50 protein-coding genes (1 of these 50 only partly in view) are annotated in these 56,499 nt (G+C 69.9%); 26 read left to right on the forward strand and 24 right to left on the reverse strand.

All coding sequences use genetic code 11. The features are described from left to right. Positions 1 to 270 precede the first annotated feature (270 nt). Together ACTIGN_RS20210 and ACTIGN_RS20215 are read left to right on the forward strand one after the other, a co-directional pair. The gene (locus tag ACTIGN_RS20210; RefSeq protein ID WP_439627144.1) at positions 271 to 1,203 is read left to right on the forward strand and encodes a hypothetical protein; all 933 of its coding nucleotides are present in this window, start codon (positions 271 to 273) and stop codon (positions 1,201 to 1,203) included. Positions 1,204 to 1,365: 162 nt separating this feature from the next. Continuing rightward, positions 1,366 to 2,043, forward strand: coding sequence for a Uma2 family endonuclease (locus ACTIGN_RS20215; protein WP_439627146.1), 678 nt, complete (start codon positions 1,366 to 1,368; stop codon positions 2,041 to 2,043). Positions 2,044 to 2,124: 81 nt separating this feature from the next. Here ACTIGN_RS20215 and ACTIGN_RS20220 read toward each other — a convergent pair whose 3' ends face one another. Next, positions 2,125 to 2,973 (reverse strand): DUF1559 family PulG-like putative transporter, encoded by an 849-nt coding sequence (locus ACTIGN_RS20220; RefSeq protein ID WP_439627148.1) that lies wholly within the window; start codon positions 2,971 to 2,973, stop codon positions 2,125 to 2,127. Between the two features lie 502 nt (positions 2,974 to 3,475). Here ACTIGN_RS20220 and ACTIGN_RS20225 point away from each other — a divergent pair. Beyond that, on the forward strand, positions 3,476 to 6,151 hold the full coding sequence (locus ACTIGN_RS20225; protein WP_439627150.1) for a c-type cytochrome domain-containing protein: 2,676 nt from the start codon (positions 3,476 to 3,478) through the stop codon (positions 6,149 to 6,151). Positions 6,152 to 6,285: 134 nt separating this feature from the next. Here ACTIGN_RS20225 and ACTIGN_RS20230 read toward each other — a convergent pair whose 3' ends face one another. The 6 genes from ACTIGN_RS20230 to ACTIGN_RS20255 all read right to left on the reverse strand — a co-directional run bounded on the left by ACTIGN_RS20230 (position 6,286) and on the right by ACTIGN_RS20255 (position 12,711). Beyond that, a complete protein-coding gene (locus ACTIGN_RS20230) occupies positions 6,286 to 7,374 on the reverse strand; it encodes a potassium channel family protein (protein ID WP_439627152.1) in 1,089 nt (362 codons plus the stop codon). Then, entirely contained in the window at positions 7,371 to 8,777 is a 1,407-nt protein-coding gene (locus ACTIGN_RS20235; protein WP_439627154.1) for a hypothetical protein, read from the reverse strand. Before ACTIGN_RS20235 ends, ACTIGN_RS20230 begins: the two co-directional genes overlap by 4 nt. A 12-nt stretch (positions 8,778 to 8,789) precedes the next feature. Continuing rightward, positions 8,790 to 9,503 (reverse strand): arginyltransferase, encoded by a 714-nt coding sequence (locus tag ACTIGN_RS20240; RefSeq protein WP_439627156.1) that lies wholly within the window; start codon positions 9,501 to 9,503, stop codon positions 8,790 to 8,792. Positions 9,504 to 9,585: 82 nt separating this feature from the next. Beyond that, the gene (locus tag ACTIGN_RS20245) at positions 9,586 to 10,452 is read right to left on the reverse strand and encodes a menaquinone biosynthesis family protein (protein WP_439627158.1); all 867 of its coding nucleotides are present in this window, start codon (positions 10,450 to 10,452) and stop codon (positions 9,586 to 9,588) included. 4 nt (positions 10,453 to 10,456) lie between these two features. Continuing rightward, positions 10,457 to 11,185, reverse strand: a complete 729-nt coding sequence (locus ACTIGN_RS20250; RefSeq protein ID WP_439627160.1) for an amino acid ABC transporter ATP-binding protein — start codon at positions 11,183 to 11,185, stop codon at positions 10,457 to 10,459. Then, positions 11,182 to 12,711: an ABC transporter substrate-binding protein/permease gene (locus tag ACTIGN_RS20255; RefSeq protein ID WP_439627162.1), complete on the reverse strand. Its 1,530-nt coding sequence runs from the start codon at positions 12,709 to 12,711 to the stop codon at positions 11,182 to 11,184. Before ACTIGN_RS20255 ends, ACTIGN_RS20250 begins: the two co-directional genes overlap by 4 nt. Positions 12,712 to 12,788: 77 nt before the next feature. Between ACTIGN_RS20255 and ACTIGN_RS20260 the strand changes: the two genes are divergently transcribed. Continuing rightward, positions 12,789 to 15,359 carry an ATP-dependent RNA helicase gene (locus tag ACTIGN_RS20260; protein ID WP_439627164.1) on the forward strand — a complete coding sequence of 857 codons (2,571 nt, stop codon included), beginning with the start codon at positions 12,789 to 12,791 and terminating at the stop codon, positions 15,357 to 15,359. A 96-nt stretch (positions 15,360 to 15,455) separates the two neighbouring features. On the opposite strand, the gene ACTIGN_RS20265 is transcribed toward ACTIGN_RS20260, so the two are convergent. Beyond that, entirely contained in the window at positions 15,456 to 16,265 is an 810-nt protein-coding gene (locus tag ACTIGN_RS20265; RefSeq protein WP_439627166.1) for a type VI secretion system accessory protein TagJ, read from the reverse strand. A 75-nt stretch (positions 16,266 to 16,340) separates the two neighbouring features. Between ACTIGN_RS20265 and ACTIGN_RS20270 the strand changes: the two genes are divergently transcribed. Together ACTIGN_RS20270 and ACTIGN_RS20275 are read left to right on the forward strand one after the other, a co-directional pair. Continuing rightward, positions 16,341 to 17,402, forward strand: a complete 1,062-nt coding sequence (locus ACTIGN_RS20270) for a Gfo/Idh/MocA family protein (RefSeq protein ID WP_439627168.1) — start codon at positions 16,341 to 16,343, stop codon at positions 17,400 to 17,402. Next, entirely contained in the window at positions 17,399 to 17,914 is a 516-nt protein-coding gene (locus tag ACTIGN_RS20275) for a dual specificity protein phosphatase family protein (RefSeq protein WP_439627170.1), read from the forward strand. The genes ACTIGN_RS20270 and ACTIGN_RS20275 overlap by 4 nt, the downstream gene beginning before the upstream one ends. Before the next feature lie 79 nt (positions 17,915 to 17,993). On the opposite strand, the gene ACTIGN_RS20280 is transcribed toward ACTIGN_RS20275, so the two are convergent. Then, positions 17,994 to 18,257 carry a hypothetical protein gene (locus ACTIGN_RS20280; RefSeq protein ID WP_439627172.1) on the reverse strand — a complete coding sequence of 88 codons (264 nt, stop codon included), beginning with the start codon at positions 18,255 to 18,257 and terminating at the stop codon, positions 17,994 to 17,996. Continuing rightward, positions 18,254 to 18,517, reverse strand: a complete 264-nt coding sequence (locus ACTIGN_RS20285) for a hypothetical protein (RefSeq protein ID WP_439627173.1) — start codon at positions 18,515 to 18,517, stop codon at positions 18,254 to 18,256. The genes ACTIGN_RS20280 and ACTIGN_RS20285 overlap by 4 nt, the downstream gene beginning before the upstream one ends. 138 nt (positions 18,518 to 18,655) lie before the next feature. On the opposite strand from ACTIGN_RS20285, the gene ACTIGN_RS20290 reads away from it, so the two are divergent. From ACTIGN_RS20290 to ACTIGN_RS20310, 5 genes are all read left to right on the forward strand, one after another. After that, positions 18,656 to 19,645 carry a lysophospholipid acyltransferase family protein gene (locus ACTIGN_RS20290; RefSeq protein WP_439627175.1) on the forward strand — a complete coding sequence of 330 codons (990 nt, stop codon included), beginning with the start codon at positions 18,656 to 18,658 and terminating at the stop codon, positions 19,643 to 19,645. A 202-nt stretch (positions 19,646 to 19,847) separates the two neighbouring features. After that, positions 19,848 to 20,819, forward strand: coding sequence for a lysophospholipid acyltransferase family protein (locus tag ACTIGN_RS20295; RefSeq protein ID WP_439627177.1), 972 nt, complete (start codon positions 19,848 to 19,850; stop codon positions 20,817 to 20,819). A gap of 171 nt (positions 20,820 to 20,990) precedes the next feature. After that, entirely contained in the window at positions 20,991 to 21,860 is an 870-nt protein-coding gene (locus ACTIGN_RS20300) for an alpha/beta hydrolase (protein ID WP_439627179.1), read from the forward strand. A gap of 121 nt (positions 21,861 to 21,981) precedes the next feature. Then, the gene (locus ACTIGN_RS20305) at positions 21,982 to 22,530 is read left to right on the forward strand and encodes a hypothetical protein (protein WP_439627181.1); all 549 of its coding nucleotides are present in this window, start codon (positions 21,982 to 21,984) and stop codon (positions 22,528 to 22,530) included. An 89-nt stretch (positions 22,531 to 22,619) separates the two neighbouring features. Next, a complete protein-coding gene (locus ACTIGN_RS20310) occupies positions 22,620 to 23,411 on the forward strand; it encodes an NIPSNAP family protein (RefSeq protein ID WP_439627183.1) in 792 nt (263 codons plus the stop codon). 165 nt (positions 23,412 to 23,576) lie between these two features. Here ACTIGN_RS20310 and ACTIGN_RS20315 read toward each other — a convergent pair whose 3' ends face one another. The 4 genes from ACTIGN_RS20315 to ACTIGN_RS20330 form a co-directional block, all read right to left on the reverse strand. After that, a complete protein-coding gene (locus ACTIGN_RS20315; protein WP_439627185.1) occupies positions 23,577 to 25,181 on the reverse strand; it encodes a xylulokinase in 1,605 nt (534 codons plus the stop codon). Positions 25,182 to 25,239: 58 nt separating this feature from the next. Next, positions 25,240 to 27,342, reverse strand: coding sequence for a LamG-like jellyroll fold domain-containing protein (locus ACTIGN_RS20320; protein ID WP_439627187.1), 2,103 nt, complete (start codon positions 27,340 to 27,342; stop codon positions 25,240 to 25,242). Between the two features lie 180 nt (positions 27,343 to 27,522). Beyond that, a complete protein-coding gene (locus tag ACTIGN_RS20325) occupies positions 27,523 to 28,281 on the reverse strand; it encodes a hypothetical protein (protein WP_439627189.1) in 759 nt (252 codons plus the stop codon). Then, positions 28,281 to 28,874, reverse strand: coding sequence for an RNA polymerase sigma factor (locus tag ACTIGN_RS20330; protein ID WP_439627191.1), 594 nt, complete (start codon positions 28,872 to 28,874; stop codon positions 28,281 to 28,283). Before ACTIGN_RS20330 ends, ACTIGN_RS20325 begins: the two co-directional genes overlap by 1 nt. Before the next feature lie 668 nt (positions 28,875 to 29,542). Between ACTIGN_RS20330 and ACTIGN_RS20335 the strand changes: the two genes are divergently transcribed. Next, entirely contained in the window at positions 29,543 to 29,701 is a 159-nt protein-coding gene (locus ACTIGN_RS20335; protein ID WP_439627193.1) for a hypothetical protein, read from the forward strand. A gap of 29 nt (positions 29,702 to 29,730) precedes the next feature. On the opposite strand, the gene ACTIGN_RS20340 is transcribed toward ACTIGN_RS20335, so the two are convergent. The 6 genes from ACTIGN_RS20340 to ACTIGN_RS20365 all read right to left on the reverse strand — a co-directional run bounded on the left by ACTIGN_RS20340 (position 29,731) and on the right by ACTIGN_RS20365 (position 38,476). Then, a complete protein-coding gene (locus ACTIGN_RS20340; RefSeq protein ID WP_439627194.1) occupies positions 29,731 to 31,473 on the reverse strand; it encodes a serine/threonine protein kinase in 1,743 nt (580 codons plus the stop codon). A gap of 160 nt (positions 31,474 to 31,633) precedes the next feature. Further along, positions 31,634 to 35,224, reverse strand: a complete 3,591-nt coding sequence (locus ACTIGN_RS20345) for a hypothetical protein (protein WP_439627196.1) — start codon at positions 35,222 to 35,224, stop codon at positions 31,634 to 31,636. Between the two features lie 16 nt (positions 35,225 to 35,240). Beyond that, on the reverse strand, positions 35,241 to 35,765 hold the full coding sequence (locus tag ACTIGN_RS20350; protein ID WP_439627198.1) for a KdsC family phosphatase: 525 nt from the start codon (positions 35,763 to 35,765) through the stop codon (positions 35,241 to 35,243). Positions 35,766 to 35,868: 103 nt separating this feature from the next. Next, positions 35,869 to 36,912: a KpsF/GutQ family sugar-phosphate isomerase gene (locus ACTIGN_RS20355; RefSeq protein WP_439627200.1), complete on the reverse strand. Its 1,044-nt coding sequence runs from the start codon at positions 36,910 to 36,912 to the stop codon at positions 35,869 to 35,871. 170 nt (positions 36,913 to 37,082) lie between these two features. After that, positions 37,083 to 38,156 (reverse strand): NADH:flavin oxidoreductase/NADH oxidase, encoded by a 1,074-nt coding sequence (locus ACTIGN_RS20360; protein WP_439627202.1) that lies wholly within the window; start codon positions 38,154 to 38,156, stop codon positions 37,083 to 37,085. 83 nt (positions 38,157 to 38,239) lie between these two features. Continuing rightward, the gene (locus ACTIGN_RS20365) at positions 38,240 to 38,476 is read right to left on the reverse strand and encodes a hypothetical protein (protein ID WP_439627204.1); all 237 of its coding nucleotides are present in this window, start codon (positions 38,474 to 38,476) and stop codon (positions 38,240 to 38,242) included. Positions 38,477 to 38,871: 395 nt separating this feature from the next. Here ACTIGN_RS20365 and ACTIGN_RS20370 point away from each other — a divergent pair, with 395 nt between their 5' ends. The 7 genes from ACTIGN_RS20370 (at position 38,872) to ACTIGN_RS20400 (ending at position 45,646) form a co-directional block, all read left to right on the forward strand. Further along, complete coding sequence (locus ACTIGN_RS20370) at positions 38,872 to 39,561, forward strand: BON domain-containing protein (RefSeq protein ID WP_439627206.1); 690 nt, start codon at positions 38,872 to 38,874, stop codon at positions 39,559 to 39,561. Positions 39,562 to 39,781: 220 nt separating this feature from the next. Continuing rightward, positions 39,782 to 40,255, forward strand: coding sequence for a hypothetical protein (locus tag ACTIGN_RS20375; protein WP_439627208.1), 474 nt, complete (start codon positions 39,782 to 39,784; stop codon positions 40,253 to 40,255). A gap of 281 nt (positions 40,256 to 40,536) precedes the next feature. Continuing rightward, positions 40,537 to 40,740 (forward strand): hypothetical protein, encoded by a 204-nt coding sequence (locus tag ACTIGN_RS20380; RefSeq protein ID WP_439627210.1) that lies wholly within the window; start codon positions 40,537 to 40,539, stop codon positions 40,738 to 40,740. Between the two features lie 109 nt (positions 40,741 to 40,849). After that, the gene (locus tag ACTIGN_RS20385; RefSeq protein ID WP_439627212.1) at positions 40,850 to 42,862 is read left to right on the forward strand and encodes an ATP-dependent DNA helicase; all 2,013 of its coding nucleotides are present in this window, start codon (positions 40,850 to 40,852) and stop codon (positions 42,860 to 42,862) included. Positions 42,863 to 43,118: 256 nt separating this feature from the next. After that, positions 43,119 to 43,373 carry a hypothetical protein gene (locus tag ACTIGN_RS20390; RefSeq protein WP_439627214.1) on the forward strand — a complete coding sequence of 85 codons (255 nt, stop codon included), beginning with the start codon at positions 43,119 to 43,121 and terminating at the stop codon, positions 43,371 to 43,373. A 228-nt stretch (positions 43,374 to 43,601) separates the two neighbouring features. After that, complete coding sequence (locus ACTIGN_RS20395) at positions 43,602 to 44,654, forward strand: tyrosine-protein phosphatase (protein ID WP_439627216.1); 1,053 nt, start codon at positions 43,602 to 43,604, stop codon at positions 44,652 to 44,654. 17 nt (positions 44,655 to 44,671) lie between these two features. Next, a complete protein-coding gene (locus ACTIGN_RS20400; protein WP_439627218.1) occupies positions 44,672 to 45,646 on the forward strand; it encodes a glycosyltransferase family 2 protein in 975 nt (324 codons plus the stop codon). A 26-nt stretch (positions 45,647 to 45,672) separates the two neighbouring features. Here the strand turns inward: ACTIGN_RS20400 and ACTIGN_RS20405 are convergent, their stop codons facing one another. Beyond that, a complete protein-coding gene (locus ACTIGN_RS20405; protein WP_439627220.1) occupies positions 45,673 to 46,089 on the reverse strand; it encodes a hypothetical protein in 417 nt (138 codons plus the stop codon). Positions 46,090 to 46,362: 273 nt separating this feature from the next. Here ACTIGN_RS20405 and ACTIGN_RS20410 point away from each other — a divergent pair, with 273 nt between their 5' ends. Continuing rightward, on the forward strand, positions 46,363 to 46,884 hold the full coding sequence (locus ACTIGN_RS20410; RefSeq protein ID WP_439627222.1) for a hypothetical protein: 522 nt from the start codon (positions 46,363 to 46,365) through the stop codon (positions 46,882 to 46,884). Here ACTIGN_RS20410 and ACTIGN_RS20415 read toward each other — a convergent pair. Continuing rightward, on the reverse strand, positions 46,865 to 47,707 hold the full coding sequence (locus ACTIGN_RS20415) for a glycosyltransferase family 2 protein (RefSeq protein WP_439627224.1): 843 nt from the start codon (positions 47,705 to 47,707) through the stop codon (positions 46,865 to 46,867). The genes ACTIGN_RS20410 and ACTIGN_RS20415 overlap by 20 nt on opposite strands. A gap of 149 nt (positions 47,708 to 47,856) precedes the next feature. Here ACTIGN_RS20415 and ACTIGN_RS20420 point away from each other — a divergent pair, with 149 nt between their 5' ends. After that, positions 47,857 to 48,732, forward strand: coding sequence for a hypothetical protein (locus tag ACTIGN_RS20420; RefSeq protein WP_439627226.1), 876 nt, complete (start codon positions 47,857 to 47,859; stop codon positions 48,730 to 48,732). A gap of 17 nt (positions 48,733 to 48,749) precedes the next feature. Here ACTIGN_RS20420 and ACTIGN_RS20425 read toward each other — a convergent pair whose 3' ends face one another. Together ACTIGN_RS20425 and cbiQ are read right to left on the reverse strand one after the other, a co-directional pair. Next, entirely contained in the window at positions 48,750 to 49,487 is a 738-nt protein-coding gene (locus ACTIGN_RS20425; RefSeq protein WP_439627228.1) for an energy-coupling factor ABC transporter ATP-binding protein, read from the reverse strand. Next, the gene (cbiQ, locus tag ACTIGN_RS20430) at positions 49,484 to 50,209 is read right to left on the reverse strand and encodes a cobalt ECF transporter T component CbiQ (RefSeq protein ID WP_439627230.1); all 726 of its coding nucleotides are present in this window, start codon (positions 50,207 to 50,209) and stop codon (positions 49,484 to 49,486) included. Before cbiQ ends, ACTIGN_RS20425 begins: the two co-directional genes overlap by 4 nt. A gap of 210 nt (positions 50,210 to 50,419) precedes the next feature. Between cbiQ and ACTIGN_RS20435 the strand changes: the two genes are divergently transcribed. The 5 genes from ACTIGN_RS20435 to ACTIGN_RS20455 form a co-directional block, all read left to right on the forward strand. Beyond that, the gene (locus tag ACTIGN_RS20435) at positions 50,420 to 51,298 is read left to right on the forward strand and encodes a phosphoribosylaminoimidazolesuccinocarboxamide synthase (protein WP_439627232.1); all 879 of its coding nucleotides are present in this window, start codon (positions 50,420 to 50,422) and stop codon (positions 51,296 to 51,298) included. Between the two features lie 49 nt (positions 51,299 to 51,347). Further along, positions 51,348 to 52,070, forward strand: a complete 723-nt coding sequence (locus tag ACTIGN_RS20440) for a TIGR02996 domain-containing protein (RefSeq protein WP_439627234.1) — start codon at positions 51,348 to 51,350, stop codon at positions 52,068 to 52,070. A gap of 9 nt (positions 52,071 to 52,079) precedes the next feature. Next, a complete protein-coding gene (locus ACTIGN_RS20445; RefSeq protein WP_439627236.1) occupies positions 52,080 to 53,252 on the forward strand; it encodes a DegT/DnrJ/EryC1/StrS family aminotransferase in 1,173 nt (390 codons plus the stop codon). Between the two features lie 11 nt (positions 53,253 to 53,263). Beyond that, positions 53,264 to 54,889: a hypothetical protein gene (locus tag ACTIGN_RS20450; protein ID WP_439627238.1), complete on the forward strand. Its 1,626-nt coding sequence runs from the start codon at positions 53,264 to 53,266 to the stop codon at positions 54,887 to 54,889. A 130-nt stretch (positions 54,890 to 55,019) separates the two neighbouring features. Next, positions 55,020 to 56,499, forward strand: the 5' portion of a protein-coding gene (locus tag ACTIGN_RS20455) for a prolyl oligopeptidase family serine peptidase (RefSeq protein ID WP_439627240.1). Its footprint extends 665 nt past the window's final position; 1,480 of the gene's 2,145 nt are visible here — the first part of the coding sequence; its start codon is at positions 55,020 to 55,022; its stop codon lies off the right edge, out of view.

Below are 56,499 nucleotides of genomic sequence, written 5' to 3' on the forward strand. Positions count from 1 at the left end.
TTTGGTTTGTAGGGGCCGCCCTCCGTGGCGGCCCGCGTGAGGCGAACGATTCAACCGAGCAGCCCCTGGCCTGTGAGACCCAACACAGGCCAGAGGCCTGTGCCACCGAACCGACCTCGTTCTGCTGCCTTTCGCGCGACGCACCTCGAAATCCCGGCCTCGTGTCGGCGAATCACAAAGTAGGGACGGCCCGCGAACCCGCGGCCTCCCGGGTGCCTCTCTCTTGCGGGGCGCACCCCTCACATCGGCACCACATCTCAGGAGCCTCGAATGGGCGGCACATGCTGGTCGGACGACGAGTACCACGAGCGCGCGGTGAGCCGGAAGAAGAGCGGCCGCGACGCCTTCGAGCACCACGAGGACATCCGCACCGGCCGCGTGCAGAGCGGCGTCCACCAGAAGATGAACCCCCGGGGCGTCATCGCCCGCGAGTCGCGGGACAGCGAGGCGCACCCCGAGAGCCACGCGGTCGCCGTGCTGTTCGACGTGACCGGGAGCATGCAGTCGGTGCCCCGCGTCCTGCAGCAGAACCTCCCGCGGCTCATGAACCTGCTGATCCGCAAGGGGTACCTCGCGCACCCGCAGATCATGGTCGGCGCGATCGGCGACGCGACGTGCGACCAGGCCCCGCTCCAGATCGGCCAGTTCGAGTCGGGCCTGGAGATCGAGGACGACCTCGCCAAGCTGTACCTCGAAGGGGGCGGCGGCGGGCACATCACCGAGTCGTACGAACTCGCGATGTACTTCATGGCGTGGCACACGGCCATCGACTGCTTCGAGAAGCGCGGCAAGAAGGGGTACCTGTTCGTGATCGGCGACGAGGCCCCGTACCCGAAGGTGAAGCACAAGGAGATCCGGGCCGTCATCGGCGACGGCATCCAGGCCGACCTGCCGCTCGAAGAGGTGATCGAGAAGCTCCAGCAGCGGTACGAGGTGTACTACATCATCCCGCGGATGACGAACCACTACGGGAACGCGGAGATCCGCAAGCGGTGGACGCACTACCTCGGGCAGAACGTGCTGAAGCTCGAGGACCCGGCCGGCATCTGCGAGCTGATCGCGTCGGTGATCGGCCTCACGGAAGAAAAGGTCGACCTGACCGAGGTGGAGTCGGACCTGCAGGAAGCCGGCGCGACGCCGACGGTGGTGCAGGCGGTGAGCGCGTCGGTCGCCCCCGTCGCGAGCAGCCGCGGCCGCAAGTAGGCGAGCGGGGTGCCCCACGATTTGGGGCGAACCCTGAGCGCCAGCGAGGGGGTAAGCGTCACCCCCTCGCTGGCGCTCAGGGTTCGCCCGTTTCCGCCGACCGCCCGGCGTTGTCCCCGTCCCGCGAACCGGGTACGCTGCACGCACTCGGGAGGGACCGCGATGCGTGCGAAGCGTGCGACCGCTGATTACGAAGCAATCGACGAACTCCTCACCCGCCTCGGGGGCGTCTCCCCGGAGCGGGTGCTCCTCGTTCCCACCCCCGGCACCGCCACGCCACGCGACGTCCTCCGACTCTACGAAAAGCACAAGCGGCTGTTCGAGTTGGTCGATGGCACCCTCGTGGAGAAGGGCATGGGACTCGGCGAATCGACGGTCGCTGCGGACCTCATCCAACTCCTCAAGAACTACTCGGACGCTCACGGCCGGGTCGGGATCGTGACCGGCGAGGCTGGCACGGTCAAGCTCCTTAAAAAGCTCGTGCGCATCCCCGACGTGTCCTTCATCCGCCGGGACCGGCTGCCGGGCGGCAAGGTGCCGAGCGAGCCGATCCCGGACCTCGCCCCGGACCTGTGCGTCGAGGTGCTGAGCAAGAAGAACACCCGCCTCGAAATGGAGCGGAAGCTCAAGGAGTACTTCCTCGCCGGCGTGCTGCTCGTGTGGTTCGTGGACCCGAAGCGCCGCACCGTCCGCGTGTTCACGTCGCCCGACGAGGTGACCGAACTCACCGCCGCCGACACCCTCGGCGGCGGCACCGTCCTCCCGGGGTTCGCGGTCCCCGTCAAGCGCCTGTTCGCCGACCTCGAAGACGCCCCGAAGCCGAAGCGCAGGAAGCGGTGAAGTGGGATCGCGAGCCGCACGAAACGAACGCGCCCGACGGGTCGGGTGGACCCGTCGGGCGGCGGTTCGGATCGTTTGCACTCACCAGTCGGCGCTGAAGGTCTCGCCGCCCCTGGGCGACAGTGCCGCCAGCCAGTTCGACGCTCCGTTGCTCGCGACGCCCGCACCGGTCGCGTAGGTCAGCACGCGGACGCTCCCGTCGGCCATGCTAATCAGGATGATCCCGCTCTGGGCGCTGCTCGGAACCGTCCCGACGCAACTCGCTTGCGGGGCCCCGAGGTTGCTGCTGACCAGGTCCGACGTGGGAATCGCGCCCGAGGGTGGGGGGGCTGTAACGGATTCGTACGCCGAAGTATCGACCAACACCCCGTACCAGGGGTTGAACGTTCCGCCGCAGTTCATCACCTTCTCGGCGAACATGACGGTGTTCGTGGTCCCGTCGCCGATCCCGTTCAGCTTCACCCTCGGGGTGAACACGTTCGGGTTCCACCCGTAGCTCGACATCGCCGCGTTCGTGACCGTCAGAACACCCGTCTTCGTCACCCCCAACAGGTCCGGCATGTCAACCGGCCCGCCGACGAACGTCGGTTGCGTGGCGTCGGCGGGGCTCACGAACGTCTTGATGACGTTCTCCCAGGGGTTCGTGGCGGTGGCGACGGACTGCTGCTCAATGTGCGGGAGCAACTGGAAGAACACGCCGCCGTTCGCGGCCCCGTTCGGGAGGACCGTGGTCTCGGGGGTCGTCGCCGCGAAGTTGTGTGCGGCCAGGGCCAGTTGCTTCAGGTTGTTGGTGCTGGACGCGCGGGCGGCGGCCTGGCGCACCTTCTGAACGGCGGGCAGGAGGAGGCCGATGAGGACCGCGATGATGGCGATCACCACCAGCAATTCGATGAGCGTGAACGCGGGGCGGAGGGGCGGCCGGAGACGCATGCGGTGAATCCTGTGGAGTCTGGGCGAATGATGAAACGACTCAACCGCCCAACGCAGTCGCTGTGCCGCGAATGTAACATGCCGCCGCGAGCGCGCGGCTCCGTGCGACGAAGTCCTGGAAATTTCAGCAGTTGCTCGCACGGCACCGCCAGCGGTGTGCGGTACCTGAACAGACGTGATCGCACAAATTCGCGGCGACAAGTGAACCAATCGAAGCACGCCGGCACGACCTTCGAGCAGCCGAACCAAGACGGGTTCGGGCCGAGACCGATGAGCCAGTGGCGGCCGCAGTCATGCCCCGCGTGGCTTCCATCGTGTGGCTTCCACCGTGTCGCCCGCTGTGGGCCGCCGCACGGTGGGGTGAAGACGCTGCAGTTCGGTCAACAGGTCGTTCGCGCCGAACCTCAGTTCTTTCCGTGATTGGGGGCGCTATGGCAATCGCTCGGAGCCGCGGTGTCGTCTGACTGGTAAGAGACTCCGCGCCCGCACGGGGACGATCGCTATGTCTGGTCGAACCTTCTCAATCGCCGCCGCGCTCGCCCTCACCCTCGTTGCGTCGCCCGCACTCGCGGCCGACAACAAGGAACTCGTCGCGAACGCACAGGCCGTTCTCAAGGCGCACTGCTACCGGTGCCACGGGCAGGACGGGGCGGTCGAGGGCGGGGTGAACTACGTCACCGATCTGGCCAAGCTCGTCGGCCGCAAGAAGGTCGTCGCCGGCGACCCGGCCGCCAGCCGCCTGTTCAAGCGGATCGACGATGGCACCATGCCGCCGCCCGGCGAGAAGGTCCGCCCGACGACCGAGGAAATCGAGGCAGTCAAGAAGTGGATCGCGGCCGGCGCGTCGACCGGCGACGCGGCCCCGACCCGCACGCTCGTCACCACCGGCGACGTCTACAACCACATCCTCGCCGACCTCGAAACGATGGACCGCCGCACCCGCCGGTTCCAGCGCTACTTCACCCTCGCGCACCTGCACAACGCCGGCCTGTCGGACGAGGAACTCCAGACCTACCGCAACGCGCTGAACAAGCTGACCAACAGCCTGTCGTGGGGCTCGAAGGTCGTGAATCCGGTCGCGGTGGACCCGCTGAAGACGGTGCTGCGGATCGACCTGCGGTGGTACGTCTGGGACGCGACCGTCTGGAACCGCATCCTCCAGGAGTACCCCTACGGCGTCCTCGAAGACACGACCGCGGCCCGCGCTGCGAGCGTGGGCACTTTAACGAAGGTGCCGGTGATCCGGGCCGACTGGTTCGTCGCCACCGCGAGCCGCGCGCCGCTGTACTACGACGTGCTGCAACTCCCCGCGAGCGTCACCGAGGTCGAGAAGTTGCTGCGGGTGGACGCGGTCGCCAACATCCAGCAGGAGCGGGTCGAGCGGGCCGCGTTCAACGGCAGCGGCATCTCGCGGTTCAACCGCATCCTGGAGCGCCACGACTCGGCGCACGGGATGTACTGGCGGACCTACGACTTCGACGAGCCGCCCGCGAACCTCGGCGACCGGCTCAACGGGAACCTCGTCCCGGACCCGCGGAACGTGTTCGCGTTCCCGCTCGGGCCGGCGGGGCTCGCCGAGTTCCCGTTCAAGCACGCCGGCGGCGAGGCGATCTTCGCACTGCCGAACGGCCTGCACGCCTACTACATCATGAACGCGAACAACAACCGGCTCGACAAGGCCCCGCAGGCGATCGTCAGCGACCCGAAGCGGCCCGACCGCGCCGTCGAGGCCGGGGTGTCGTGCATGTCGTGCCACGTCACCGGGATCATCCCGAAGGCCGACCAGGTGTTCGACCACCTCGCCAAGAACCCGAAGGCGTTCACCCGGGCCGAGGGCGACCTCATCAAGGCGCTCTACCCCGGCAAGGATGCTGTCATCAAATCGATGGAGGACGACGCCAAGAACTACGCGGTCGCGGTCGCGAAGACCGGCGCGCGGGTCTCGAAGTACGAGGCGGTTAGCACGATCACGCTGAAGTACGAGGCCGACCTCGACCTCGAAACCGCCGCGGCCGAGGTCGGGCTCACCCCGAACCAGCTCCGCGAGAAGATCGACACGTCCGAGACGCTCCGCAAGCACTTCGGGGCGCTGCGGGCGGCCGGCGGCACCGTGAGCCGGCAGATCTGGCTCCAGGCGTTCGGCGACCTGACCCGCGAACTGCGGCTCGGGACTCTCTTCTTGGCGAGCCTGAACGGCCCGACAACCGCCGACAACACCGGCGAACTCGACCCGCTCGAATCCCGCGACGGCACCGCGAACCAGATGGCGTTCACCGCCGACGGGCTGCGGGCGGTCGTCGCGTCGTCGGACCGGAGCGTGCGGCTGTGGGACGTCGAGGGCCGCCGGGCCGTGAAGCCGCTCGTCGGGCACACCGCCAGCGTGTGGTCGGTGGCGCTGTCGGCCGACGGCAAGTTCGCGATCAGCGGGAGCATGGACGGCACCGCCCGCGTGTGGGACCTGAACACCGGGCAGCAGGTGCAGAAGTACGCCGAGCACTCCGGCCTCGTGAGCGCCGTCGCGTTCAACCCGAACGGGAAGTGGGGCGTTTCCGGCGGGTTCGACGGCGTGGTCGCGGCGTGGAAGGTCGCCACCGGCGAGGAACTCTGGCGGCTGGAGAAGCAGGGCACCGTCACCGCAGTCGCCGTGGACCCGACCGGCGCGCACGTCTTCGTCGCGGCCAACCGCTCCGTTCACGTTCTGGAGTTGGCAACGGGGAAGCTCGTCCGCACGCACGGCAAGTTCCCCGCACCGGTCGTGAGCCTCGGCGTGAGCCCGAACGGGAAGTGGTACGCGGCGGGCAGCGACGACGGCACGACCCGCGTGTGGAAGCTCGGCGAGACCGCGGCCGACTTCACGCTCACCGGGCACACCGGGCCGGTGCGGTCGGTGGTCATCAAGGACGGGAAGTGGGTGCTGACCGGCGGGGCCGACGGCACGGTGCGGCTGTGGGACACGGCAGTGAAGGCGGCCCCGGCCGCGGTGTTCGGCAAGCACGGCCACCCGGTCGTGAGTGCGGCGTTCCTCGCCAACGGCACGCAGACGATCTCGGGCGACCGCGAACTGACGGTGCTGCCGTGGAAGGTGGACAAGTTCATGGGGCCGCGGCCGATGGTCCCGCCCGAGCGGGCCGACCACCCCATCGGCCCGCCCGACACGATCCCCTACGCGAAGCCGTGACCGGCGATGCGGAGCCCAGTGCTTCCGCACCGGGCTAAACACGCCGGCCCCGTCCGGGGCGGAAAACGAGGAATTCGGTCTTCACCCCCGTAGGGGGTCGGCGTTCGTAGCCGGGTGCGGAAGCACTGGGTTCGCTAACCCATTCCGCCCGGTGCCGTCGCGAGCTTCTCCAACTGCTCCAGGTGCCGGCGCTGGCCGAGGGCGATGAGGGTCGCGTCGGGCTCCATGACGGTGTCGAGCGGCGGGTTGTAGACCAGTTCCGCGTTCGGCCGCACGATGCCGACGACCAGGATGCCCAGGTCCGCGTGGACGCGGGAGTGCCGCAGCGACTGCCCGTCGAGCGCGCTGCCGGCGGCCACCTTCACCTCCTCGATCTGGAGGTCGAGGAACTCGGGCCGGGTCGCCAGCTCCATGAAGTGCAGCACCGCCGGCCGCAGCACCGCCTGCACCACCCGGTGCCCGCCCGCGAGGTACGGCGAGATGATCTTGTTGGCCCCGACCTTGCGGAGCTTCACCTCCGCGTCCTCCTCCTCGGCCCGCGCCACGATGAGCAGCTTGGGGTTCAGCAGCCGGGCGCTCAGGGTGATGTAAAGGTTGTCGGCGTCGGACCCCACGACCGTCACCAGGGCCCGCGCCCGCTCGATCCCGGCCTTCCGCAGCAACTCGTCGGTGGTCGCGTCGCCGTGGACCGGCAGGCCGTGCGAGTAGGGCAGGTCCTGGAGCAGTTCGGGCGACTTGTCGAGCAGCACGAACCACTTCTTCTGGCGGTCCAGTTCGGCGCACACGATCTTCCCCATGCGGCCGTACCCGCACACGATCAGGTGCCCGGTCAGGGTCGCGAGCTTGTCGTTCACCCACTGCCTCCCGATGGTCTGCCGCAGCTCGCCCGTCACCACCGACCGGACGAGTTCGGACGCGAAGTACGCCAGGGTGAAGATGCCGCTGTACGCGAGGACGACGGTGAACAGGCGGCCGGTGGTGGAGAGTTCGTGGAGTTCGCCGTACCCGATGGTCGTGAGCGTGATCGCGGTCATGTAGAAGCCGTCGAAGTACGACCACTGCGGCCCCTCGATCCAGCGGTAGCCGACCGAGCCGACGCCCAGGAGCAGCGCCGGGATCAGCACCGCGGCCCGCACCCGCCCGGGGATGTTCGTTTGCGCCCACCGGCGGGCGTGGCGGACCGAGCCGCGGACGCGCACGGCCCAGTGGCGGAAGCGCGTCATGCCCCGGCCCCCAGCGCCGCGGCGGCCTCGGCGCACCGCGCGAAGATCTGCTCGCGGCGCGTCGGGTTCGCGTACCGGCCGTGCTCCTCGGCCCACATGCGCGTTTGCTCGATGAGTTTCCGCAGTGCCGCCACCGCCTCGGGGTCACGCACAACGGGGCCGACCGCGACCGGCGGCGTGTGCGCGAACGCGCCGGCCGCGCTCAGACACCGCGCCGCGACCCACCCCGATTCGGGCGGCGGGCCGGTGAGTTCCGCACGGTAACCGTCGGCGCTCGACTCGGCCTTCGTGGACGCCACGGGGCGGCCGTTCGCGACGATCGCCAGTTCCTCGAACGGCGTCCGCGACCGCGCCGCCGCGCGGCACTCGGTGTCGGTCACCGCGAAGTCGAGGTGCGGGCCGGTCGTGGCGAACGCGCCGCCGCTGCGCACGGCCTCGACCCAGTTCGAGCCGGCCGGCACCTTCGCGACCGTTCGCGTCGCCCCGAGCGGGGTGCGGTTGCTGTCCTTGCCGCTGCCGCCGACGAGCGGCACCCGCACGCCCGCGTCCCAGAGCCGGTACACCCACGGGAGCAGCGGCACCTTCCGCGTGCCGGGGCTCAACTCGATCGCGTCGATCTTCCCGAGGACCGCTGCAACCAGCGATTCGCCGCCGTTGACGCCGCACGCCGGCTCGAACGCATCGACCCACACGACCAGCCCGCCCTTGCGGTGGCACTGGTCGCACCAGTCGCAGATGCCCCAGTCGTCGGATTCTTCGCCGCCGAACGCGAGCGGGAACACCGGCCGGTGCGAGTTCAGGAGCGCGACCTTCCCGAGCACCGGGTGCGTGTTCAGCGTGTTCACGACGACCGCCGTACCGTCGCGCTCCAGCGCCGCCGCCTGCCCGCTGAACGCCGTGAGGTTCGGCACGGTGGGGTACGCGGTGCCGTCGAGGCTCGGGTACGGCTGCTCGGTGGCGAGCAGGTTCACCACACCGAGCCCCTCCGCGGCGGCCTCCAGTAGCGCGTCGTGCGGCGCGAGGAAGTGGCCGCGGGTGTCCAGCGACACCCAGCCGTCGCCCGCCGCGCCGGCCCAGGCTTCCAGCGTGAACCGCAGCGAAATTTGGCCGGCCCCGAGCGTGACCGTCTCGTCGAGCGGAACGGCGTTCGGCCCCCGGGTCGCCTGGATGCGGAGCGGAACGCCGGCGGGGAGGGGGATCTCGCACGAGCCGTCGGTGTAGAACCACCGCTCGCCGCCGGGGAGCTTCACCCATCCGCCGACCACTTCGTTCCGGCCGATGGGGAACTCGGCGCACCGGCCGAGCGGCGCGAAGTGCGCCCCGGTCTCGGAGGTGACGCGGACGCGCGCCGGGGCGGGCCTGCCGGTGCGGCCGTCGTTGATGCGGAGGTGAACGTTGAGCATGAGGTCAGGATATCACTTCGCGAACGGCTGCCACCGGCCGTCGGGGGTGAGCACCTCGCTCGGGCGGAACCGGCCCTTGTACTCGAGCGACCGGCACCCGGCGACGTAGTACCCGAGGTAGACGTGCGGGAGGCCGCGGCGCGCCGCCTCGCGGATCACGCTGAGCACGTTAAACGTGCCGAGCGAGCGGTCGCGCTGGTCCGGGTCGTGGAAGAAGTAGATGGCCGAGAGCCCGTCGGGGATCAGATCGACGTACCCGACGCCGACGAGCTTGCCGTCCAAGCGGTAGCACCACTCTTCGGTGGGGATCGGGTTCTCGACGAACGACTCGGCGTACGCCGCGGCGGTCTCCGGCGCGTGGCGCGGCCACCCCTTGTCGGCGTGCTGGAACCGGTGGAACCGGTCGTACAGGTCGAGCTTCTCCTGGGTGACCGCCGGGGTGCGGATGAGGAGTTCGACCGCGCCGTCGTTGGCCGCGAGCGCCCGCCGCTGGCTCCGGTCCGGCTTGAACGTCGCGACCGGCACGCGGACCGACTTGCACTCGCTACACGCCTCGCACACGGGTCGGAACAGCGAGTGCCCGAACCGCCGCCACCCCTTGTTGAGCCGGTCGAGGTACTCGGCCGCGCTCAGTTCGGCGACGAACTCGTAGGTGATCTGCGCCTGCTCGTCCGGCAGGTACGAGCACGGGTGCGGCGGCGGGGTGTAGACGAGGAGCGAGACCATGCGCGGCGCGAGTGTGTGGTGTGGGCGTGGGTTCAGGATATCGCACCGCGGCCCGTTCCGGAACCCACCTCCCGCCCGCGAACTACTCCACGAACTCGACGGCGGTGGGGTTCGCGATGATGCCGGCCTTGTGGCCCGCGTCGAGCAGCGCCCGGATCGCCGCCCGGCCGCGGTCGCCGTAGTCGAGCGTCCAGTCGTTGACGTACATGCCGACGAACTTGTCCGCGAGCGCCACGTCCATGTCGCGGGCGTACTTGAGGGCGTAGGCGAGCGCCTCCTGGCGGTGGTCGAGCGCGTACTTGATGCTCTGCTTGATGAGGCGGCTGACCTCCTTCATCGTCGCCGCGCCCAGGTCCTTGCGAACCACGTTCCCGCCCAGCGGCAGCGGCAGCCCGGTCCGGTCCTGCCACCACACGCCCAGGTCGGTGACGAGGTGGAGCCCCTGGTTCTGGAACGTGAGCTGCCCCTCGTGGATGATGAGCCCCGCGTCGTACTTGCCCGCGGCGACGACCGGGATGATCTCGTCGAACGGCACCACGTCGAAGGTGAGCTTGTCCTTCGCGCCGATCGAGTCGAACAGCAGTTTGAGCGTGAGGAACGCGGTCGTGAGCGTGCCGGGCACGGCGATCCTCACGCCGGGCAGGTCGCCGACCGCCATCGGCTTGCGGGCGACGACCATCGGCCCGTACTTGTCGCCCATGCTGCACCCGGTCGGGAGCAGCGCGTACGTGTCGAGCAACTGGCTGTAGGCGTGGATGCTCACGGCCGTCACTTCGAGTTCGCCCTTCAGGGCGCGCCGGTTGAGCGTCTCGATGTCCTGCAGCTCGTGGACGAACTTCAGGTTCCCGGTCGCGACCTTGTCGTTGGCGAGCGCGTGGAACATGAAGGCGTCGTCGGGGTCGGGGCTGTGCCCGACGCGGATCACCTGGTGTGCGGTTGCGGTGGTCATGTGGTCACTCCATCGTCTCAACGGGGCCGCCGGGGGCGAACGCCTCGGCCGCCGGGCCGGTGTACGCGACGCGCCCGGCGTTCAGGACGTGTACGGTGTCGGCGATCCTCTTCACCGCGGGCAGGTCGTGCGACACGATCACCATCGCGGCCTGGAACTGCTCGTCGCCGGCCAGGTCGTCGATGACCTTCATCACCTCGGCCGCCATCTTCGGGTCGAGGGCACTCGTCGGCTCGTCGAACAGGATCGCCGCGGGGTTAACCGCAAGCGCCCGGGCGATCGCAACACGCTGCTGCTGGCCGCCCGAAAGTTGCGCCGGCTTCGCGTCGCCCTTCGCCGAGAGGCCGACGCGGTCGAGGAGCCTCATCGCCGCCGCCTCGGCCTCCTTCCGCGACTTCCCAAGCGCGTGAACCGGGCCGGCCGCGACGTTCTGCAGCGCCGTCATGTGCGGGAACAGGTTGAACGACTGGAACACCATGCCGACCGAGCGGCGCAGTTGCAGCAGCGCCGCCTTGGGGGCCGCCTGCCCCCCGGCGAGCGTCAGCGACTCGCCGATGGTGATGCTCCCCTCCTGGAACTCTTCCAGGCCGTTGATGCACCGGAGCAGCGTGCTTTTGCCGCTGCCGCTCGGCCCGACGATCGCCGCCACCTCGCCCTTGCGAACGGTGAGGGTCGCGCCGTCCAGAATGCGGGTCGGCCCGTGGTACTTCACCACGCTCGTGACGGTGATCATCGGTGGCCCCCCGCGGCGTTGGTTCCCATCCGCCGTTCGAGCCCGCGGGCCAGGAGCGACATCGGGTAGCTCATGAGCAGGTACAGCCCGGCGGTGACGAACGCCAGCTGCACGATGTAGTCGCGGTTGAAGTTGTACAGTTCGTTGTACTTCCGGGTCAGCTCGGTGATGAGGATGACGGAGCAGACCGACGTGTCCTTGAACAGCGCGATGAAGTCGTTCGTGACGGGCGGGATCACGACGCGCACGGCCTGCGGCACGATGACGACGCGGATGGCGGTGAGCGGGCTCATGCCGAGCGCCAGCGCCGCCTCCATCTGCCCCCTCGGGATCGACTGGATGCCGGCCCGGTAGTTCTCGGCCTCGTACGCCGAGTAGTTGATCGCGAGCCCGAGGATGCCGGCGTTGATCGGCGACAGCGCGAGGTGCGGGTCGATCTGCGGGAGCATGTAGAAGACGCAGTAGAGCTGGAGCAGAAGCGGCGTGCCGCGGAGCACCTCGACGTACAGGCCGAGGGGGACGCGGAGCCACGCCGGGCCGTACACGCGGCCGAGACCGACGAGCAGGCCGATGAGCATGGCGATCGGGAACGACACGACCGCGAGGTACACCGTCATCACGGCGGCCCGAAGCAACTCGCCAATCATCTGCCCCCAGTCGGCCTTGCCCGCCTTCGTCGCGCCCTCTTCGGCCGCGACCTTGAACGGCGGCCACGGCTGCTCGGTCCAGTACAGCAACCGCTCCTGGTCGTCGTTCCACAGCCCGTACTTCTCGTAGATCGTCTTCAGCGTGCCGTCCTTGATGCCCTTCTTGATCGCTGCGTTGAGTTGCTCGCGCAGGTCCTTGTCGGATGCCCGCGTGAGGATGACGTAGTACCCCGGCTGCCGCGGCTCGTCGCCCAGCACCAGATCCTTGCCGTGCTTGATGTAGTAGGTCGCGGCGGGGAGGTCTTGAACGGTCGCGTCGAGCCGCTTCTCCTCGACGAGCCCGACCACGGTCGCCACGTCCGGGTTGATCTTCAGGTCTATCGCGTTGCCGAACTCGTCCTTCAGGTACTCGTGCGCCGCCGACCCGCCGAGCACGCCGACGCTCCGCTTCTCGCCCTTCGCCTTCGCCCGCCTCAGGTCGCTCCAGCCCGCGATGTCGCCGGCGCTGTCCTTGTGGATCACGAGCCCGAGCCGGTAGACGTAGTACGGCACAGTGGACGGGTACGTCTTCTCCAGGTCTTCCCGGAGTTCGTAGCCGTTCAGGACGATGTCGATTCCGTTGGGGTCGCCGGCCGGCTTGCCGAGGAGCTCCGGGAGCTTGTCCCAGTCGCCGGTTACCATCTCGCTCGTGCGGCCGAGTTCCTTCGCGAGGTAATCGGCCAGCTCGACCTCGAAGCCGACGAACGCGTTGCCGTCCTTGTAGACGTAGGGCGCGCCGCCGGTCGGGTCGGTGCCCCACCGGAGCGGCTTCTTGTCCTGCGCGAGTGCGGGCGCGGCAACGAGCGCCGCGACGGCGGCGAGCAACCAGCGTGGGTTCACCGGCGACCTCCTGCGAGTGGGTGACGTGCGAAAGTGTACGACGGCCGCCCCACGAGGGCGACCGCTAAACTGATCCCATGCCCCGAGACCCGCTGCCGATCGACGCCGCCCTGCCGAACCTCCTCGCCGCGCTGCGGGCCGGCGGGGCCGCCGTGCTCCGCGCCCCGACCGGGGCCGGGAAGACGACCCGCGTTCCGCCGGCGCTCGTCGAATCCGGGCTCGCCGGGACCGGCCTCGTCATCATGCTGGAGCCGCGGCGCGTGGCGGCGCGTGCGGCGGCGCGGCGAATGGCGATCGAACACGGCTCGCCGCTCGGGGATGTTTACGGCTATCAAGTTCGCTTCGACCGCAAGGCCGGCAATCGAACGCGCGTACTCGTCGCAACGCCGGGCGTGCTTCTGCGCCGCTTGCACGACGACCCGTTCCTCGAAGGCGTCTCGTGCGTCGTCTTCGACGAGTTCCACGAACGCGGCCTCGACGTCGACCTCGCGCTCGGGCTGGTGCGGCTCGTCCGCGAGACCGTGCGGCCCGAACTCCAGGTCGTGGTGATGTCGGCCACGGTCGAGCCGGGGCCGGTGTCGGCGTACCTCGGCGGGTGCCCCGTCGTGGACAGCGCGGGCCGGTCGTTCCCGGTCGAGGTGAAGTACCGCCCGCGGCGCAGTGACACGGCGGTGTCACTCGCGGTCGCGGACGCGGTGCGCGAAGTGCTTGCCGAGACAACCGGCGATGTGCTCGCCTTCCTCCCGGGGCTCCGCGAGATCCGTCAAGCGGCGGACGATCTGGATCGGCTCGCCCGCGAGCAGGGGTTCGAGGTGCTGCCGCTGCACGGCGACCTGCCGCCCGAGCAGCAGGACCGGGCGCTCCAGAAGCTCGCCCGGCGGAAGGTGGTGCTGGCCACGAACGTCGCCGAAACGTCGGTGACGGTCGACGGCGTCACAGCAGTCGTCGATTCGGGGCTCGCCCGGCAGATGGAGTTCGAGCCCGGCGTCGGCATGGACCGACTCAAGCTCGGCCCGATCTCGCGGGCGTCGGCCGACCAGCGCGCCGGCCGCGCGGGGCGCACGCAACCGGGCATGTGCGTGCGGCTCTGGGACGAGGCGAGCCACCGCGGCCGGCCCGAGCAGACCGTCCCCGAGATTCGCCGCGTCGATCTGTGCGGGGCGGTGCTGCAACTCCTCGCCCTCGGCGAGTCGGCCGAGCGCTTCCCGTGGCTCGACGCGCCGCGGCCGGAGTCGCTCGCCGAATCGCTGCGGCTGCTGGAGCAACTCGGCATCACCGAGAATGGCGCGCTTGCGAAGATCGGCCGGGACGCGGCGGCGCTCCCGGTCCACCCGCGGCTCGGGCGGATGCTTGTCGAGGGGCAGCGGCTCGGGTGTGCAAGCCGTGCAGCGCTCGCGGCGGCGCTGCTCTCGGAGCGCGACCCGTTCCTGCGCGAGTTCGATTCCGGCCCGCCGACGCGCACCGCACCCGCGACCGTGTCCGACGTTCTCGACCGCGTGGAGGCGCTCGAAGCGTTCGAGGTGACGGGCCGGCTCGACGGGCCGCTCGGCCGGCTCCACCGCGGCGGCGCGCGTGCGGTGCTCGACGTCCGCGACCATCTGTCGAGGCTGGTGGCGAGCGGGGGGCGTCAGCCCCCCGAGGTTGGTGCTTCACGCACACTCGGGGGGCTGACGCCCCCCACTCGCCAGGATGAAGCGCTGCTCCGCTGCGTGTTCGCGGCGTACCCGGACCGGCTCGCGCGCCGCCGCGAGCCCGGTAGCACGAAGGCCGTCACCGTCGGCGGCCGCGGCGTGCGGCTCGCGCCGACTAGCGGCGTCGCGGAGCCGGAACTGTTCGTGTGCGTGGACGTGGACGCCGGCGGGGTCGATGCGTTCGTCCGGCTCGCGTCGGGCGTCGAGCGGGAGTGGCTGCCGCGCGACCGCGTCGTCACACGGGCCGAGGTGACGTTCGACGAACGCGCCGAGAAGCTCGTCGCCCGCAAGGTGACGCGGTTCGACGGGCTCGTGCTGGACGAGACCCCCGCACACATCGGCGACGAGGCCGAGGCCGCCCGCGTGATCGCCGCGGCCGCCGCCGAGCGCATCGAGAAGTGCCTGCCGCCGCCGGAGTCCGCGGCCGGGCGGTTCCGCACCCGCGTGCGGTGCCTGCGGGCCTGGGTGCCGGACCTGAACCTCCCGGCGTTCGACGCGGCCGACCTGCGCGAGGCGCTGGAATACTTCTGCCGCGGCCGGCGGTCGCTCGCCGACGTGCGGAACGGCCCGTGGCTCGACTTCCTCCGCGGGCAGCTCACCTACGACCAGTCGCGGGCGGTCGAGGCCGAAGCGCCCGAGCGGATCGAGGTGCCGAGCGGCAGCCTCATCGCCATCGAGTACGAGGAGGGCCGGCCGCCGGTGCTCGCGGCGCGCATCCAGGAGATGTTCGGGCTGGCCGAGACGCCGCGGGTCGCCCGCGGCCGGGTGAAGGTGCTGCTCCACCTGCTCGCGCCGAACCAGCGCCCGCAGCAGGTGACCGACGACCTCGCCAGCTTCTGGGCGAACGGCTACCCGCTCGTGCGGAAGGAGCTCCGCGGCCGCTACCCGAAGCACAGTTGGCCCGACGACCCGCTCAATGCCGAGGCCGTCCGCGGCGCGCGGTGGAAGCGGGAGTGAGGACTCAAGGAGGAACCCCGGTTTGTAGGGCCGGCTGTGCCGGCCGGAGCCGCCCAGAGGGCTCTGGTTCCGGCCGGCACAGCCGGCCCTACCGCGTCACAGCCCGAGGCGGCCGGCGGCGAAGCCCGTGCGGACCTCGATCATGCGGCACTCAGCCAGGGGCACCTCGTCCTCGTCGCCGACCAGCAGTAGCTTCCCGCCGACGCACCGGGTCGGGCCGTGGTCCGGGCAGATGTGGTCGGTCTCGGTGCCGAGCGCGAAGGCGTCGTCGGCGGCGTGCGACCGCGGGTACACGAGCGGCAGGTGCGCCTCGATTGCGGTGCCGTCGGCGAGTGTGATCGTGGCGGGCCGGTACAGTTGGTCGAGCAGCACGGCGGCCGGCGCGAGCGCCACCTTCCGCAGCGCTTCCCACGCGAACCACACGTACTCGCCGCCGACGAACGCTTCGAGCACCGAGGCGAACCGGTCGTCGGCGTCGCGCAGGCCGACGAACTCCTGGCCGTCCAGGAACCCGCGGAGTTCGGGCGCGACCGCGTCGGCCGCGTCGACGCACCGAACGGCGTCCTCGGGCCGGGCCTTGCGGAGCGCCTTCATCGCCAGCCAGCGGCGGCTCGCGTGCTTCGGGGCCGGCTCGGGGCGGATCTGCGGTTGGCGGCACTCCTCGGACCGCCGCCGCTCGGCCCGCAGGAGGCGGTGCAGCTCGCGCTCGGCCTCGGGCCACTCGGGCGCGTCCGAGCGAACCTCCGCGAGGTGCGAAGCGGCGTCGTCGAGGCGGCCGGCGAACGCGAGCAGGTCGACCAGCAGCCGCCGCGCGGCCGGGTCGCCGGGGGCCGCGGCAACGGCCGCCTCCTGGACCGCGACCGCGTCCGTGAGTCGGCCTTCGGCGAGTGCGTCGTGAACCGTCATGGGGGAAGTATACCGGGCACGACGCCGACGCCCGGTCCCGCCCCTACAATCTCCGTCACAGAAACGGAGCCCCCCATGCCCTCTCCCTTCGGGTTCGCGCTGGTCGGCTGCGGGATGATCGCCCGCTACCACGCGCGGGCCATCGCCGAGATCCCCGACGCCCGCGTCGCCGGGCTCGTCAGCCGCACCCCGGCCAACGCCCAGACGCTCGTCACCGAGACCGGAATCCCGGCGTGCCCGGTGTTCGCCACCGTCGAGGAGGCCGTGAGGGCCCCGGGGGTGGACGCGGTCGTCATCACCACCCCGAGCGGGGCGCACCTGGAGCCGGCGCTGGCGGCCGCGGCCGCGGGCAAGCACGTCGTCGTCGAGAAGCCGCTGGAGATCACCGGCCCGCGGTGCCAGCAGATCATCGACGCCTGCGACCGGGCCAAGGTGCAGCTCTGCACGATCTTCCCGAGCCGGTTCGCGGACTCGAACGTCACCCTCAAGGCCGCGGTGGACGCCGGCAAGTTCGGGCGGCTCACGCTCGGCGAGGCGTCGAACAAGTGGTGGCGGTCGCAGGCGTACTACGACGAGGGCGGGTGGAAGGGCACGCAGGCGCTCGACGGCGGCGGCGCGGTCATGAACCAGGCGATCCACAACGTGGACCTGCTCCTGTGGATGATGGGGCCGGCCGCGTCGGTGTGCGGGCTCACGGCCACCCTCGCCCACGAGCGGATCGAGGTCGAGGACACGGCCGTCGCCGCGATCCGGTTCCGCAGCGGGGCCCTGGGCCTGCTCACCGCGACGACGAGCGTTCACCCCGGGTACCCGAAGCAGATCGCGATCCACGGCGACAAGGGTTCGGCCGTCATCGAGCAGGAAGATGTGCTCAAGTGGGACTTCGAGCCGCCCACCCCGCAGGACGCCGAGGTGAAGGCGCGGTTCGCGGCGAAGGTGGGGGCGAGCGGCGGCGCGGCCGACCCGAAGTCGATCAACCACGAGGGCCACCGCCGGCAGCTCGCCGACTTCGTCGCCGCCGTCCGCGGGGGCCGGCTGCCCCGGGTGGACGGCCGCGAGGGGAAGCGGTCGGTGGAACTGATCTGCGCGATTTACGAGAGCAACCGAACGGGCAAGCTGGTGGAGCTGAAGTCGTGAACTACCAACCGAACAACAATCAGCCGGACGCCCCGCAACCGGCGGTCGCCCCCGAACCCGGGGCCGGGCGGCCCCAGCTCGACGCCGAGCGGCTGTACGAGATCGAGCCGGGGCTGTTCCAGGCGAGCAGCCTCGGCGCGTACCCGCCGGAGGGCGTCCACGTCGTCGTGAACGTGAGCGACCAGCCCAACGAGTTCCTGCCGGGGCACGAGCTGGTCGCGGTGCTGCACTTGCCGCTCGCCGACCACGCCTTCCCCGGCATCGACTGGCTGGAACTGGCGGTGGACATCCTCACCCGGTTCCGCCGCAAGAACCACACGGTGGTGGTCCACTGCGACTCGGCCGAGAGCCGCAGCACGCTGGTGCTCCTCGGGTACTTCATGCGCGAGCGGGCGTTCAACCTCGAAGAGGCGCTCAAGGACCTGCAATCGAAGAACCCCCACGCCGACCCGAACCACCGGTTCCTCACCGGCCTGGAGGAGTACGAGAAGAAGCTCGAAGGCGGCGCGTGAGTGGTGGTCCGCTGAGCGACGGGGTTGTCCACATGGTTTGCTGGGCCGCGTGACACTTCGGCCGCGTGACACCCTGCTTTCACGCTGCCGGGCCGGACCACCCCACTGCGACAACATAGGCCAGACCAATATCGACGTCCGCGACGAAGATGACCGCGAGGGGTGGGTCGAACAGGATCCGGAACTCGCCAGCCCGACTTTCTCCCTGAAGGTGGGCGTCGACCGACAACGTCTGGTCGATCCTCAACGATGCCGCATCGACCGCATCCGGGTCGGTCGCTGACGTCAAGAGGTCGAGGTATCGCGCGAGCGCGGCGCGAGTCCAGTTGACGATGAATTTCATGCTTTGCCCAACCGCTTACGGAACTCCGCGAGTGTCATTCCACCGGGTTCCGTGATTCGCTTACGGGCCTCCTCCAGCGTGAGCGTCGGTTCCCACGGGCAGAATGGCTCTGCAGCCTCGGGGGTCAACGTCCCCAGGCGGCGACCACCGGTTTCTTCGCGGAACTCCACCACTTTCCCTTCACCGATCAACACGGGAATGAGTTGTTCGGCGTCGGCCAATGTGCCGACCTTTTGGCCCCCTACGAAGAGCGCGACCATACATCACCTCCGGTTCGATTTCTCATTTTACCGTGTTTTCTGGCCCCGCATCTCATTCAAGATCCCCACAGCCCGTACCCGATGAATCCTGGTACCACTCGCCCGGAACCGTGGCGGCGGGGCCGCCGGGGAGGAGCCGTGGCCAGGAAGCCCAGGAACCGCACCCTCGATCTGGCGCTGTACCTCTACGTGCGGTTCGTGGTCTGCGTCGCGCAGGCGCTCCCCCCGGCCATTACGTATGTGCTCTCCGACGTGGTCGCGTGGATCGTGTACGCGGTCGCCGCGGGCCGGCGGCGGGTCGCCCGCGAGAACCTCGCGGCCGCGTTCCCCGAACTGGCCGACGACCGCGCCGCCATCGAGCGGATCGTCCGCGGGATGTTCCGGCACATCGTCCGGGCCGCCACCGAACTGATCCTCATCCCGCGGAAGCTCACCCTCGACACCTGGCGGCGGCACGTCGTGCTCCCCAACGGCGGGAAGATCCACGCCCCGCTGCTCGCCGACCGCGCCGCGTTCATCGTCACCGGGCACCTCGGCAACTGGGAACTCGCCGGCATCAGCCTCGGCCTGTTCGGGTACCACACGCACGCCATCGCCCGGCCGCAGGACAACCCGCACATCGAGCGGTTCCTCCGCCGGTTCCGGCAGTCGGCGGGGCAGGGGCTCATCGCCAAGAACGGCGAGTTCGACCAGCTCGCGGCGGTGATGCGGGCCGGCGGAAAGGTCGCCCTGCTCGCGGACCAGGACGCCGGCCCGCGGGGCGTGTTCGTGGACTTCTTCGGCCGCCCGGCCAGCACGCACAAGGCGATCGCGCTGCTCGCGATGCAGTACGACGCGGTGCTGGTCGTCACGAGCGTGACCCGCGAGCGGCGGGCCGACTTCGCCGCCGACCCGGGCCGCCCCCCCGCGGCGGGGCTGGAGCCGATGTTCTACGCGGTGACGTGCGAGGACGTGATCGACCCCCGGGACTACGCCGGGCTGGGCCGGCTGGCGGCCGTCCGCGAGATCACGCAGCGGTACACGGCGGCGCTGGAGCGGGCGATCCGCCGGCACCCCGAGCAGTACTTCTGGCTCCACCGCCGCTGGAAGACCCGCCTGACCGAGAAGCGCGCGGCCCGCGCCGCGTGACGCGCCGAGTCGCGTGTGTCCGTAACCGTTCTGTAGCCGGCCTCTGTGAGGCCGGGGTTGTGCGAATCCCCAAGCCCCGGCCTCACAGAGGCCGGCTACAGAGACACTTCGACGGGATTTGGCCCGCGCCGCGTGACGCGCCGAGTTGGGAGTGACACGCCCGGCGGCCCCGGGGTATGATCCGCGCGGGAGGAGCCCCGCCATGACCCGCGAGCGCCGAACCGCCGCCAAGCACTTTGTCACCTTCGCCGTCGTCCGCCTCGCCGTGTGCGTCGTCCAGGCGGTGCCGGCGGCGGTCGCGATGTGGGTCGCCGACGCGATCGCCTGGCTCCTGTACCGGTACATCCCGGCCCGCCGCCGGGTCGCGCTGGAGAACGTCCGCATCGCGTTCCCCGACATGGACGCGGACCGCCTCGTGCTGGCGATGTACCGGCACTTCATCCGCGCCGCGGTCGAGGCGCTGCTCATGCCGCGGAAGTTCCACCTCACGAACTGGCGGTCGTTCGCCGACCTGTACCCCGGCGCGCCGCTGCTCCCGCCCCTGCACGGCAACCGCCCGGCGCTGCTGGTCACCGCCCACTTCGGCAACTGGGAACTCGCCGGCTACCTGCTCGGGGTGGTCGGGTTCAAGACGCACGCCATCGCCCGGGTGCTCGACAACCCGTACCTGGAGCGGTACGTGGTGCGGATGCGGAAGACGACCGGGCAGAAGATCATCGCCAAGAAGGACGACTTCGACCGCCTCACGGCCGTCCTGAGGGCCGGGGGGAAGGTGGCGACGCTCGCGGACCAGGACGCCGGCCCGCGGGGGCTGTTCGTGGACTTCTTCGGCCGCCCGGCGAGCACCCACAAGGCCGTCGCGTTGATGGCGATCGAGTTCGACGCGGTCATGGCCGTGATCGGCGTGCCCCGGGTGTCGCGCGCCGGTCGGGCGGCGCTGCCGGGCCGCCCCGGGATGGAGGGGACGTTCTACGCGGTCGAGGTGGAAGACATCATCGACCCGCGGGACTACGCGGACCGGCCCGACGCGGTGAAGGCGATCACGCAGCGGTACACGGCGGCACTGGAGCGGCTCATCCGCCGGCACCCGGAACAATACTTCTGGCTCCACCGCCGCTGGAAGCACCAGCCCAAGGCCCGCGAGAAGCCGAAGCCGGCCGCCGCCGCAGCGTGAGCGGGCTTGGTGGGGCAGGCATTCTTGCCTGCCTCCCGTCACGACACGGGGCAGGCAAGAATGCCTGCCCCACCAGATTGCACATCCCACCCGCACCGTTGCCGGTCGCACGCCGGCGCGTTACCCTCTGGCTGTGCCCGCCCTCCCGCTGCCACCACAGGGTTCCCCCCGATGCGCCCCCTCTCGCTCGCCGCGCTCGCGCTGCTGCTCGCCGCCGCGCTCCGCCCCGCACCCGCACTCGACGACTACACCCTCGGGCCGGACTCGTTCCCCAAGCCGGACGTGCCGAAGGGCAAGGTGACGCCGTTCAAGTGGACCAGCCCGAAGGTCTACGAGGGCACCGAGCGTGACTGCTGGCTGTACGTCCCGGCCCAGTACGATGGGAAGACCCCCGCGTGCGTCATGGTGTTCCAGGACGGCGGCGGGTACGTCGGCGAGAAAGGCCAGTTCCGCGTGCCGGTCGTGTTCGACAACCTGATCCACGCCAAGGAAATGCCGGCCACCGTTGGGATCTTCCTGAACCCGGGCACGTTCCCGAACCCGGGCGGGAAGGGCGGCCGGTCGAACCGCAGCTTCGAGTACGACACACCGTCGAACCAGTACGTCACGTTCCTCGAAAAGGAGATCTTCCCCGAGGTGGCGAAGACCGTGAGGCTCCGCGAGGACGCGGCCGGCCGGGCGATCTGCGGCATCAGCAGCGGCGGCATCTGCGCCTTCACCGCGGCGTGGGAGCGGCCCGACCTCTTCAGCAAGGTGCTGTCGCACATCGGCAGCTTCACGAACATCCGCGGCGGCGACGTGTACCCCGGGCTGATCCGCAAGACCGAGAAGAAGCCGATCCGCGTGTACCTCCAGGACGGCGTCAACGACCTCGACAACCTGCACGGGAACTGGCCGCAGGCGAACCTCGCGATGGCCGCGTCGCTGAAGTACATGGACTACGACTACAAGTTGGTGATGGGCGACGGTCCGCACGGCGGGCGGCACGGCGGCGCGCTGCTGCCCGACTCGCTCCGGTGGCTGTGGCGCGACACGAAGTGATGCACGGTAGGCGACTCGCTCCGCGAGTCGCGCCCCGGCGCGACGGAGTTGACCGGCGCGCTGCGGAGCGCGTCCGGTGTCGCTCGCGGAGCGAGCGACCTACTTTCCCCGGGAGATCCCCATGACCCGCTCGCTTACTGTTGTCGCGCTGTTCGCGTTCGCCCCCGCAACACGCGCCCAGGACATGCCGCTGGCGCAGATCCTCATCCCGGGCGAGGGCTGGAAGAAGGTCGAGGGCGCGACCCGGCCCAAGCCCGCCGCGCCCACGGTGCTCGGCGGCGACGCCGCGCCGTGGAAGACCGCCGTGGTGCGGTCGGCCGACGGCAGCACCGTGTACGTCGGGTTCAGCAAGGGGCAATTCCTGCACGCCCACGCTCTCACCAAAGACGGCGCGCTCGACCAGGGCCACCCCTACGCCCCGCTGCGGTTGAAGACCGGCACGAAGGATATCGCCGTGTCCGGCCTCGCCGCCGACCGGGACGGCCGCATCTACGCCGCCACCGAGATCGGCGTCCAGGTGTTCGACCCGACCGGCCGCATGTGCGGGGTGCTTACCCCCGCGGCCGCGGGGACGCCCGAAGCGCTCGCCTTCGAGGGCGACCAGCTCACCCTCTGGGTCGGCGACACGAAGTACACCCGCACGCTCCGCACCGCCGGGGCAAGGCCGTAGGCGGCAGGCAAGAATGCCTGCCCCACCCAGCAGACCCCAGCAAACAGTGGGGCAGGCATTCTTGCCTGCCCCCGCACCCAGGAGTTCCCATGCGTTCCACGCTGTTCGCGTTCGCTGCCGCCACGGTCGCGCTGGCCGCCGGCCGGTCCGACACCCCCACCGCCTCGGCCGCCGAGAAGGAGAGCACGATTTACGAGATGCGCGTGTACTATGCCGCGCCGGGCAAGCTCGACGCCCTCCACGCCCGGTTCAAGAACCACACGATGAAGCTGTTCGAGAAGCACGGGCTCACGAACGTCGGGTACTTCGTGCCGGTCGGCGAGAACAAGGACAACAAGCTCGTGTACTGGGTCTCGGCCCCGAGCAAGGAGGCCCGCGACAAGGCGTTCAAGGACTTCGGGTCCGACCCCGAGTGGAAGAAGGCCGCGGCCGAGAGCGAGAAGGACGGCAAGCTCGTCGCGAAGATCGAGTCCACGTTCCTCGCCGCCACCGACTACTCGCCGCCCCTGAAGCTGGCCCAGAGCAACGACGGCCGCGTGTTCGAGCTGCGGACGTACACCGCCACGAAGGGCAACCTCGGCCACCTCAACGACCGGTTCAAGAACCACACGATCAAGCTGTTCGAGAAGCACGGGATGACCAACTTCGTCTACTGGAACGTGCTGAAGGGGCAGAAGGGCGACGACGTGATGTTGGTGTACCTGCTCTCGCACAAGAGCCCGGACGACGCGAAGAAGTCGTTCGAGGCGTTCCGCGCCGACCCGGACTGGCTCGCGGCCCGCAAGGCGAGCGAGGAGAAGGGCGGCGGCAGCCTGACCGAGGCGAAGGGCGGCGTCGTGAGCGAGTTCCTCAAGCCGACCGACTACTCGCCGCTGAAGTGACGTGACTCATGGCGAGCGGGGGGCGTGAGCCCCCCGGTGGTTTGAGTCGTTCGCCTCACGCGGGCCGCCACGGAGGGCGGCCCCTACAAACCAAACGCGAACCTTCTGGTAGGGGCCGCCCTCCGTGGCGGCCCGCCAACGCGCCACACAATTCTTGAATGTTCGTTACCCCCGCATCTGCTTCTCGAAGTCGGTCAGGCCTGCCTGGTACGCGGCGACCCACGCGGCCTCGGGCGCGACGCGGTCCTTGAACCGCACCATCGCTGCTACCGCGTCGGCCGCGGTGAACGGGTCGGCGATGCGGGCCGCCTGCCGGGCGTTGGCCTCGGCCCCCGCCACCGCCGCGACCGCCGCGCCAAGTGCCGAGCCCTCGTCCGACACGAGCCGCTCCAACGGTCGGTTCAGCACGCTCGCCAGGATCTTCACCATCAGGTCGTTCTTCGCGATCCCGCCCGACACGCTCACCCGTGTGACCTGCTGCCCGGCCGCCTCGTGCGCCTTCACGCCCAGTGCGATGAGGTACGCGATCGCCTCGAAGCTCGCCCGCACCCGCACCCCGACCGCGTCGGCACCGGGCTCCGCCGGCGACCACTTGAACCGCGGCTGGGCCACGCCGAGCGACGGCTCCGACAGCAGGAACGGCAGCACCGACACCCCGCCGCACCGCGGCTCGACCCTGGCGGCCGCTTCGGTGAGCGCCCCCCACTCGGCCCCGGTGCGGTTCGGCCCGACGACGCGGTCGAGGAACTGCGCCCCGTTCGAGTAGCACCGCATCCAGAGGTACGGCCCCCAGTTCAGCTTCATCGCGTCGAGGTTGTTCGCGGTCGGCAGGTCCGCGGACGACGAGTTCACGACGGCCGAGTTGCCGAGGATGATCGCCACCTGCCCGGCGTCCACGGCCCCGCCGCCGATGAGCCCCGCGGCCTGGTCGTCGAGCGTCGGGTACACCGCGGGCCGCACCCCCGGCGGCAGGCCGGCGTCGAGCGCGAGGTGCTCGGCGACGCGGCCCAGCGGCGCGTTCATGTCCACGATCTTCGGCAGCGAGCCCCACGCGATCTCGCGGTACTCCGGGGGCAGCGCGTCGAGCATCTCGCGCCGCCACTCGTTGGTGCGGAGGTTCATGATCCCGGTCGATGCGGAGCACGAGACCGACGCCGCGCCCCACCGGTCGGTGAGGTACGCCGCGGCCAGCGCGCCGTGCATCAGCACCCACTTCGTCCGCTCCCAGTCGGCCCGCGCGAGCAGCGAGTCGGGCTTCCCGGCCGGCGTGTGCGAGTCCTTCACGAGGTGCGAGAGCGAGTACCGCACGGCCCACGGGCCGCCGGTGAGTTCGACCGCCCGCTCCTGGCCCCCGAGGCGGCTCAAGCCCTCGGCGTGGTAGTCGGCGAGCGTCTGGTCGTTCCAGCAGTACAGGCGGCGCACCGGATTGTGCCGCGAATCGACGCGGCCGGCGGTGTGGTGCGTGGCGGAGATGCCGGCGACGTGCCAGTCGTTCAGGCGGCCGATGCCGGCGAGTTCCGCGGCGATCGCCCGCGTCGCGGCCCGCACCTGCCCTTCGAGGAACAGCGCGCTGATCTCGCGGTTCCCGGTGTCGCGGACGAGCTTCGGGTCGTCGGTCGCGGCGTGGTCGGTCCACAGGTCCGTGGGCAGCCGCGTCGAGGCGACGGTGTTGCCCCGGAGGTCGAAGGCCAGCGCCTTCGCGCCGCCGGTGCTGAAGTCGAACCCGACGACGAGCGCGCTCGGCGGCAGGCAGCGGATCGGTTGTGACATGGGTTGGCCCCGGAGAGTGAAGGCGGGTCGCGGGTGATTGTACGAGGTCGGCCGCGGGTCACTTCTCGGCGGCCGCGAGCCGCGCGGCGAGGTCCTCGGCGGTCAGCACGCGGTCGTACACCGCGACCTCGGCGACGCGCCCCTCGAACCCGACGCCCTTGTCCGGCCGGCCGCCGATCACGATGCGGTCCGGCTTCGCCTCGCGGGGCAGCTTCGCGTCGATTTCGAGCTGGCCGTTGAGGTACACCCGCACGCGGTTCCCCTCGCGGGTGAGTGCGGCGTGCGCCCACGTCCGGTACGGCACCGCGGTCTTGGCCGACTGCACCCCGGCCCCCTTCAGCGAGGTCGAGAACGCGACGCGGTCCGGGCCGCCCTTCTTGCCGGCGAGTTCGAGCGCGTCGCCGGCCCCGTCGCCGTCGGCCAGCGAGAACACCACCCCGGTGACCGACCGCACCTCGGCCGGGAACCCGTTCCAGAACCACGCCTCGACGGTGTAGGTGTCGCCGAGCGGCGGGAGCTTCGCGAGCACGCGGCCGCCGGCGAAGTGGGCCGCCCGGTTCACCGGTGCCTGCCCGTCGAACGGCCGCGCCACCGGGCCGGCGAGCCCGAACACCACGCCGGGCTCGTACTCGCCCGGGAACTTCCCCGCGAGGTCGGCGGCCCGCGCCGGGGTCAGGTCGCCGAGCCGCCAGTACGCGACCGGCTTGTCGGCCAGCACGCGCTTCGCGTAGGCGTCGGCCGCCGCGTCCGGGAGCGCGAGCCGCTTCTTGCCGGCCACCTTCTCGAGCAGCCCGACGACCGCCTCGGTGACCCTCGCCTCGGCCCCGACCTCGAGCGCCGCGGACCGGGCCGGCCACGTCGTGTACCCGCCCAGGACGTGCTGCTCGGCCGGCGGGATGTACCCCTCGGCCCCGTTCGCGAGTTCGACGGTGAACGTGAGCGGCAGCGGGCTCTGCGCCTTGATCTTCAGGCCGGTGAGCGCGAACACCTCGTTCGGAATGGCCGCGATGCCGAGGTCGCCGACGCGGACCGCCTGGAGCCTCAGCTCGCGCCGCGGGTCGGCGTGCATCAGCACCGCCTCGCGGGCGTAGATCTCCGGCTGCGTCTTCGGCTTCGCGCCCTTGAGCCCGTCCACGACCTTTTGCGCCCACGCGAGCCGCTCCTTGTCCGGCAGGCGGCGGTCGAGCGTGAGCGTCTGCTCGGCCATCGCGAGCGGAACGTCGGTGCGGTACTCGATCCCCTTGAGGGCGGCCTCGGCCTTCTCGGCGACCGCGGCGGCGTAGTCGTCGATCGCCAGCTTCACCTGCGGCCTGCCGTAGTCCATCCAGTGCAGGTCGCCGGCGGTCCCCTGCGACATGAGCGCCACGAACTTCGAGTCCTTGTCGGGGCCGGCGACGCGCTTCTCCAGGGTCGCGCAGAACCGGCCGAAGTAGTCGGCCGACACCGCGGGGGTGCCGAAGTAGTGCATCGAGAAGTTCGCCAGCACCGCCAGCGGCTTGTCCCCGGCAGTGCGGACGGACAGGAGCGACAGCCACGGGTCGGTCGGGCCGGACGGGCCGACGAAGTCGGCGTGCAGGTGGCCCGGGTGCATGTTCGACCGCACCGTCGGCTTGCCGAACGGGTCGTTCCGCACCTTGTCGGACCGCAGAATCCACTGGCGGTTGTTGGTCAACTCGGGCGCGGCGACGGCGGCCCACCCGGCCTTCGCGGGCGCGAGGTTGGCGACCGCCTGCCGCACGGCCTGCACGATCTGCCGCTCGAGGAACGGGGCGTAGTTCGGGTCCGGGTCGGAGCCGAGGCACCCCATGACGGCCGGGGCGGTGTGCGTGTGGGTCGCCGAGACGAGCTGCCGGTCGGCGGGGATCTTCGTCTCGCCCGCGACCAACTCCTTGACGCGGTCGAGGAACTCGCGGGGCATCATGCAACTGTCCACGACGACGACCGCGAGGCGGGTGGTGCCGTCGTCGAGCACGAGGGCCCGGGCGTGGAGCCGGTCGCGGGCCTGGGTGCCGGTCGCCTCGACGAACCCGCAGTTCACCACGACCGGGAACTTCTCGGGGGTGACGTCCACCGACGCGGCCCCGGCCCGGAACTGGACCTCGGCGGCCGGCGCGTGTGCGGTGAAAGCGAGGAGCGCAGCGAGTGCGAGGAGGCGGGGCATGCGGCACCGTGCGGGGCAGGGGACGGGCGGGGCCGTCCATCTTGGCCGATGCAACCGGTGCGGGCAACGGGGAAGTGTGGCGAGAGAGGCGAGCCGGTGGCGTCAGCGACCGGAATTTGGTGAAACAGTTCTCCGGTCGCTGACGCTCCCGGCTCGCCCCGCGTCACGGCCGGGCCTCGGTCACAGCCGTGCGGCAGTGTCGCCGGTGGGGCGGAGGAACGGCTTGAGCGGCTGGTCGCCCTCGCCGACCGGGTGGAACGTGTGGACGACGACGTACTTCACCCCGCGGTGCTGCGGCCCCTCGATGACCGTCGCCATCGTGAGCGAGGCGTTCGTGTCGCGGAGCCCGTTCAGGTTCGCGGTGCCGTCGGTGCGGAAGAAGTAGAGCTTCGCGAACCCGGACTGCGTCGGGTGCCGGAACACGGCCACGGGCACGTCGGCCCCCTGCACCCGCTCGGTGCCGAGTGTCACCAGCAGGTCGGTGTTGAACGGCAGCGGGAGCTGGCCGGGGAGCTTCTGCTGCGCCAGCCACGCGGCCAGTGCCGCGTCCGGGTTCTGGAGCTGCGCGTCGGCCTGGACGAGCATGTCGTTGGTGTCGATCTTCGGCCGCGACACGCTCACCACGCCGGCCCCGATCCCGACGGCCAGCAGGACCGCCGCGGCCGCGGACGCGACCTGGTACGCCTTCCGGCGGATCAGCGTGCCGTGGTACGTGGACGCCTGCGACACGAGCGCGTCGCGGAGCCCGGCGGGGACCGGCACGCCGCCCCGCATCACCGACGCGACGGCGCGGTCGAACCCGAGCGCGGCCTGGGCGTCGGCGGCGCACGCCGGGCACCCGGCGAGGTGCCGGTCGAGGTCGGCCGCCACGTCCGCGCCGAGTTCGTCGCCGGCGGGCCGGCGGAGGCGGAGGTAAAATTGTGCGTCGCGGCACAGCATCAGAGCACCTGGTTTCCCGCCCGCGGAACCGCCGCGCTGGGGGCTTCCTTCTCGTTCCGCCTTTCGGACCGCTCCACCGCTTCGCCGTGCGACCCGTTCGCATTCGGGGGGGAGAGCATCGTTCGCAAGTACGCCTTCGCCCGGGCCAATCGCGACATCACCGTGCCGATGGGCAGTTCCATCTGTTCGGCGATGTCACGGTAGCTGAACTCCTCAAAGTAGAACAAGATCAACGGCGTCCGGAACCCCTCGTCGAGCTGGTCGATGGCCTGCTGCAACTTGGCCGGGTCGATGTCCGGCGTCGGGTCGGCGTCGCGGCCCGGCAGGTCGCCGACCGCGTCGAGCGGGACGATCCGGTGCCGCTTGTCGTCGCGGACCTTGTGCAGGTACAGGTTCCGGAGGATGCGGAACAGCCACGCCCGGGCCCGGTCGGCCTCGCGGAGTTGCCCCATCCGGACGAACGCCTTGCCGAACGCCTCCTGCGTGAGGTCCTCCGCGTCGGCCGCCGACCCGGTGAGCCGGTAGGCGTAGCGGTAGAGGGCCTCGTAGTGGGCATCGATCAGAGCGTGCAGTCCGTTGGCGGCCAGCCCCATCGCCCGTCCCCTGAACCTCTGAACCCGAACCGGGTCAGTTTATTCCCTGTTCGGGGTATTCGCTCGGGAATCGACGGGCTTGAATTCGGCGGACTCATTCGGCGGCAGAGGACCGAGGTTAGAAGATCAGACGGCGATTCGCGGCTCTATCCGCGGCCCTTTGCCCTCTCCTCCCAGCGGCTTCACAGAAAATTCCCGTCCCGGGATTTTTTTCGGGAATACGCTCGTCGGTTTTGTATCAATGTGTGCGAGGGTGTGACCCGGGAGGCCGTTCCGATCCTGCTGAGGCGTCGTAAAGCGTAACCGTGGAATGGGTTGCGAACGACGCGGCGGCGGATCGGGTGCAAAGCGGCAATCTTCCGCGTCCACTACCCCAAAAACAGACGGTCGGCGGCAGGATTGTCCTGTCCCGAATAGAAACCTCTGTTGTTCAACCCTGTGGCCACAGTTCCGGAGTTTCCCATGAAGAAGGTTGCACTCGCCCTCGTGTTCGCCCTGAGCCTCGTCGGCGTCGTCGGCTGCGGCGGCACCACCGCCACCACCGGCGCGAAGACCACCAGCGCCAAGTGAATTGACTGAGCCTTATGGCTCACGGGCCGGCCGCTTGTGCCTTCGGGTGCGGGCGGCCGGTTTTGGTTTTTTCCGGCAGGCGAACGCAGAGGTGACTTGTGAAGCGAATCCGGTTCCGAACGGCCCTTCTCGGCGTGCTGCTCGTCGCGGGCCTGCCCGGGTGCGGCGGTTGTGCCGTCGAGCGCGACAAGAACTCCGACCTGGACCGCCCGAAGGTGCTGAGCCGCCCGACCGACAAGCCGAACTCCGGCCGCTGACGCTCGCGGCTCGCCCGGAACCAGGGCGCTCACTTCAGCGTGAGTGCCGGTTCCAGCCACACGGCGTGTGCGTGGCTGTGGTCCCCCGGGCAGCGGACCTCCAGTTCCAACCGCGAGACGGTCCCGACGTCCACCTGGAACGGCTGCGCGTCTTCCCTCACGCGGACCGGCTTCGACTCCCACTTCATTGCTCCGTCCCCCCGGATCACGAACACGAGTGGCGTCGGCGTCTGGCCGCCGGTCGTGTCGTTGACCGCGACGGTGCCGGTGAGCAGCTTGGCCCGGAGGTGGATCTCGTAGCGAACGGTCGCGGACCCGTTGGCCGGCGGGTGCATCGAGAGCCCGTGCGGCGACGGCTGCCCGTTCACCACGATCGCCTCGTTCCCGAAGCCCAACTGCCCGCCCTTGCCGAACTGCCCGTGGCCGACGCTCGGGTCGTGTTCCGGGAGTTCGCCCAACCAGACCTTCCGGCCGACGGGGGCCTGCGCCTGCCGCACCGGGGCGGGCGGCTCGCCGTCCGCGGTCCGAACGGGCGCGGCCGGCCGAAGGGCGAAGTACAACCCGGCGACGGCGGCGACCGCGAGGGCGACGCACAGCCCCGCGACGAGCCCGACCGACGGCTTCCACCCCGCGGCGCGCACCGGGACCGGATCGGGCCGGGACTGCTTGACGGTCAGGGTCGGCGACTCGGCGTCGAGGTTCAGGCCCGTGTCGAGCGCCCCCTGCTCGGCCGGCGGGGCTTCGACGGTCAGGATGTCCTGCGACGGCAGCGCCCGGAGCAGTTCGTCGGGCGTCTGGAACCGCTCGTCCGGGGCCTTCGCCATCATCTTCTCGACGATGTCGGTGAGCTGGACCGGGAGGTCGCCGCGGGTCTTCTGGATGGGCTCCGGGGTCCGCATCTGGTGCCACAGCATCTTCTGCGCGACGGTGCCGGAGCCGAACGGGGGCCGGCCGGTCAGGCAGTAGTAGAACGTCGCGCCAAGCGAGTAGATGTCGGCCCGGTGGTCCACCTCGGCGGTGTTGAGCGCCTGCTCCGGGGCCATGTAGTCGAGGGTGCCGACGACCCGGTCGGGCTTGCTCCCGACGCCGCTCTCGGGGCCGGTGAAGAACCGGGCGAGGCCGAGGTCGAGGATCTTGACCACGCCGGCGTCGGTGACCAGGAAGTTGCTCGGCTTGATGTCGCGGTGGACGAGCCCGGCCTCGAAGGCGTGCTGGAGCCCGAGGGCGGCCTGGCGCAGGAAGTCGATCGCCCGGTGGGCGCCGAGCGGCCCGTCCCTCGCGACGACGTCCTCGAGGGTCCGGCCCTTCACGTACTCCAGCACGAGGTAGTGGACCCCGCTGTCCTTGGCCGCGTCGTAGGCGTGGACGATGTTCCGGTGGTCGAGCCGGGCCAGCGCGCGGGCCTCGTTGTAGAAGGCCTCGACGGTGTCCTTGTCCTCGGCCATCCGGGGCGGGAGCACCTTGATGGCGACCTGGCGGCGCATCCCGGGGTGCTCGCACAGGAACACCTTCCCCATGCCGCCGACGCCGAGGACCGCGAGCACCTTGTACCGGCCGATGAAGAACCCGCGCCACCGGCCCCGGAGCAGTTGCTCCGCCTGGAACGGGGTGAGGAGCTTGTGCCGGACGAGCGCGGCCGCGAGCTGCGGCGGCTCGTCGAGCTCCCCGGCCGGTGAGTGCTTCGCCAGGAATTGATCCAACGTTGCCACGTCGATCAGATTGCTCTGTGCGACGAGGGCCGTGAAGTCCGAGCGCGTGGCAGGTGTTCCCATAAACGTTTGGGACTGCGTTAGAGAGGGCAGGCGATCCGGGCGGCACGGTTCCGGTGGTTGATGGGGCGAGCAAAAACCAGACCGTGCGACGGCTGAATTCTAGACTGGAATCCGGACGGATGCGAGTGGGCGGACGCGCAAAATTCCGGCGCGCCGCATTTTATGGAGCCGTTCTTCCCCGCCCCGCCTCACTTTTGGGCGCGGGCCGCTGCGGGGACGCCCCCGGGGACAGTGTTCCGCCCAGGCTGCCCTCGACCTTGTAGTGGTTCGTCGCCCGGTCGAAGATAATCTTCTTGCCCGTTTGATCGTTGCCGCTGAACCGGTTCTTGATCCGGGCCGGGACCGAGCCCTCGCCCACGAAGATGACCGTCTTCCCGACGACCTCGATCGTCTCCCCCCAGCCGTCGTACTCCTGGCTCTGGAGGTAGGCGTTGCCGGTCGCCTTCATGTGCTGCTCGGTCGGCTGGTTCGGCCGGGCGTGCGACCACACGACGAGCTGGTCGGCGCACGACAGGGTCGTGGCCTGGGGCGGGAGCTTGTGGGGCTCGACGACGAGGTCCGGGTTGTCGGTGGGCAGGTCGATGACGCGGACCGAGTCGTAGAACGTCGCCTCGCGGTACACGCCCCCCTTGTCCTTGGCGAGCATGGTCCCCGAGAAGTTCACGATCGTGAGCTTCATCTCGGACCCGCCCGGTTGCGGCGGGGCCCCCGGGGCCGCGGCCTTGGGCGCGGGCGGCCCGGCCGCGGCGTCCTCCTTCGACCCCTGCTGCCACGTGCGGACGATGCCCGGGCCGGCGGCCCGGAGGAACTTGTACGGCTCGCCCCCGCCGGCGTCGCGCACCTGGGCCCGCAGCGTCAGCTCGCGGGCCTCGATCCGCTGCCGCCGGGTCGGGCTGCCGGTCCGCGGGTCGCGGTCGAGCTGGTCGAAGTACACCTGCTTCTCCTGGGCGCTCTCGGCGGTGTCGGCCGGGGCCGGGTAGCAGTACACGACGTCGAGCTTGGCGCTCTCGTCCTTCTGGCCGGGCGCGGCCGCCGGGCGGTTGGCCTGCGACAGGTAGACCGGGCGGTCGAAGTTCACCTGGAGCGTGTGGCACGTCACCCACCCGGTCCCCTGGGCGGCGGTGACCTTGCCGAAGAAGTCGGCGACCTTCTTGGCCCCCTGGAACTTCATGCCGTCGCGGAAGTGGACGACAACCGGCTCGGGCTGCTTGAGGGCCGAGCCGTTCAGGTCGCTCGACGCGGGCATGACCAGCGACCCGCGGCCCTCGATGGTCGCGGAGTTGTGCAACTGGTCGATGACGACCTTCGGGCCGACCAGCGACGTGCCCTCGTTGTGGACCTCGCCGGGCCGGTCGTCCCACCCGAACACGGTGAGCACGCTCCCGTCGGGGGTGCTGTCGATGAGCATGCGGCTGCCGAGGATGTCGGTGCCGCGGGGCTTGGTCGCGTCCACCGGGTCCTGGTGGACGGTGACGTTCCCCTCGCACCGGGCCTTCTCCATCTGGTACTTCATGCCGCCGGCCGGGTCCGCGGCCGCGCCGGGCTTCGGCGGGGCCGGGGGCTTCGCGGCCGGGAGCCGCGTCACCCACGTCTCGATGGTGCGCGCCCGGAGCTTCATCGGGGGCTTCGGCGCCTGGACCGGCTTTGGCGGGGCCGGCGCGGGGGCCGGGGCCGGCGGCTGCATCGGCTTCGGCCCGGCCGGGGCCGCGGGCGCGGCCGGGGCGGCCGGCGGGGGCACGTCGCGGAACAGCGTGTTCAGGTGGTCGGCCTGCTCGATGTCCATGTCGGCCGAGTGCGCGCTGACGTCCGCGAGCGCCTGGAGCCGGTGGGGCTGGCTCCGCGACGGGCCGGCGGCCGGGCCGGGGCCGGCGTTCGCGGCCCGCGGCGGCGCCATCAGCCACAGCTTCAGCACCTTGCCCTTGAGCCAGAAGTCGGCCTTCACGTCCTCGAACTTGGCCCCGTCGTTGAACGTGTACAGTTCGATCTCGCGGCCGTCGGTGGCCTCGCGGGACTGGACCATCGAGGTGAGCCACGTCGCCTTGACCGAGGTGGCGTTGGTCGCGGCGTCGTACAACTCGATCGACCCCGGGCCGAGGACCGTGGCCTGCATCTTCCGCGGCACGTCGGCGGGGGTGCCGTCCGGGTTCGGCGGCTGGTCGATGACGAGCACGGCCGGCTGCTTCGGGCCGCCGGCGGTGAGCACGTTCCGCTGCTGGACCGCGTACAGTGGCGTGCCGGTGAGTTGCGTCCGCGACGCGGTCGAGTCGAACACGAGGTCCTGCCCGTAGGCCTCGAGCTGGTCGCCGTCGGACGACACGGTGAGGAACCGGCCGGCGGTGTACGTCCAGGCGTGGAGCTTCTTGAACTTCGCGCCGCCCGGGGCCGCCTCGCCCGGCTTCGCCGCGGGCCTGGCGGGGGCCGCCGGGTCCGGGGCCGCGTTCCCGGTCGGGTTGCCGTTGAACTCGAGTTCGAGCACCTGGCTGAACAGTGTCTGCGTGCCGGCCCGGGGCGGGACCTTCGACACCTGCACGTCGTTGGGCAGGTTCGGGTCGGCGAGCGGGAGCACGTCGAACCGGGCGAGGTTCTTCTCGGCGTCGTACACGAACGGCCCGCGGGTCTCGACCTGGAGCAGGTCGCGGTTGAGCCCGCGAGTGGCCTGCGCGCCGTGGAACAGCCCGCCGCCGACCGCCGCCAGGCCCGCAGGGGGCTCGGCGGTCGCGCCCGGCTTGGCGTCCGGCCCCGCAGCGAACCCCTGCCCGCCGCCGCCGACCCACAGGTTCATCACCACCTTTTCGAGGAACTCGACCCGCTGCACGCCGCCGAACCCGGCGGACCCGGCGTTGGGTTGCTTCTTCGGGGCCGGCTTCCCGGGCTGGTTCGGCGGTTCGAGGTACACTCGGAGCCCGACGGCGGTGACGGTCGGGGGCGGGAGCCGCTTGCCGCCGAGGACCGCGGCGACCGCGGCGGGGGTCCGCACCTCCTCGGCCGTGGCCGGGGCCGACGCCGCGGGCTCGCCGGGCTGCCGCGGGAGGTTGCTCCGGTCCACGATCTCGACGGCCGCGTCGGTCCAGATGTCCGGGCCGGTGGCCGGGGGCGCGCCGGGCGGCACCTTCGGGTCGCGGTAGAACATCGGGCCGACGGTCCTGAGCACGAGCCGCCGGTTCGGGTCGGCGGACCGCTGGTTGTTCGTGACGTGGACCTTCCCGGCCCGCTGGTACGCGTCCGGCACGGCCTGCTCGGGGTCGCTGATGAGTTCGAGCCGCACGAGCTTGGCGCTGTTCATCTCGGTCGCCGACTGCACCACGCGGTCGAACTCGAGCACCGCCCGGTCGGCGTGGATGGTGCTGATCTCGGTGACCTCGCCCGGGGCGCGGAGGTGCTCGGGCCGCGGCTTGCCGAACATCGCGATGCTGAACGGGGAGAGGGTGACCCGGTTCGAGTTCGGGTTGCTCGGCGGGCTCCCCGCGGCGAACACGATGGTGGTGTCGCCCTGGAGGAACCGGAGCTGGGTCGGGTAGTGGGCGGACTCGGCCTCGGGGCACTTCTCCCCGAACGCGACCTTGATGAGTTCGATCGTCGGGGACGTGAGCCGGACGGGGGGGACGCACGTCGGGTCCTTCGACGCGGCCAGCATCCGCTCGGGGAGCAGCGGCAGGCCGTCGAGCCAGCCGTAGGCCTGGGCGTAAACGACGTACGCCGCCGCGAACGCAGCGAACCCGCCGACCAGCATCAGGATTCGCCGCGGAGTCATACCGCCTCGGCCTCCGTCAGCCGGCGTACCGGCCGACCACCGTGTCCCACTCGCCACGCAGTTTCAGCAGCCACTCGATCAGGTCGCGGACCGCCCCGCGGCCGCCGGGAACGGCCGTCACGTGGTGGGCGACCGCCCGCAACTCGGGGCACCCGTCGGCCACCGCGACCGCGAGCCCGACCCGCCGCGCGACGGGCACGTCCGGGAGGTCGTCGCCGATCGCGCACACCTGGTCCGCCCGCAGGCCGGTCGCGGCGAGGACCGCGTCGAGGGCCGAGACCTTGTCGTCCCGGCCCTGGAGCACCGGCGCGACGCCGAGTTCCGCGGCCCGCCGCTCGACCGCCTTCGACCGCCGCCCCGACACGATGGCCGACCGCTTACCGAGGCCGTGCCACAACTTCAACCCGGACCCGTCGCGGACGTGGAACCGCTTGAGTTCCGCGCCCTCGTCGGTGTAGACGATGCTCCCGTCGGTGAGGACGCCGTCCACGTCGAGCAGGAGCAGTTCGATCTTCGCGGCGCGCTCGGCAAGGTCGGTCATCGTGTTACCTGGAGCCCGCGTCCTCATTGGTGGGGCAGGCATTCTTGCCTGCCTCGTGAGGCCTGGCAGGCAAGAATGCCTGCCCCACCTGTGCCTATCCACCCTATGCGGTCATGCGGTCCACCAGCCGAAGCGCCGGGCGGGTTTCGGCCCCGGCGGCCGCGGGTTCGAGACCGATCAGGTCGGTTATGTCGAGCATGCCGACCGGGCGGCCGTCGGCGTCCGCCACCGGCAACTCGCTGATCTTTCGGCTCCGCAGCAGGTCGAGCGCCTCTCCGAGCTTCGCGTCCGGCCCGATCACCACCGGGTTCCGCGTCATAACGTGCCCGATCGGCGAATCCAGCGCCGCGTCCTGGCGGGCCTCGAACAGCCGGGCGAGGTCGCTGTCGGTGAACAGGCCGGTGAGGCGGCCGGTCGCGTCGGTGAGGATGATCGCGCCGGTCCGGCGGCCGGTGTGGCGCACCCGGGCGAACACGGTGCGGACCGTGTCGGCGTCCGGGGCGATCCGCAACTCGGGGCCGTGCCGCATCCAGTCGGAGACGTTCGCGAGCCGGCGGCCGAGGCTCCCGCCGGGGTGGAACCGGGCGAACTGCTCGGGCGTGAACTGCCGCTGTTCGAGGAGCGAGAACGCGAGCGCGTCGCCCAGCGCCATCATCACCGTGGTGCTGGTGCTCGGCGCGAGGGCGAGCGGGCACACCTCGGTGATCTGGCCGTAGACGATGGCGGCGTCGGCGGTGCGGGCGACGGTGCCCTTCGCGTTGCCCGAGATGGCCGCGAGGCCGGCCGAGAGCCGCCGGAGCGACGGCAGCAGTCGCACCAGTTCGTCCGACTCGCCGCTGTGGGACAGGAGCAGGGCGACGTCGTCCGGGTGGACCATCCCGAGGTCGCCGTGGATGGCGCGGGTGGCGTCGAGGGTGTACGCCCGGGTGCCGGTCGAGTTCAGGGTCCCGGTGATCTTCTGGCCGACGTCGGCCGACTTGCCGACGCCGACGACCGCGACCCGCCCGCGGCACCGGAACAGCATCGCGACGACGGCGTCGAAGCTGTCGTCGAGCCGGTCGGCGACGACGGCCAGCGACGACGCCTCGGCGCGGAGCACGCGGCTGGCGTAGGAACGGGCGTTGAACGGCGTCGGGGCCGGGGTCATGGGCACGTCCTTGTGCCGGGAAGGTGTGCGTCAGAGCGGGAGAGATACCGCGGGGGGCCGGGAAATGCAACCGCAAGCCGGGGTGCTGTCGTGTTGGGCGAACCCTGAGCGCCAGCGAGGGGGTGCGCTTCACCCCCTCGCTGGCGCTCAGGGTTCGCCCTGTTGGACCGTCACCACGCGCGGCCGTACTGCTTCGGGGTGAAGCCCTCGGCGGTCCAGCCCAGCGCGCGTGCGGCGTGCGCCGGCCAGTACGGGTCGCGGAGGATCTCGCGGGCGAGCAGCACCATATCGGCCTGGCCCGTGCGGAGGATCGTCTCGGCCTGGTGCGCCTCGGTAATCATGCCGACCGCGGCCGTCGGGACCTTCGCCTCGCGCCGAATGCGTTCGGCGAACGCGGTCTGGTAGCCCGGCCCCACGGGAATCTTCTGGAGCGGCGACGCCGCGCCCGAGCTGCAATCAATCAGGTCGATGCCGGCCTCGCGGAGTAGGACCGACAGCCGCACCGACTCCTCGATGGTCCATCCGCCCGGCACCCAGTCGGTGCAGGACAGCCGCGCCAGGATGGGAAAGTCGGCGGGGAGCAACGCACGCAGGTCGCGGGCGATGCGGAGGACGAGCCGGGTGCGGTTCTCGAACGACCCGCCGTACTCGTCGGTCCGCTTGTTCGCGAGCGGCGTGAGGAAGGTGTGGAGCAGGTAGCCGTGCGCGCCGTGGATCTCGATCAGCTTGAACCCGGCTTCGACGGCCCGCGTCGCGGCCGCCTTCCACTGCTCGCAGACGTTGTCGATGTCGGAAAGGGAAAGCTGCCGCGGGACCGGGTAGCCGTCGGTGAACGGCACCCCGCCGACGCCGACCGGCTGCCACCCGCCGTCGGCCGGTGCGACCGCCTTGCCGCCGGCCCACGGGGCGGCCGTCGAGCCCTTCCACCCGGCGTGCGCGAGTTGGACGCCCGGCACCGCGCCCTGGTCCGCGATGAATTTCACGATCGGCTTCCACGCGGTGACGTGCTCGGTCTTCCAGATGCCGGTGTCGCCGGGGGAGATGCGGCCCTCGGCCGAGACCGCGGTAGCCTCGGCCATCACCAGCCCGGCCCCGCCGACGGCCCGCGAGCCGAGGTGGACGAGGTGCCAGTCGCCGACGGTGCCGTCGGGCACGCTGTACTGGCACATCGGCGACACGCCGATGCGGTTCCGGAGGGTCACGCCGCGGAGGGCGAGGGGCTCGAAGAGAAGCGGCGTGTGCATGTGGTTCCCGGTGCGCGGCGGGGGCTGCCGCACCCGGGATACCGCAACGAATGTGCCGCGCTTTCAGCGGCCGGGGACGGGGGTCACCACCAGCACCCGTCGGCGTCGAACTCGCGGCCGGCGTCGCCCTCAGGGAGGACCGGCCCGGCGGCGGCGGCGGGGCGGGGCGGGCACGCGCGGCCCGGCGCGTGCGCTTCGAGTCGGAGGCCGCGCTGGATCAGCGCCTCCATCTCGTCGGGGCGGGGCGCGGCGGTCGCCGGGCAGTCGGGAACGAACGAGTGCGGGCGGTCCATTGTGGTCGGTCGCGTAGCCTTTGACATCGTTCTGCTCCGCAGTACGGGTCATCAAGGGGGGAGAGGGCGTCACCGCGCGGAATGAGAGGGTGTCCTCCGGGCGTACCTCGCTCAGCGTGAGTGGACTGTAGAGTTTACCGCCGATCCGTCCGGGACCAAATGAAAAGTCACCAGATCGTGCGACTGAACGTGGTTAACCACGCGACTTGAGGGGATCTGGCGCGACGGTCCCGATCCGACCACGCACCCGCTCGGGTTCACCGGGTTGGGCGTGTCGCCGGGAATGCGAGTGTCGTGCGGGGCGGGGCCCGTCGCGGGGCACCTCTTTGTGCCGCGGTTTATTTGCCGGGCTCGGGTTCCGGGGGCATGATTCGTCGCGTTCAACGAATGGCGCACATTCTCATCGAACAAGGAGGTTTGTCGTGAAAGTGCGTGCCCTGTTCCCGCTCGCCGCTGCCGCGGGCATCTGGTTCCAAGGCTCCGTCCACGCCGACCAGCCGGCGGCGCTCCCCGCGACGGTCGCCAACCCCAACCAACACCTCGCCGACGACGTCGCGGGCCGCCTCCGGGCGACCAACGCGGTCGACGGTGCCGACCTCAGCATCTCGGCCCAGGACGGCGCGGTCACCCTGACCGGCACCGCGAAGGACGCGGCCCAGCGGGCCGAGATCCTGCGGGCCGTGCAGGGCGTCAAGGGCGTGGTCCTGGTCCGCAACGGCGTCCGCGTCGCGGGCGAGGTGGTCCAGGTCCAGGACGCCGCCGTCCCGGCCCCGGTCGCCCCGCTCCCGCTGGCCCCGCAGGGCGGCCCCCCGGGATACGGGCCGATCGTCGAGCCGGTGCCGCTCGGCGTCCCCGGCCAGTTCTCGCCGGACATGCAGGCCCCGAACCTGCCCCCGCACGCGTGGCCGACCTACGCCCCGTACAACAACATCAGCCGCGTCGGGTACCCGACCGCGTACCCGTACAACGCCTTCCCGTTCATCGGCCCGTACTATCCGTTCCCGAAGGTCCCGCTCGGCTGGCGGAAGGTGACCCTCGAATGGGACGACGGCCACTGGTACATCGGCCGCAACTCCGCCCCGCAGGACTACTGGCGCGTGAAGTTCTGGTGAGCCCTGTTCACGCTCGACGCTTCGAGTTCAACGCTCAAAATTGAAGACCACGGCCCCGGTTCCGCCACAGGTGCGGGGCCGGGGTTTTTGCCGTTGAACATTGAACTTTGAACTCGAAACTCCGCGAGCGATCGGCCGGCCACGCTTCGAGCCTCATCCGAGCTTGTGTGATTCGCACGGGTCGGTATGGTCGCGAGCAACCCACCAGTAGGTGTTGCCCATGCCGGTCCGCCGCCCGCTCCTGGCGCTCGCCCTCGCCTCGGCACTGACCGGGTGCGTGAGCGCGCCCCCCAACGGCCCGATTGCCCTCTACAGCCCCGGCGCACAACCAGTCAGCGGGAAGGTGCCGTGCGACGCCAACTACGCCCTCGTGGCCCGCGACGAGAACGGACCGCGGGATGCGTTCGGCGAGCACCACCTCCGGAGGGGCGACCGGGTCGGGTTCCGGGTGGAGACCGACGGCTCGGTAACCGCGGTCGCACCGGGCTACTCGCTCACGCTTCCGGCCGGTTCGTATGCGTGGGAAGTGGTGGCCGCGTCGGCACCGACAGAGCGAGACCTGCTGCGGTGCGACGCCCGCAGACACGCCCTCACGGCGGCCAAGGTCGCCGGCGTCGTGTGCGTCGGTGCCTTGGCCATCATCCCGGTCTTGGTCGTAATTGCGTTCGCGAGTTCGAGTGGCGGCTACCTGTGATCGCGCTGTCCCTGGCTCCCCGGTGAGTGTTGCAAATGCCGACTCGTCGCCCGATCCTCGCGCTCGCCCTGGCCTCATCCCTGACTGGGTGCGTCAGCACGGTGCCGAACGGCCCGGTGTCGGAGTACCATCCGGGTTCGCCATCGGTCAGCGGGAAGGTGACGTGTGACGCCAGGTACTCGCTTGTTTCCCGGGACGAGAACGGACCGCGGGGCACCTTCGGCGACCACCGCTTTCGGAGGGGCGAGCGTGTCGGGTTCCGGCCCGAAGCCGACGGCTCGGTGACCGCGATCGCGCCGGATTACACGCACGCGCTTCCGGCCGGCTCCTACGCGTGGGTGGTCGTGCCCGGTTCAGTTCCATCGGTCTCCGAGCGCTTGTTGGCCGATTCCTGCCGGAACGCGGTCAAGGTCGTCGCGGTCGCTGGAATCGTGGTCGTTGGCGCGATGGCCCTGGTCGGAGCGATGCTCGTGCTGGGGTTGTGATCGCCCGGGTGGCGGGGGTGTTCGCTCGCGGCACGGATCGGCCCCGTCCCTGGCGGTCGCGACGCAACCGGCCTTGTCTCGCGGCACCCGGCGCGCCAACAATCCACGCATGGACACGCGAAAAATCCTCGGCCCGGACGGGCTCGTCTCGAAGAAGTGGCCCGGGTTCGAGTCCCGCCCGCAGCAGCTCGACATGGCCGACGCGGTCGCCGACGCGCTCGCGCGCAAGCGGAAGCTGCTCGTCGAGGCCGGCACCGGGGTCGGCAAGTCGTTCGCGTACCTCGTCCCCGCGATCCAGGCCGTCACCAGCAAGAAGGACTTCAAGGTCGTCGTCTCGACGCACACGATCGGCCTGCAAGAGCAGCTCGTCCGCAAGGACCTCCCGTTCCTCCAGTCGGTGATGCCCGGCGACATCCGCCCGGTGCTCGTGAAGGGCCGCGGGAACTACCTGAGCCTCCGCCGGCTCCGGGCGGCGCAGGCGCGGGCGACCTCGCTCCTCGAGTCGCACGCCGCCGTCGACCAGCTCGTCCAGATCGGCCGGTGGTCGCGGCAGACGACCGACGGGAGCAAGTCGGACCTGCCGGTGCAGCCGTACGAGCCGGTGTGGGACCTGGTGCAGAGCGACAGCTCGAACTGCCTCGGCCGCAAGTGCCCGCACCACTCCGACTGCTTCTACTTCCAGGCCCGCAAGCGGGTGTTCGGCGCGAACGTCCTCGTCGTGAACCACGCACTGTTCTTCGCCGACCTCGCGCTGCGGCGGTCCGGCGGCGGGCTCCTCCCGGACTACAACGCGGTCGTCTTCGACGAGGCGCACACGCTCGAAGACGTGGCCGCCGACTACCTCGGGATCGCGGTGTCGCAGGGCGGCGTCGAGTACGTCCTGAACCAACTGCTCGCGCCGCGGACGCAGAAGGGGATCCTCGCGACGCTCGGCGATGGCGACGCGGTCGCGCAGCTCGAAGCGACCCGGCAGGCGTCCGAGAAGTTCTTCCTGGCGGTGTACCAGTGGCACCTCTCGCAGCCGCGGGGGACCGGCCGCGTCCGCGAGGAAGGCGTCGTTCCCGACCACCTCTCGGAAGAATTGAAGAAGCTCGCGAGCCAGCTCCACGAACTCGCGAAGGGCCGCGATGCCGAGGAGGAGCGGCTCGAACTCACGAGCCGCGGCGACCGGCTGCTCGGCATGGCGAAGTCGGTCCGGGAGTGGCTCGGCCAGGGCCTTGCGGGGCAGGTGTACTGGGTCGAGGTGAAGCCCGGCCGGGTGCCGCGGGTGGCGCTGGCGAGCGCCCCGATCGAGGTGGGCGCGGCGCTCAAGCAGCAGCTCTACGACCAGGTGCCGTCGGTGATCCTGACGTCGGCGACGCTCTCGGCCGCGGGCGACGAGTCCGGGTTCAAGCTGTTCCAGCAGCGGCTCGGGCTCGAGGACGCCGACACCAAGCAACTCGGCAGCCCGTTCGACTACGCGAAGCAGGCCGAACTGCACCTGTTCAAGACGATGCCCGACCCGTCGGCACAGGCGGCCCGGTACGAGGAAGAGGTGCTGGCGCGGCTCCCCGAGTACGTCGCGAAGACGCAGGGCCGGGCGTTCGTGCTGTTCACCAGCTACGGGTTCCTGAACCGTGCGGTGGACAAGCTCGGCGGGTTCCTCGGCCGCAACGGGTACACCCTCTTCGCCCAGGGCACGGGGCTCCCCGCGGCGAAGCTGCTGGAGCAGTTCCGCGAGGCGAAGAAGGGGGTGCTGTTCGGCGTGGACAGCTTCTGGCAGGGGGTGGACGTGCGGGGCGAGGCGCTGTCGAACGTCATCATCACGAAGCTGCCGTTCGCGGTGCCCGACCGGCCGCTGACCGAGGCGCGGCTCGAGGCGATCCAGGCCGACGGCGGGAACCCGTTCATGGACTACCAGGTGCCGCAGGCGGTCATCAAGCTGAAGCAGGGGTTCGGGCGGCTGATCCGCACCGCGACCGACACGGGCATCGTGGTGCTGTTCGACCCGCGGGTGCTGACCAAGCCGTACGGCCGGGTGTTCCTCGACGCGCTGCCGGACGCGAAGCGGTTCATCGACGGCGTCGAGCTGCCGCCGTGCGACCCGAAGCCGCCAACGGGCCGCAAGCTCCGGGCCGGGTGAGCCGCACATCTCTCACGCGCGCCGCAATCCGCGCGGTCCCGGAAAACAAGTGAACCCGGCGAACCCGGGCGGACGATAAATGAGGCGTCGGGAGGGAATAGGCAGGAGCCGATCCCGCCCGGCCCACCGCGGCCCTCACCGGTCGCCGGTGCGTTCACCCCGCGCCGCCGCCGGGGTCTGCGGACCGCTTCGCGCGCCCGCACCCCCGGCGGCGGACTCGGGACTTCACACTCTCAAGCCACGGATGGTATCGGTCATGCGCCGCAAGCTCGCACTGATCGCCGTGCTCGGTGGCCTGGCCGCCGGGTTCGGCTGCCAACACATCGCCGGGAAGAGCGACTGCGCTTACAACCCGGCCGACTACCCGATCCCGCCGGTCACGACCCCGTACCCGGTGTTCCCGGTCGTCGACCTCCCGAAGGAGCCGAAGGACAAGGAGAAGGAGAAGGTCGACCTCAAGAAGCCGACCGGCTCCGACACCGAGCCCAAGCTCAAGTTCGGCGACAAGTAATTCCCCCCCGGCACTTCCCCGTGCCGGGAGACCCCGATCGGCCCACCCGCTCCCCCCGCGGGTGGGCCGCTCCGTTTCCAGGTTATCCAGGGTAGGTCACTCGCTCCGCGAGTGACACCGGAGGCGGTCCGCGGCTCACGGTCGTTGCGCCGGGGTGCGACTCGCGGAGCGCGTCGCCTACGTTGGGCCGCTCCGTTTCCGGGCTTGCCCCGGCCGCCCGGTTGTGGCATGTTCTCCACCCGCATGGACGCACCCGACACGCCACCACCGGTCCCGCCCCCCGCACCCAGCCGCCGCGTCACGCGCCGCGGGCTGTTCAAGCTCGCCGGGGCGGGCGTCGTACTCGCCACCTCGGCCGAGGCGGCCCGGGTGCTGTTCGGCAGCAACGAGCACACCGTCATCCCCGGGAAGGTGTACCGGTCGGCACAGCTCCAGCAGCCGAAGCTGGAGCGGGTGATCGCCGAGAAGAAGATCCGCACCGTCATGAACCTGCGGGGGTGCTGCCCGCACATGGACTGGTACCTGGCCGACGCGCGGGCCACGAACGCCCGGCAGATCTGCCAGGAGGACCTCACGTTCTCCGCGAAGCGGTACCCGCCGGCCCCGGAAATCGTCCGCCTCGTCGAGGTGTTCGACAAGGCCGAGTACCCGGTCCTGATCCACTGCGCCCGCGGGTCCGACCGCACCGGCCTGGCGTGCGGCATGGCGGTGCTGCTGCTCACCGGCGGCGGCATCGACGCGGCCCGGCGGCAGCTCCACCCGCGGTACGGCCACGTCGCGGCGGTCGGCCGCACGGGCGTCCTCGACGAGTTCTTCGACGCATACGAAGCGAAGCTCGCGGCGACCGGCGAGGCACACTCGCCCGACCGGTTCCGCACGTGGGCCACTACCGAATACTGCCCGGGTCCGTTCCGCGCCGGGCTGTCGGTGATCGGCTCGACGGCCGTACCGGTCGGCGTCGGGTTCGCGATCACAGTTCGAGCCAAGAACCTGTCCGAGCAGTCGTGGAAGTTCGCGACCGGCGGCAGCGGCGGCGTCCACCTCACGTACTCGCTCCACGACTCCACCGGTGCGCTCGCGTACCGCGGCAAGGCCGGGTTCCTGGCCCGCACCGTCGCACCGGGCGAAGCCATCGACCTCGTCGCCGGGTTCCCGCCGGTGAAGCCCGGGGCGTACACGCTCAACGCCGACCTCATCGACGCGCAGCCCATCGACCTGCTCGACACCGCGTTCGCGCAGTACGGCTCCGAGGCGCTGATGGCGACCCTCACCGCGGCCTGACCCTCACCGAGACAGCCATGAAGCTCCTCTCTGTCGTCGTGCCGCTGAAGGACGAGCGAGACAACGTGCGGCCGCTGGTCGAGCGGGTCCGCGGCGCGCTGGCGGCCGCCGGCCCGTGGGAACTCGTGCTCGTTGACGACGGCAGTTCCGACGGCACCTTCGCCGAACTGGAAGCGGTCGCGGCCGAGGAGCCGCGGGTGAAGGTGGTGCGGTTGCGGCGGAACTTCGGCCAGAGCGCCGCGACGCAGGCCGGCCTCGACGCCGCCGCCGGCGACGTGATCGCGACGATGGACGGCGACCTCCAGAACGATCCGGCCGACATCCCGGTGATGGTCGCCAAGCTCGACGCGGGGTTCGACGCGGTACTCGGCCAGCGCCTGAACCGGCAGGACAAGGTGTTACTGCGTAAGGTGCCGAGCCTGTGCGCGAACTGGCTGATCCGCAAGGTGCTCGGCATCCCGTTCAAGGACTTCGGCTGCGCGATGCGGGTGATGCGCCGCGACGTGGCCGACGGGTTGCTGCTCTACGGTGAGATGCACCGGTTCATCACGGCGCTGGTGCTCCAACAGGGCGCACGGGTCACGCAGGTTCCCGTGCGGCACCACGCCCGCTCGGCCGGCGCGTCGAAGTACAACCTCACGCGCACCGTGCGCGTCGTCCTCGACCTGATGACGGTGAAGTTCCAGGGGAGCTACCAGACGCGGCCGATGCACCTGTTCGGGCTGTTCGGCTTGGTGTGCCTGTTCCTCGGGTTCGCGGGCGTGTCGGCGTCGGTGGTGATGAAGTACACGTCCGGCCCCGGCATGACGGCGAACCCGCTGTTCCTGCTCGGTGCGGTGGCGAGCCTGATGGGTGTGCAGTTCGTGTCGCTGGGACTGATGGGCGAAGTACTCACGCGCGTCTACTTCGAGAGCCAGGGCAAGCGCCCCTACGCCGTCCGCGAGTCCCGCAACCTGGCCGACGCGCCCGTCACCACAAAGCGTGCGGCGTGAGCAAGACGGCTCAAGATCATGGTTCTTTAACTGACCGGTTGGCGAAGGTCAGCTGAGTTTGCGGGTGTGCGGGTGCCCGATTCGGTATCCGAACCGCCGCGGAGCGACCACCACCGACCTGTGTTCCTCTCGGCCTCGAAGTCTATCTGCTGGAGAAATTCCAACCCCGTTCCCAGCAATCGCAGGGCAGCCGAGTGACCTGGGGGCAGGAACTCGGTCGTGCTGCCGTAGTATCCAATCTCTTCCACCCGGAGCGCGACCGGTCCGCTGGTGCCGGCGTCAAGGGTAACCAGTTCCCCCGTTCCATCATCCCGCTCGATCTGTTTCCAGCAGAACGTCGTGAAAATCTCGCCCACGCGGATGGCTGTGGGACCGCAGTAGCCGCAGAACACAGTCGTGCCCTGGCCGACTCGCGTTGCGTTGTAGATCGCGAACTCGATCACATTTCTTCCACCACTTAACTCTGACCGAAGTTGGCCAGCATCACGTCCCAGCCGTTGCTCGAATCGTCACCGATCACGGTCCGAGATAATTGCGAATGTCTGCGAGCGTCGCGGCGGAAGCCCACCCGGTGGTGAAGAGTATAGGCCGGGTGACGCCGCGCCCCACGCCCAAATTAACACCCCAGCCCGGGAAATCCCCCGCAACCGACATCGGGCGCGAACCTCGGGGCGGGTACATTCCTCCTCACCCAATAACCCCCGAGGAGCCGAGCGATGACCGACAAGGAGTTCCTGAGCGCGTTCGAGTCGGCGACGCTGGAACGCAGCCACTGGACGCACGACGCCCACGTGCGGGTCGCGTGGCTGTACCTGAGCAAGTACCCCGTCGCCGACGCGCTGGAGAAGGTCCGCGGCGGCATCCGGCGGCTGAACCAGGCGTTCGCGTCGGCCGGAGCCGCGCCGTGCCGGCCGGTCGATGCCCAGAACCCGCCGGGGTACCACGACACCATCACCGTCGCGTTCGTGCGGGTGATCGCAGGGCGGCTGGGGGCGGGGGAGAAGTACGAGGCGTTCCGCGAGCGCAACGCCGACCTGTTCGACCGGTCGCTGTCGGCCATCCGCAAGCACTACACCAAGAAGGTGCTGTTCTCGGCGAAGGCCCGCAAGGGATTCGTCGAGGCGAACCGCGCCCCGCTCCCGGCCGTCGGCCCGTGGGGTGCCGAGCCGCAGACCGGCGTCGCGCCGGTGGCTCGCGGCCGCACCAAGAGCCGGGCTGTCACGGCGACTTCGGCCTGAACAGGTCGTTGGTCCGCACGCCGAGGCGGTGGAGCCAGTACTGGCCCACCGCCTTGAGCGTTTCCAGGCCGTACTTCGTGCTGCGGCGGAAGTTGATCTGGCTCGCCTCGTCGAAGTACCGCACCGGCACCGGCACGTCGCCGAGGCGGAACCCGAAGTGGACCGCCTGCACCAGGAACTGCGTGTCGAAGACGAAGTCGTTCGAGTTCCGCTCGAACGGGATCGTTTCCAGTACCTTCCGCCGGTACACCCGGAACCCGCTGTGGAACTCGCCGAGGTTCTGGCCAAGCGCGAGGTTCTCGAACGCCGTCAGCCCGCGGTTGCTGACGTACTTCCACCACGGCATCCCGCACCCCATCGCCTCTTCACGGCTCCGCACGCGGTTGCCGAGTACCACGTCGCAGATGCCCAGCTCGATGATGCCGACCGCGTGCGGAATGACGCGCGAGTCGTACTGGTAGTCCGGGTGGATCATCACCACCACGTCGGCCCCGTGGTCGAGGCAGTACTTGTAACACGTCTTCTGGTTGCCGCCGTAGCCCGTGTTCTTCTCGTGAACGATGACCGTCAGGCCCATGTCGCGGGCGAGCTGAACGGTGTTGTCTTTGCTGCCGTCATCGACGAGCAGGATCTCATCAACGCACCCGGGCGGGAACCCGGCGAGCGTCGCGGCGAGCGTGGTCGCGGCGTTGTACGCAGGAAGAACGGCGATCACCTTGTGGCCGCGCTTCGGCTCCGGCCCGGCGGGGCGCAAGATGCGGCCGACCGGGAACGGCTCGTGGATCGGGTTCAGCGGCGGTGCGGTCAAAAGCGAGGACGACATCGGGTGACAGCCGGGGGATGTTGACGGTTCAATATCGAGTATATTGCTTGGGATGGGGGCGAGGCACGTCAGAACTTGCTTCGCGTTGCGAACCTTCTGTCCGTCGAGGCACTCTATCTGACGCGGCCCCGAGTATTTCGGAGGTGATGATGTCGCCCGAGTTGCCCAGCGAGAAGGTCACGGCGGGGGTACCCGCCGCTCCCCACGCGTCCGAAGACCACGATGTCGATTTCACGTCGCGTCTCCGGTCACTTTTCTCTTCCCTTGGCCAAACTGTCGCAGAATTCCAACGCGAACAAGAGCGACGGATGGAACCCATCCGTGCCATCATCGATCAATGGATGCAGTTGGCTCGTGCCGCACATGAAATTCAACCAGAGCTAATCTCGCGCCTCCTAGGTCGTGGCTGGTATCACAGTTACTACTTTACTGATAGTCTGATGTTGGCGTTGCACGGGCTTTTTGAACTCGGCCGGATGGACGAAGTTGATGCGTTGATGGCTGAATTTGCTCGCAGCCAGTTGGATCGAATAAAATGCGACCTACTACGACATTTTGCTTCACGGGCCTTGATTATTGAAGATGCGTTCTCGGCTCATTCGGCTGGCAAGTACACATTGAGCGTCCCGACTCTGCTGGCGCAAGCTGACGGCATCGGGAGAGAGGTTCTAAAAACTGGTTGGAAAGGCACGTTCGATAAACCGGATCGGAAACGAAGCCTCGCAGCTCTGCTGAGAGTTTTCGAACTCTCCGAAGGGGGGAGCCTTTGTGATGCTGACTCAATTTATGGACGAATGCTCTCTCCGTTGACCCATGACTGGAGCTTAACAGACCCAACGAATAGGCCCACTGGTTTCTTAAACCGGCACGGAGTTCTCCACGGTTTGCATGTGGATTATCCGACAGAAGAGAACTCATTACGATCCGTTTTGCTACTGGGATTTTTGTTAGATGCTCGAAAGATTATATATGAAGATCTGGAGAATCGGAGAGCGATGATCACGAGGTTGGCGACTGAAGTTTAACCGGAGGAACCGTGGGATCACCGCAGCCGGTGCGGCACCTCCAACCCGTGCCGGTCCATGAGTTCGGGGTTCGCGAGCAACTCGGCGACGGGTCCGTCGGCCGCCAGACGACCGCCGTCGAGGACGAGCGCCCGCGAACACACGTCGAGCGCGAGGTCGAGGTCGTGCGTCGCGATCAGTTTCGTGCCCGGGAGGCGGCGGATCAACTCGATGAGGTCGCGGCGGCCGCGGGGGTCGAGGAACGCGCTCGGCTCATCGAGCAGCAGCACCGCCGGCCGCATCGCCAGCACGCCGGCCAGCGCCGCCCGCCGCTTGTCGCCGCCCGAGAGCTTGAACGGCACCCGCTCGCCGGCCTCGGGGGGCAGACCGACCGCGGAGAGTGCTTCCGCGGCACGCGACTTCGCCTCCTCGACCGACAGGCCGAGGTTGAGCGGGCCGAAGCACACGTCTTCGAGCACGGTCGGGCTGAAGAGCTGGTCGTCCGGGTTCTGGAACACGATGCCGATCGACTCGGGGAGCTTCTTGCGGTGCGTCTGGTCCGAGGGGTCGAGCCCGCGAACGCTCGCCTCGCCGGGCTTCCCGCTCAGCACCCCGCACAGCCGCAGGAACAGCGTCGTCTTCCCGGCCCCGTTCGGGCCGACGATCGCGATGCACTCGCCCGCGGCCACCGAGAACGAGAGCCCGTCGAGCGCGGTGCGGCCGTCCGCGTAGCGGTGGCACAGGTTGGAAACGCGGAGGGCAGGGGTGTCGGTCAAGAGAGAACCGTGCGGTCGATGAGGACGAGCACAACAATGGTGGCGACCACTGTCGCAAAGGAGATGATATCGGCCGCTGCGGTGCGGAACGCGCTGGCCGAGTGGAACGTGCCGTCGAACCCGCGGCACCGCATCGCCTCGGTCACGCGGTCGGCGCGGTCGGCCCCGCGGACGAGCACCGCCCCGACGACGTTGCCCGTGGTGTGGTAGCCGTGGCGGTCCGGCGTCATGCGGAACCCGCGGGTGCGGAGCGCGACCCGCACGCGCCGCAACTCGTCGCCCAGGAGGAACGCATACCGGTACGCGAGGCCGGTGAGCAGCACGAGCACACCGGGCACCTTCAACCGGTGGGCGGCCGCGAGGGTGCGGTGCGGCGGGGCGGTGCCGATGACGACGAGGGCGAAGCACCCGACCGCGAGGCACCGCCCGAACACGACCGCACCCGCGACGAGCCCGCGTTCCGACACGCGCACCGGCCCGACGTCCCACCCGCTGCCGCTCGGGTCGAGTGTGAATGGAAGCACGACGAGGAACGGCAGCGCCGCGAACGCGAGAAGGCCGAGGCGCGTTCGCACCCACTTCAGCGGGAGCCGCGAAAGTGCGAGCAGCGCCAGGCCGAGCGCGAGCGCGCCGGCGACCGTGGCGGCCTGCGTGAGTGCGGCCGCGCCGAACGCCGCCACCGTGAGCGCCGCGAGCTTCCACCGGGCGTCCCACCGGGCCACTCGCGAATCGGGTACGTCGGGGTGTCTGAACATCGCGTGTGGTGCAATTGTTCGGTGGGGCAGGCATTCTTGCCTGCCGCTCGGGTGGCTGGAGGCAGGCAAGAATGCCTGCCCCACCAGATACATACAGGCCGCCCAAACAACTCCGTGGGGCCGTCCCGGTTCCGTATCCTGAGATCGTAGTGACCGCGGGCCGCCAGGAAGTGCCACATGCCGACCGACGCACTGTTGCAGAGTGACGTGACGGGGTTCCCGGTGCGCCGCGGGAAGGTCCGCGACGTGTACGACCTGGGCGACGCGCTCGCCATCGTCGCCACCGACCGCATCAGCGCGTTCGACTACATCCTCTCGCCGCCGATCCCCGAGAAGGGCCGCATCCTCACCGCGCTCAGCGTGTTCTGGTTCGACTGGCTCCAGGTGCCGCACCACCTCGTCAGCACGCGGCTCGAAGACCTCCCGGCGGCGTTCCACCAGCCCGAACTCGCCGGCCGCACGATGCTCGTGAAGAAGACCAAGGTGGTGCCGATCGAGTGCGTCGCCCGCGGGTACATCCTCGGGTCGGGGTGGAAGGAGTACAAGGCGAGCCGCACCGTCTGCGGCATCCCGCTGCCCGAAGGGTTGCAGGAGGCCGGTAAGCTCGCCGAGCCGATCTTCACGCCCGCGACCAAGGAGGAAGAGGGCCGGCACGACGAGAACATCTCGTTCGAGCGCACGGTGGAACTGGTCGGCCGCGAGACCGCGTCGGAACTCCGCGACCGCACGCTCGACGTCTACCGCCGGGCCGCCGCACACGCCGAGGCCCGGGGCATCATCCTCGCCGACACCAAGCTCGAATGGGGCCGGTTGCCGTCCGGCGAGCTGATCCTGATCGACGAGGTGCTGACGCCCGACAGCTCGCGGTTCTGGCCGAAGGAGACGTACAAGCCGGGTGCGTCGCCGCCGTCGTTCGACAAGCAGTTCGTCCGCGACTGGCTCGAAACGACGCCGTGGGACAAGTCGAGCCCGCCCCCGCACCTCCCGCCCGACGTCGTCGCGAAGACCGCCGCGAAGTACCGCGAGGCGCTGGAGAAGCTCAGCGGTGCGGGCTGATGCGAACGAAGGGTCGGGCGCTCCTGAGTCTGGCACCGGAGGCGTTGCCGTGGGCATCTTCGACTGGTTCCGTCGCTCAAGAAGTGCCCCCGCACAGCCCCGGAACCCCCTGCAAGCATCGCCGCGTCCGTTCGATGTGCCAGCGGGGTTGGTTTCGGAGGAAGCAGCCTTCCTGCGCGGTCTTGAGGCTGACCCAGCCGACGACACGCTCCGCCTCGTGTACGCGGACTGGTTGCAGGAGTGGGACGACCACAGGCACGAGTTCCTTCGCGCTGCGGTTGCGATGCGCGCCGCTGTGGTGAGTGGTGAGTGCGTCCCGGGCCTCGTTCACCATGTTCGTTACCTTCGGAAGACCGTTCCCGCCGAGTGGGTCGTCTGGGCGGATCGGAGCTTAGCTGAAGACGACGTGCGCGAACCCGTGTTCCGGAGCCTCTTGGGCGAAGGTCTCAGGGACGCAGAGATATTCCTGCGAGTCGATTACTTCCATGACCCATCCCCGTACCTCATGGCAGGTTTAGTTGACGGCTATCCGGAAGCGAAACCAGTCTCGGTGGCGAAAAGGGGCAGTGAGGGAGTTCACTACGACAGACGAACCTTGCGGTACGGAAGCGTGTGGTGTGTCCACGAGTTGGCTTGGGAATCGGAGAGTTGCTGCAACGCCGAGGGCTCGTTCCACGGGGGCTCGCTTGCAGCATTCGGGAACTTGTTTCGTGTGGGCATTCAAGAGGGTGCCTGGACGGTACTCAGTGAATCAACCTCTTGGACTTCGTAGCCGACCAACATGTCTGACCCATCCCTTCCCGCGTTGCTCGGTGGTGCGCCGGTGCGGCCGAGCGGGCCGCCGGTGTGGCCGTTTCCTGATGACGACGTGCGGGCTGCGCTGGCGGCGGCGGTCGTGAGCGGCGCGTGGGGTCAGTACCACGGCGAACACGTCTGCGCGCTGGAAAGCGAGTTGGCGGCGTTCCACGGCGTTCCGCACGCGATCACCTGCGCCAGCGGCACATGCGCGGTCGAGGCGGCGCTGCGGGCACTGCGGGTTGGGCCGGGCGACGAGGTCGTCATGGCGGCCTACGACTACGAGTCGAACTTCCTCACCGTCCACTCGCTCGGCGCGAAGCCGGTGCTGGTTGACGTCCACCCCGACACCTGGCAACTCGACCCGGCCAATCTCGAAGCCGCGTTCACTCCGCAAACCCGGGCGGTCATCTGCTCGCACCTGCACGGCGGGCTCGTGGCGGTTCGCGAGGTCGTCGAGATCGCACACCGGCACAACGTCGGCGTGGTCGAGGACGCGGCGCAGGCTCCCGGCGCGACCGTAGACGGCCGGCCCACGGGCACAACGGGCGACGTCGGCGTGCTGAGCTTCGGGGGGTCGAAGTTGCTCACGGCCGGCCGCGGCGGAGCGCTGCTGTTCACCGATCCGCAGTTGTACCAGCGGGCGAAGCTGTGGCTGCACCGCGGGCTCCAGCAGTGGGCTCCGCTCAGCGAACTCCAGGCCGCCGCGCTCCGCCCGCAGTTGGCGAAGCTCCCCGCGATGAATGCCCGACGCGCCGAGAACGTCAAGGAACTGGTGGCGGCGCTGCCAGTCGAGCCACGGGGCTTGTCCCCGTGGGTGAGAGAAGACCACGGCGGTTCGCCCGCGTTCTACAAGCTCGGGTTCCACTACGACGCGGCCGCGGTCGGGCTGTCGCGCGAGGTGTTCGTGAAGGCGATCCGGGCGGAAGGCGTCGCGCTGGACGCGGGGTTCAAGGCGCTGCACGTCGGCCGGTCGCCGTCGCGGTTCCGGGCGGGCGGCGACCTCCCGAACGCGACCGCGGCGCACGACGGCTGCGTCGTGCTGCACCACCCGGTGCTGGCGCTGTCGCGGGCCGACGTCCGGCAGGTGGCGGAGGCCGTCGCGAAGGTGTATCGTTACCGGGACTCGCTCGCCGACCGCCCCCAGACCCGCGGATAACCGAGGCTCACATGCGCGCCGTTTCCGGCTTCGTGCTGCTCGCCCTGATGTCGCTGCTGCTGCCGCGGGCGCACGCGGCCGACCCCGTCGCCCCGAGCGGCAACTGGAAGCTGAGCGTCCCGCTCGGCCGCGAGGGGAGCCTGTTCCTGATGCTCGCGATCACCGAGCAGGATGGGAAGTGGGTCGGCGACTACCTGACCGCGTCCGAGAAGCTGCGGGCCGAGCCGAAGTTCAAGAGCATCGCGGTGAAGGGCGATAGCGTGCAGTTCACGATGGAGTTCGCCGGGCAGCCGTTCCTGTCGTTCGATGGGGTGCTCTCGAAGGACAAGAAGAAGATCTCCGGGTCGATCTCGGTCGTGGGCGGCCCGCTGCAACTCACCGACATGTTCCCGACCAAGCTCCGGGCGCTCGACGACCCGTTCGCCGCGGCCCGCGAGGCGCTCGGGCAGATCGACGACGGCCCCGGCCTGTTCGCGGCCGCCGGCGAGGTGCTGGCGAAGGCCGGGGCCAAGAAGGTGCCGGCCGACGAGGTGCGGGCGGTCCTCGACCGCCTCAACCGGGTCGCCGCAAACTACGGCCCGCGGTGGGAGCGCGAGTCCACGCTCCAGGCCGCGAACCTGTTGTCGGGCCAGGAGGGGTTCGCCGACCTCGCCGTCGCACAGGCGAAGCGGGCCGAGCGGTTGCTCACCGACGACGACGATGCCGCGACGCGCATGAAGGTGCTCGACGTGGTGGTGCAGGCGCTCAACAAGGCCGGCAAGCCCGACGACGCGAAGCCCTACGCGGCCCAGATGGCGAAGCTCGAGGCCCGCGACTTCGCCGACTACGCCAAGTCGTTCCCGTTCAAGACGACCGAGTTCGCTGGCCGCAAGATGAAGTCGGACCGCGGGGTGCTGGTCGAGGTGTTCACCGGGGCCGAGTGCCCGCCGTGCGCCGCGGTCGATCTGGCGTTCGACGGGCTCCTCAAGACGTACCCGCCGGCCGACGTGGTGCTGCTCCAGTACCACCTGCACATCCCGCGGCCGGACCCGCTCACGAACGCCGACTCGGCGTTCCGCGGCGAGGAGTTCTACGGCGACCAGCTCCGCGGCGCGCCGACGGTGTTCGTCGCGGGCAAGCTCGGACCGGCCGGCGGCGGCCCGCCGTCGAACGCGGGCAAGACCTACGAGGCGATCCGCGAGTCGATCGACGCGGCGCTGGAGAAGCCCGCGGGGGTGAAGCTGGCGCTGGCCGTGACGAAGGGCGAGAAGGGCGGGTACACCGCGAAGGCCACGGTCGCGGACCTGGAGACGCCCGGCGAGAAGGTGGTGCTGCGGTTCGCGCTCGCCGAAGAGCGGGTGCGGTACGCCGGCGGCAACGGCATTCGGTACCACCACATGGTCGTGCGGTCGATGCCCGGCGGCACCAAGGGGTTCCCGCTCGCCAAGAAGACCGCAGAGCAGACGGTCACCTTCGACCCCGCCGAGGTGCGGGGGGCGCTGAACAAGTACCTCGACAACTTCGTCAAGGCCGACGAGCCGTTCCCGCGGCCCGACCGCCCGCTCGCACTGAAGAACCTGAAGCTCGTCGCGTTCGTCCAGAACGACGCCACCCGCGAGGTCCTCACCGCCGTGCAGGTGGACGTGGACGCGAAGTGACCTTGGTGGGGCAGGCATTCTTGCCTGCCCGCGCCTTCGGAGGCAGGCAAGAATGCCTGCCCCACCCGAGCGAGCCCCTCTCCGCGAACCGACCACCGTTTCCCGCTAACATTCCCCGACAGGAGTCGCCATGCGCTGGCTGTTCGCTTGCACCCTGACCGCGTTCGTACTGCTCGGCGTGACGGCAGAGGAGAAGAAGTTGAAGTACCCCGACACGAAGAAGGGCGACCAGACCGACGAGTACCACGGCACCAGGGTCGCCGACCCGTACCGGTGGCTGGAGGACGACGTTCGCACGTCGAAGGACGTGGCCGCGTGGGTCGAGGCCGAGAACAAGGTCACGAACGCCTACCTCGAAGCGATCCCCGAGCGCGAGGCGATCAAGAAGCGCATCACCGAGCTGTGGAACTACGAGAAGATCTCGGCCCCGTTCAAGGTGGGCGGCCGGTACTTCTTCTTCAAGAACGACGGGCTCCAGAACCAGAGCGCGATGTTCGTTCACGACTCGCTGGACGCCGAGCCGAAGCTGCTCCTCGACCCCAACACCTGGAGCAAGGACGGCACCGTCGCGCTCGCCGGCATGGCGCTGACCGACGACGCCAAGTTCCTCGCCTACGGCGTGGCCGAGGCCGGCAGCGACTGGAACACCTGGAAGGTGTTCGACGTCGCCGGGGGCAAGACCGTGGCCGACGAACTCAAGTGGGTGAAGTTCAGCGGCGCGAGCTGGACCCTCGACGGCAAGGGGTTCTACTACAGCCGGTTCCCCGAGCCCAAGAAGGACGCCGCGTTCCAGTCGCTCAACGAGAACCAGGCGCTCTACTACCACACGCTCGGCACCCCGCAGGCCGACGACAAACTCGTCTACGAGCGGCCCGACAACCCGAAGTGGACCGTCGGCGGGAGCGTCACCGAGGACGGCAAGTTCCTCATCATCTCGGTGGGCGACGGCACCACGAGCCGCAAGGTGCGGGTCGCGTACCAGGATCTGACCGACCCCGCGAGCAAGCCCGTGGACCTCGTGCCCAACCACGAGAACAAGTTCAACTTCCTGGGCAACGACGGCGGCGTGTTCTACTTCCAGACCGATTACAAGGCCCCCAAGTATCAGATCGTCGCCATCGACACCAAGAAGCCGGAACCGAGGGACTGGAAGACGATCGTCCCCGAGGCGAACGAGGTGCTCGACAGCACCGACCTCGTCGGCAACCGGTTCATTTGCAGCTACCTGAAGGACGCGAAGACCGCGGTGAAGGTCCACGAGATCGACGGCAAGTTCGTCCGCGACGTGGCGCTGCCCGGCATCGGCACCGCGTCCGGGTTTAGCGGCAAGCGGACCGACACCGAGACGTTCTACACGTTCAGCAGCTTCGACTCGCCGACCCGCATCTACCGGTACGACGTCCCGACCGGCGAGAGCAAGCTCATCCGCCAGGCGAAGGTGAAGTTCAACCCGGACGACTACGAGGTGAAGCAGGTCTTCTACGCGAGCAAGGACGGCACCAAGGTGCCGATGTTCCTCGCGCACAAGAAGGGACTGAAGCTCGACGGCTCGAACCCGACGCTCCTGTACGGGTACGGCGGGTTCAACATCTCGCTGACGCCGGGGTTCT

It is taken from the genome of Gemmata sp. (genome assembly GCF_051859125.1).
Classification (GTDB): domain Bacteria; phylum Planctomycetota; class Planctomycetia; order Gemmatales; family Gemmataceae; genus Gemmata.

Coding starts and splice junctions, on each gene's coding strand:
- ACTIGN_RS20210 (WP_439627144.1), top strand. CDS start 271: ATGGGCGGCACATGCTGGTCGGACGACGAGTACCACGAGCGCGCGGTG.
- ACTIGN_RS20215 (WP_439627146.1), top strand. CDS start 1,366: ATGCGTGCGAAGCGTGCGACCGCTGATTACGAAGCAATCGACGAACTC.
- ACTIGN_RS20220 (WP_439627148.1), bottom strand. CDS start 2,973: ATGCGTCTCCGGCCGCCCCTCCGCCCCGCGTTCACGCTCATCGAATTG.
- ACTIGN_RS20225 (WP_439627150.1), top strand. CDS start 3,476: ATGTCTGGTCGAACCTTCTCAATCGCCGCCGCGCTCGCCCTCACCCTC.
- ACTIGN_RS20230 (WP_439627152.1), bottom strand. CDS start 7,374: ATGACGCGCTTCCGCCACTGGGCCGTGCGCGTCCGCGGCTCGGTCCGC.
- ACTIGN_RS20235 (WP_439627154.1), bottom strand. CDS start 8,777: ATGCTCAACGTTCACCTCCGCATCAACGACGGCCGCACCGGCAGGCCC.
- ACTIGN_RS20240 (WP_439627156.1), bottom strand. CDS start 9,503: ATGGTCTCGCTCCTCGTCTACACCCCGCCGCCGCACCCGTGCTCGTAC.
- ACTIGN_RS20245 (WP_439627158.1), bottom strand. CDS start 10,452: ATGACCACCGCAACCGCACACCAGGTGATCCGCGTCGGGCACAGCCCC.
- ACTIGN_RS20250 (WP_439627160.1), bottom strand. CDS start 11,185: ATGATCACCGTCACGAGCGTGGTGAAGTACCACGGGCCGACCCGCATT.
- ACTIGN_RS20260 (WP_439627164.1), top strand. CDS start 12,789: ATGCCCCGAGACCCGCTGCCGATCGACGCCGCCCTGCCGAACCTCCTC.
- ACTIGN_RS20265 (WP_439627166.1), bottom strand. CDS start 16,265: ATGACGGTTCACGACGCACTCGCCGAAGGCCGACTCACGGACGCGGTC.
- ACTIGN_RS20270 (WP_439627168.1), top strand. CDS start 16,341: ATGCCCTCTCCCTTCGGGTTCGCGCTGGTCGGCTGCGGGATGATCGCC.
- ACTIGN_RS20280 (WP_439627172.1), bottom strand. CDS start 18,257: ATGAAATTCATCGTCAACTGGACTCGCGCCGCGCTCGCGCGATACCTC.
- ACTIGN_RS20285 (WP_439627173.1), bottom strand. CDS start 18,517: ATGGTCGCGCTCTTCGTAGGGGGCCAAAAGGTCGGCACATTGGCCGAC.
- ACTIGN_RS20295 (WP_439627177.1), top strand. CDS start 19,848: ATGACCCGCGAGCGCCGAACCGCCGCCAAGCACTTTGTCACCTTCGCC.
- ACTIGN_RS20300 (WP_439627179.1), top strand. CDS start 20,991: ATGCGCCCCCTCTCGCTCGCCGCGCTCGCGCTGCTGCTCGCCGCCGCG.
- ACTIGN_RS20305 (WP_439627181.1), top strand. CDS start 21,982: ATGACCCGCTCGCTTACTGTTGTCGCGCTGTTCGCGTTCGCCCCCGCA.
- ACTIGN_RS20310 (WP_439627183.1), top strand. CDS start 22,620: ATGCGTTCCACGCTGTTCGCGTTCGCTGCCGCCACGGTCGCGCTGGCC.
- ACTIGN_RS20315 (WP_439627185.1), bottom strand. CDS start 25,181: ATGTCACAACCGATCCGCTGCCTGCCGCCGAGCGCGCTCGTCGTCGGG.
- ACTIGN_RS20320 (WP_439627187.1), bottom strand. CDS start 27,342: ATGCCCCGCCTCCTCGCACTCGCTGCGCTCCTCGCTTTCACCGCACAC.
- ACTIGN_RS20325 (WP_439627189.1), bottom strand. CDS start 28,281: ATGCTGTGCCGCGACGCACAATTTTACCTCCGCCTCCGCCGGCCCGCC.
- ACTIGN_RS20330 (WP_439627191.1), bottom strand. CDS start 28,874: ATGGGGCTGGCCGCCAACGGACTGCACGCTCTGATCGATGCCCACTAC.
- ACTIGN_RS20340 (WP_439627194.1), bottom strand. CDS start 31,473: ATGGGAACACCTGCCACGCGCTCGGACTTCACGGCCCTCGTCGCACAG.
- ACTIGN_RS20345 (WP_439627196.1), bottom strand. CDS start 35,224: ATGACTCCGCGGCGAATCCTGATGCTGGTCGGCGGGTTCGCTGCGTTC.
- ACTIGN_RS20350 (WP_439627198.1), bottom strand. CDS start 35,765: ATGACCGACCTTGCCGAGCGCGCCGCGAAGATCGAACTGCTCCTGCTC.
- ACTIGN_RS20355 (WP_439627200.1), bottom strand. CDS start 36,912: ATGACCCCGGCCCCGACGCCGTTCAACGCCCGTTCCTACGCCAGCCGC.
- ACTIGN_RS20360 (WP_439627202.1), bottom strand. CDS start 38,156: ATGCACACGCCGCTTCTCTTCGAGCCCCTCGCCCTCCGCGGCGTGACC.
- ACTIGN_RS20365 (WP_439627204.1), bottom strand. CDS start 38,476: ATGTCAAAGGCTACGCGACCGACCACAATGGACCGCCCGCACTCGTTC.
- ACTIGN_RS20375 (WP_439627208.1), top strand. CDS start 39,782: ATGCCGGTCCGCCGCCCGCTCCTGGCGCTCGCCCTCGCCTCGGCACTG.
- ACTIGN_RS20385 (WP_439627212.1), top strand. CDS start 40,850: ATGGACACGCGAAAAATCCTCGGCCCGGACGGGCTCGTCTCGAAGAAG.
- ACTIGN_RS20390 (WP_439627214.1), top strand. CDS start 43,119: ATGCGCCGCAAGCTCGCACTGATCGCCGTGCTCGGTGGCCTGGCCGCC.
- ACTIGN_RS20395 (WP_439627216.1), top strand. CDS start 43,602: ATGTTCTCCACCCGCATGGACGCACCCGACACGCCACCACCGGTCCCG.
- ACTIGN_RS20400 (WP_439627218.1), top strand. CDS start 44,672: ATGAAGCTCCTCTCTGTCGTCGTGCCGCTGAAGGACGAGCGAGACAAC.
- ACTIGN_RS20410 (WP_439627222.1), top strand. CDS start 46,363: ATGACCGACAAGGAGTTCCTGAGCGCGTTCGAGTCGGCGACGCTGGAA.
- ACTIGN_RS20415 (WP_439627224.1), bottom strand. CDS start 47,707: ATGTCGTCCTCGCTTTTGACCGCACCGCCGCTGAACCCGATCCACGAG.
- ACTIGN_RS20420 (WP_439627226.1), top strand. CDS start 47,857: ATGTCGCCCGAGTTGCCCAGCGAGAAGGTCACGGCGGGGGTACCCGCC.
- ACTIGN_RS20435 (WP_439627232.1), top strand. CDS start 50,420: ATGCCGACCGACGCACTGTTGCAGAGTGACGTGACGGGGTTCCCGGTG.
- ACTIGN_RS20445 (WP_439627236.1), top strand. CDS start 52,080: ATGTCTGACCCATCCCTTCCCGCGTTGCTCGGTGGTGCGCCGGTGCGG.
- ACTIGN_RS20450 (WP_439627238.1), top strand. CDS start 53,264: ATGCGCGCCGTTTCCGGCTTCGTGCTGCTCGCCCTGATGTCGCTGCTG.